Annotated in this window: 55 protein-coding genes, 5 tRNA genes and 1 other annotated feature (2 of these 61 running past the window's edge); of the genes, 9 read left to right on the forward strand and 51 right to left on the reverse strand. The window is 71.9% G+C overall.

The features are described 5' to 3' along the window. The 24 genes from hisG to caldi_RS11775 form a co-directional block, all read right to left on the reverse strand. Positions 1–244: the beginning of an ATP phosphoribosyltransferase gene (hisG, locus tag caldi_RS11660; protein WP_264841930.1), read on the reverse strand. Its footprint begins 416 nt before the window's first position; only the first 244 of its 660 coding nucleotides appear in the window; the start codon lies at positions 242–244; its stop codon lies off the left edge, out of view. A gap of 28 nt (positions 245–272) precedes the next feature. Beyond that, positions 273–1613: an ATP phosphoribosyltransferase regulatory subunit gene (hisZ, locus tag caldi_RS11665; RefSeq protein WP_264841931.1), complete on the reverse strand. Its 1341-nt coding sequence runs from the start codon at positions 1611–1613 to the stop codon at positions 273–275. A 52-nt stretch (positions 1614–1665) separates the two neighbouring features. Continuing rightward, positions 1666–1930: a binding site (T-box leader), on the reverse strand. Positions 1931–2014: 84 nt separating this feature from the next. Further along, positions 2015–2773: a sigma-70 family RNA polymerase sigma factor gene (locus caldi_RS11670; RefSeq protein WP_264841932.1), complete on the reverse strand. Its 759-nt coding sequence runs from the start codon at positions 2771–2773 to the stop codon at positions 2015–2017. A 186-nt stretch (positions 2774–2959) separates the two neighbouring features. Then, complete coding sequence (locus tag caldi_RS11675; protein ID WP_264841933.1) at positions 2960–3640, reverse strand: PspA/IM30 family protein; 681 nt, start codon at positions 3638–3640, stop codon at positions 2960–2962. 127 nt (positions 3641–3767) lie between these two features. Beyond that, positions 3768–4169, reverse strand: coding sequence for a hypothetical protein (locus caldi_RS11680; RefSeq protein ID WP_264841934.1), 402 nt, complete (start codon positions 4167–4169; stop codon positions 3768–3770). Positions 4170–4259: 90 nt separating this feature from the next. After that, complete coding sequence (purD, locus tag caldi_RS11685) at positions 4260–5528, reverse strand: phosphoribosylamine--glycine ligase (RefSeq protein WP_264841935.1); 1269 nt, start codon at positions 5526–5528, stop codon at positions 4260–4262. Between the two features lie 29 nt (positions 5529–5557). Next, on the reverse strand, positions 5558–7141 hold the full coding sequence (purH, locus tag caldi_RS11690; RefSeq protein ID WP_264841936.1) for a bifunctional phosphoribosylaminoimidazolecarboxamide formyltransferase/IMP cyclohydrolase: 1584 nt from the start codon (positions 7139–7141) through the stop codon (positions 5558–5560). 86 nt (positions 7142–7227) lie between these two features. Further along, positions 7228–7677, reverse strand: coding sequence for an NUDIX domain-containing protein (locus tag caldi_RS11695; protein WP_264841937.1), 450 nt, complete (start codon positions 7675–7677; stop codon positions 7228–7230). 16 nt (positions 7678–7693) lie between these two features. Then, entirely contained in the window at positions 7694–7936 is a 243-nt protein-coding gene (locus caldi_RS11700) for a hypothetical protein (RefSeq protein ID WP_264841938.1), read from the reverse strand. A 30-nt stretch (positions 7937–7966) separates the two neighbouring features. Next, complete coding sequence (gene purN / locus caldi_RS11705; RefSeq protein ID WP_264844793.1) at positions 7967–8599, reverse strand: phosphoribosylglycinamide formyltransferase; 633 nt, start codon at positions 8597–8599, stop codon at positions 7967–7969. Positions 8600–8667: 68 nt separating this feature from the next. Beyond that, complete coding sequence (gene purM / locus caldi_RS11710; RefSeq protein WP_264841939.1) at positions 8668–9720, reverse strand: phosphoribosylformylglycinamidine cyclo-ligase; 1053 nt, start codon at positions 9718–9720, stop codon at positions 8668–8670. Next, the gene (gene purF / locus caldi_RS11715; protein WP_264841940.1) at positions 9710–11188 is read right to left on the reverse strand and encodes an amidophosphoribosyltransferase; all 1479 of its coding nucleotides are present in this window, start codon (positions 11186–11188) and stop codon (positions 9710–9712) included. The genes purM and purF overlap by 11 nt, the downstream gene beginning before the upstream one ends. Beyond that, on the reverse strand, positions 11173–13419 hold the full coding sequence (purL, locus tag caldi_RS11720) for a phosphoribosylformylglycinamidine synthase subunit PurL (RefSeq protein WP_264841941.1): 2247 nt from the start codon (positions 13417–13419) through the stop codon (positions 11173–11175). Before purL ends, purF begins: the two co-directional genes overlap by 16 nt. Continuing rightward, complete coding sequence (purQ, locus tag caldi_RS11725; RefSeq protein ID WP_264841942.1) at positions 13412–14128, reverse strand: phosphoribosylformylglycinamidine synthase subunit PurQ; 717 nt, start codon at positions 14126–14128, stop codon at positions 13412–13414. Before purQ ends, purL begins: the two co-directional genes overlap by 8 nt. Beyond that, positions 14125–14436 (reverse strand): phosphoribosylformylglycinamidine synthase subunit PurS, encoded by a 312-nt coding sequence (purS, locus tag caldi_RS11730; protein WP_264841943.1) that lies wholly within the window; start codon positions 14434–14436, stop codon positions 14125–14127. Before purS ends, purQ begins: the two co-directional genes overlap by 4 nt. A gap of 31 nt (positions 14437–14467) precedes the next feature. Beyond that, positions 14468–15355 carry a phosphoribosylaminoimidazolesuccinocarboxamide synthase gene (locus tag caldi_RS11735; RefSeq protein ID WP_264841944.1) on the reverse strand — a complete coding sequence of 296 codons (888 nt, stop codon included), beginning with the start codon at positions 15353–15355 and terminating at the stop codon, positions 14468–14470. A 23-nt stretch (positions 15356–15378) separates the two neighbouring features. Then, complete coding sequence (locus caldi_RS11740; RefSeq protein ID WP_264841945.1) at positions 15379–15534, reverse strand: hypothetical protein; 156 nt, start codon at positions 15532–15534, stop codon at positions 15379–15381. Positions 15535–15562: 28 nt separating this feature from the next. Then, positions 15563–16870 carry an adenylosuccinate lyase gene (gene purB, locus caldi_RS11745; RefSeq protein ID WP_264841946.1) on the reverse strand — a complete coding sequence of 436 codons (1308 nt, stop codon included), beginning with the start codon at positions 16868–16870 and terminating at the stop codon, positions 15563–15565. A 98-nt stretch (positions 16871–16968) separates the two neighbouring features. Then, entirely contained in the window at positions 16969–17490 is a 522-nt protein-coding gene (gene purE, locus caldi_RS11750) for a 5-(carboxyamino)imidazole ribonucleotide mutase (RefSeq protein ID WP_264841947.1), read from the reverse strand. 46 nt (positions 17491–17536) lie between these two features. Further along, complete coding sequence (locus caldi_RS11755) at positions 17537–18949, reverse strand: NCS2 family permease (protein WP_264841948.1); 1413 nt, start codon at positions 18947–18949, stop codon at positions 17537–17539. A 344-nt stretch (positions 18950–19293) separates the two neighbouring features. Next, positions 19294–19923 carry a DUF1444 family protein gene (locus tag caldi_RS11760; protein ID WP_264841949.1) on the reverse strand — a complete coding sequence of 210 codons (630 nt, stop codon included), beginning with the start codon at positions 19921–19923 and terminating at the stop codon, positions 19294–19296. Between the two features lie 225 nt (positions 19924–20148). Further along, on the reverse strand, positions 20149–21690 hold the full coding sequence (gene guaA / locus caldi_RS11765; RefSeq protein ID WP_264841950.1) for a glutamine-hydrolyzing GMP synthase: 1542 nt from the start codon (positions 21688–21690) through the stop codon (positions 20149–20151). Between the two features lie 12 nt (positions 21691–21702). Beyond that, the gene (gene hpt, locus caldi_RS11770; protein WP_264841951.1) at positions 21703–22263 is read right to left on the reverse strand and encodes a hypoxanthine phosphoribosyltransferase; all 561 of its coding nucleotides are present in this window, start codon (positions 22261–22263) and stop codon (positions 21703–21705) included. A 109-nt stretch (positions 22264–22372) separates the two neighbouring features. Beyond that, the gene (locus tag caldi_RS11775; RefSeq protein ID WP_264841952.1) at positions 22373–23119 is read right to left on the reverse strand and encodes a DUF1256 domain-containing protein; all 747 of its coding nucleotides are present in this window, start codon (positions 23117–23119) and stop codon (positions 22373–22375) included. 221 nt (positions 23120–23340) lie between these two features. Between caldi_RS11775 and yjjX the strand changes: the two genes are divergently transcribed. After that, positions 23341–23898, forward strand: a complete 558-nt coding sequence (gene yjjX / locus caldi_RS11780) for an inosine/xanthosine triphosphatase (RefSeq protein ID WP_264841953.1) — start codon at positions 23341–23343, stop codon at positions 23896–23898. Positions 23899–23976: 78 nt separating this feature from the next. Here the strand turns inward: yjjX and caldi_RS11785 are convergent, their stop codons facing one another. The 15 genes from caldi_RS11785 to argH form a co-directional block, all read right to left on the reverse strand. Beyond that, positions 23977–24333, reverse strand: coding sequence for a hypothetical protein (locus caldi_RS11785; RefSeq protein WP_264841954.1), 357 nt, complete (start codon positions 24331–24333; stop codon positions 23977–23979). 28 nt (positions 24334–24361) lie between these two features. After that, positions 24362–24874 (reverse strand): hypothetical protein, encoded by a 513-nt coding sequence (locus caldi_RS11790; protein ID WP_264841955.1) that lies wholly within the window; start codon positions 24872–24874, stop codon positions 24362–24364. A 139-nt stretch (positions 24875–25013) separates the two neighbouring features. Then, the gene (locus caldi_RS11795) at positions 25014–25766 is read right to left on the reverse strand and encodes a response regulator (protein ID WP_264841956.1); all 753 of its coding nucleotides are present in this window, start codon (positions 25764–25766) and stop codon (positions 25014–25016) included. Continuing rightward, on the reverse strand, positions 25735–27279 hold the full coding sequence (locus caldi_RS11800; protein ID WP_264841957.1) for a sensor histidine kinase: 1545 nt from the start codon (positions 27277–27279) through the stop codon (positions 25735–25737). Before caldi_RS11800 ends, caldi_RS11795 begins: the two co-directional genes overlap by 32 nt. A gap of 196 nt (positions 27280–27475) precedes the next feature. Beyond that, a complete protein-coding gene (locus caldi_RS11805; RefSeq protein ID WP_264841958.1) occupies positions 27476–27991 on the reverse strand; it encodes a sigma-70 family RNA polymerase sigma factor in 516 nt (171 codons plus the stop codon). Positions 27992–28332: 341 nt separating this feature from the next. Continuing rightward, positions 28333–28761 (reverse strand): DinB family protein, encoded by a 429-nt coding sequence (locus caldi_RS11810; RefSeq protein WP_264841959.1) that lies wholly within the window; start codon positions 28759–28761, stop codon positions 28333–28335. Positions 28762–29056: 295 nt separating this feature from the next. Further along, a tRNA-Ala gene (locus caldi_RS11815) sits at positions 29057–29132 on the reverse strand. A gap of 49 nt (positions 29133–29181) precedes the next feature. Continuing rightward, a tRNA-Gly gene (locus caldi_RS11820) sits at positions 29182–29257 on the reverse strand. Positions 29258–29342: 85 nt separating this feature from the next. Then, positions 29343–29418: transfer RNA gene (locus caldi_RS11825), tRNA-Lys, on the reverse strand. Positions 29419–29424: 6 nt separating this feature from the next. Continuing rightward, positions 29425–29500, reverse strand: a tRNA-Phe gene (locus caldi_RS11830). A 39-nt stretch (positions 29501–29539) separates the two neighbouring features. After that, a tRNA-Asn gene (locus caldi_RS11835) sits at positions 29540–29614 on the reverse strand. Positions 29615–29762: 148 nt separating this feature from the next. Further along, positions 29763–30659, reverse strand: coding sequence for a diaminopimelate dehydrogenase (locus caldi_RS11840; RefSeq protein WP_264841960.1), 897 nt, complete (start codon positions 30657–30659; stop codon positions 29763–29765). A gap of 93 nt (positions 30660–30752) precedes the next feature. Then, complete coding sequence (gene carB / locus caldi_RS11845; protein ID WP_264841961.1) at positions 30753–34043, reverse strand: carbamoyl-phosphate synthase large subunit; 3291 nt, start codon at positions 34041–34043, stop codon at positions 30753–30755. Then, positions 34043–35302, reverse strand: a complete 1260-nt coding sequence (gene carA / locus caldi_RS11850) for a glutamine-hydrolyzing carbamoyl-phosphate synthase small subunit (protein ID WP_264841962.1) — start codon at positions 35300–35302, stop codon at positions 34043–34045. Before carA ends, carB begins: the two co-directional genes overlap by 1 nt. A 65-nt stretch (positions 35303–35367) precedes the next feature. Further along, entirely contained in the window at positions 35368–36816 is a 1449-nt protein-coding gene (argH, locus tag caldi_RS11855; protein WP_264841963.1) for an argininosuccinate lyase, read from the reverse strand. 339 nt (positions 36817–37155) lie between these two features. On the opposite strand from argH, the gene caldi_RS11860 reads away from it, so the two are divergent. After that, positions 37156–38487 carry a hypothetical protein gene (locus caldi_RS11860; RefSeq protein ID WP_264841964.1) on the forward strand — a complete coding sequence of 444 codons (1332 nt, stop codon included), beginning with the start codon at positions 37156–37158 and terminating at the stop codon, positions 38485–38487. Between the two features lie 118 nt (positions 38488–38605). Here the strand turns inward: caldi_RS11860 and caldi_RS11865 are convergent, their stop codons facing one another. The 6 genes from caldi_RS11865 to argC form a co-directional block, all read right to left on the reverse strand. Next, entirely contained in the window at positions 38606–39829 is a 1224-nt protein-coding gene (locus caldi_RS11865) for an argininosuccinate synthase (protein ID WP_264841965.1), read from the reverse strand. 655 nt (positions 39830–40484) lie between these two features. Further along, complete coding sequence (locus caldi_RS11870) at positions 40485–41678, reverse strand: acetylornithine transaminase (protein ID WP_264841966.1); 1194 nt, start codon at positions 41676–41678, stop codon at positions 40485–40487. Between the two features lie 14 nt (positions 41679–41692). Then, positions 41693–42568, reverse strand: a complete 876-nt coding sequence (argB, locus tag caldi_RS11875; protein ID WP_264841967.1) for an acetylglutamate kinase — start codon at positions 42566–42568, stop codon at positions 41693–41695. A gap of 11 nt (positions 42569–42579) precedes the next feature. Then, on the reverse strand, positions 42580–43800 hold the full coding sequence (argJ, locus tag caldi_RS11880; RefSeq protein ID WP_264841968.1) for a bifunctional glutamate N-acetyltransferase/amino-acid acetyltransferase ArgJ: 1221 nt from the start codon (positions 43798–43800) through the stop codon (positions 42580–42582). Between the two features lie 7 nt (positions 43801–43807). Then, positions 43808–44329 carry an N-acetyltransferase gene (locus caldi_RS11885; protein WP_264841969.1) on the reverse strand — a complete coding sequence of 174 codons (522 nt, stop codon included), beginning with the start codon at positions 44327–44329 and terminating at the stop codon, positions 43808–43810. Between the two features lie 66 nt (positions 44330–44395). Continuing rightward, complete coding sequence (gene argC, locus caldi_RS11890; protein WP_264841970.1) at positions 44396–45442, reverse strand: N-acetyl-gamma-glutamyl-phosphate reductase; 1047 nt, start codon at positions 45440–45442, stop codon at positions 44396–44398. 388 nt (positions 45443–45830) lie between these two features. Here argC and caldi_RS11895 point away from each other — a divergent pair, with 388 nt between their 5' ends. From caldi_RS11895 to caldi_RS11905, 3 genes are read left to right on the forward strand one after another with little or no spacing between them, the layout of a single operon-like run. Beyond that, positions 45831–46058, forward strand: coding sequence for a ribbon-helix-helix domain-containing protein (locus caldi_RS11895; protein ID WP_264841971.1), 228 nt, complete (start codon positions 45831–45833; stop codon positions 46056–46058). Then, a complete protein-coding gene (locus tag caldi_RS11900; RefSeq protein WP_264841972.1) occupies positions 46030–46473 on the forward strand; it encodes a type II toxin-antitoxin system VapC family toxin in 444 nt (147 codons plus the stop codon). The genes caldi_RS11895 and caldi_RS11900 overlap by 29 nt, the downstream gene beginning before the upstream one ends. A 12-nt stretch (positions 46474–46485) precedes the next feature. Next, positions 46486–46701 carry a hypothetical protein gene (locus caldi_RS11905; protein ID WP_264841973.1) on the forward strand — a complete coding sequence of 72 codons (216 nt, stop codon included), beginning with the start codon at positions 46486–46488 and terminating at the stop codon, positions 46699–46701. Here caldi_RS11905 and caldi_RS11910 read toward each other — a convergent pair. The 4 genes from caldi_RS11910 to caldi_RS11925 all read right to left on the reverse strand — a co-directional run bounded on the left by caldi_RS11910 (position 46671) and on the right by caldi_RS11925 (position 50905). Next, a complete protein-coding gene (locus caldi_RS11910) occupies positions 46671–47315 on the reverse strand; it encodes a hypothetical protein (protein WP_264841974.1) in 645 nt (214 codons plus the stop codon). The two genes, caldi_RS11905 and caldi_RS11910, sit on opposite strands and share 31 nt — an antisense overlap. 121 nt (positions 47316–47436) lie before the next feature. Continuing rightward, entirely contained in the window at positions 47437–48279 is an 843-nt protein-coding gene (locus caldi_RS11915; protein WP_264841975.1) for a QueT transporter family protein, read from the reverse strand. A gap of 70 nt (positions 48280–48349) precedes the next feature. Then, on the reverse strand, positions 48350–49129 hold the full coding sequence (locus tag caldi_RS11920) for an energy-coupling factor transporter transmembrane component T family protein (protein ID WP_264841976.1): 780 nt from the start codon (positions 49127–49129) through the stop codon (positions 48350–48352). Positions 49130–49132: 3 nt separating this feature from the next. Then, positions 49133–50905: an ABC transporter ATP-binding protein gene (locus caldi_RS11925; protein ID WP_264841977.1), complete on the reverse strand. Its 1773-nt coding sequence runs from the start codon at positions 50903–50905 to the stop codon at positions 49133–49135. A 928-nt stretch (positions 50906–51833) separates the two neighbouring features. Here caldi_RS11925 and caldi_RS11930 point away from each other — a divergent pair. From caldi_RS11930 to caldi_RS11945, 4 genes are all read left to right on the forward strand, one after another. Then, positions 51834–52769 carry a metal-dependent hydrolase gene (locus caldi_RS11930; RefSeq protein ID WP_264841978.1) on the forward strand — a complete coding sequence of 312 codons (936 nt, stop codon included), beginning with the start codon at positions 51834–51836 and terminating at the stop codon, positions 52767–52769. 322 nt (positions 52770–53091) lie between these two features. Next, a complete protein-coding gene (locus caldi_RS11935; protein ID WP_264841979.1) occupies positions 53092–54300 on the forward strand; it encodes an ABC transporter permease in 1209 nt (402 codons plus the stop codon). A gap of 17 nt (positions 54301–54317) precedes the next feature. Further along, positions 54318–55016 (forward strand): ABC transporter ATP-binding protein, encoded by a 699-nt coding sequence (locus tag caldi_RS11940; protein WP_264841980.1) that lies wholly within the window; start codon positions 54318–54320, stop codon positions 55014–55016. A 113-nt stretch (positions 55017–55129) separates the two neighbouring features. Then, positions 55130–56185, forward strand: a complete 1056-nt coding sequence (locus caldi_RS11945; RefSeq protein ID WP_264841981.1) for a multicopper oxidase family protein — start codon at positions 55130–55132, stop codon at positions 56183–56185. Positions 56186–56215: 30 nt separating this feature from the next. Here caldi_RS11945 and caldi_RS11950 read toward each other — a convergent pair whose 3' ends face one another. Both caldi_RS11950 and groL read right to left on the reverse strand, forming a co-directional pair. After that, the gene (locus tag caldi_RS11950; protein ID WP_264841982.1) at positions 56216–57292 is read right to left on the reverse strand and encodes a mechanosensitive ion channel family protein; all 1077 of its coding nucleotides are present in this window, start codon (positions 57290–57292) and stop codon (positions 56216–56218) included. 103 nt (positions 57293–57395) lie between these two features. Beyond that, a protein-coding gene (gene groL, locus caldi_RS11955) for a chaperonin GroEL (RefSeq protein ID WP_264841983.1) crosses the window boundary here: on the reverse strand, positions 57396–57671 show its final stretch. 1347 nt of this gene lie beyond the right edge of the window; the window shows 276 of its 1623 coding nt (coding positions 1348–1623); its start codon lies beyond the right edge, outside the window; its stop codon occupies positions 57396–57398.

Below are 57671 nucleotides of genomic sequence, written 5' to 3' on the forward strand. Positions count from 1 at the left end.
GGCCCTCGGCGAGCACGTCCTTGCCGACGATGCCCAGGTCGGCGGCGCCGTGCTCGACGTACGTCGGCACGTCGGAGGGGCGGGCGAGGATGAAGCGCATCCCGGCCTCCGGCAGGACCGCGACCAGGCTGCGGGACTCCGCCAGGGAGCGCGCGGAACCGATCCCGGCACGGGCCAGGAGGTCCAGGGTCGGCCCGAGCGGGCGGCCTTTCGGAACGGCCAGGGTGAGGAGAGCGGCATTCATCGGGATCCTTCCTTCGCATCGACCGGTGTCAGTGGATCGGCGTGACGCCGCCGCCCGGCCGCGGCGCCCCGCGCCGGTCCCGGTCCCCCGGTGCGGCACCGGGGCGGCCCGGGCGCGACGGTCCCGCCGCAGCCGACCCCCCCGGACCGGACGCCGGGCCGGCGGCACCCGCGGCTTCGACGCGCACGACCTCCGCGACCCCGCGCGCCCGGACGTAGGCCTCGAGCGCCTCGCCTTCCAGCCCGTCGAGCTCCACTTCCACGACCCGGCCCGCGGCCCGCAGCTCCCTCGCCCGGGCGTGGGCGAGCGCCTCGGCCCCCGGCGCCGGCACCAGCAGGATCGGGGCCTCATCCTCCGGCTCCGGCCCGCCCTGCCGCTCCAGGGCCTGCAGCACCCGGTCGAGGTCGAGGGCGAAGCCCGTCGCCGGGGTCCCGGCGCCGTCGCCGGCGAAGGCGGCCAGCAGCCGGTCGTAGCGGCCGCCGCCGAGGACGGGCGCGCCCACGCCGGGTGCGTAGGCTTCGAAGACGATTCCCGTGTAGTAGCCGAAGTGCCGGGCCAGCCCGAGGTCCAGGCAGACCTGCGCCTCCACCCCGTAGCCGGCGAGGAGCCGGAGCGTCCCGTCGATCTCCTCCAGGGCCGCCCGGACGGGATCCCCGGGCTCGCCGCCGAACCGGCCCAGCGCCTCCCGGGCGCTGCCCGTGAACGACGCCATGTCGACCAAGAGGTCGGCCCCCGCCGGGGCGGCTTCCCGGGCCAGCCGCTCGAAGGCGACCAGGTCACGGGCCGCCAGCGCCTCCTTCAGGTCGGCCGCGGCCGACCCGGGGACGCCGGCCCGGGCCAGGAGCCCCTCCACGACGGCCACGTGCCCGACGCCGACCTTGTATCCCTGCAGGCCGGCGCGGGCCAGCGCGTCGCAGGCCAGGGCGATGATCTCGGCGTCCGCGCGCATCCCGCGCGCCCCGATGAGCTCCACGCCCGCCTGCCACACCTCGTGGAGTTCCCCGTAACGGTGACCCCGACGGCGGAACACCGGCCCCCGGTAGCTGTAGCGCAGGGGCAGGGGCTCGACCGCGGCCCGGCTGGCGGCGAGCCGCGCGATGGGGGCCGTCATGTCGGGGCGCAGCACCAGCGTCCGGCCGCGGCGGTCGAACAGCTGGTAGTAGTCCTCCCGGCGGGCTCGCGCCTCCTGGCCGGCCAGCGCCGTCTCGAGAAACTCGAAGGCCGGGGTCATCACCTCCCGGTAGCCCCAGAGCCGGAAGACCTCCAGGAGGCGGTCCTCCAGGCGCCGGAGCCGGGCGGTCTCCCGCGGCAGGCGGTCCTTGACTCCGTCCGGCACCGGGAAGCCCCCGGTGAGCGTTTCCGGCAGCACGGCCGCAGCCTCCTTCCGAATGGCTCCCAACGTAAGAAGGCACCTCGCCCCGGTGTGGGACGAGATGCCTTTTCTCGCGGTACCACCCACATTGGTGCGCACCCGGAAGCACGCACCCACTCGGCAGGGCACGGGCCACAGGGCCGATGCCCTCCCCCTCCGCTAACGGCGGGGGTCTCCGTCCGCACCTACTCGGCACGCTGCCTTTCGAACGGCGGCTCCAGGGTGTGTTCGCCGGACCCGTCCCGCCGCCTCGCACCGGCCGGCGGCTCTCTGGAGGGCGTGGCCCGGTTACTCTTCCCCTTCATGGCCTTTGCGAACCCGATTCAGTTGGCCCCATTTTAGAACGGACAGCCCCGGCCGTCAAGCGGCCGGGGCGACGTTGCGACCCGGGCCCAGGTTCAGCCCGTGCGGTGGGCGATCTCCGCCCGGCTCAGCGCCCCCAGGGGCAACTCCTGCACGACGTGGTTCCAGCGGCTGTCCGCGGCCATCGCCGTCGCCCGCGTCCAGGCCTTGCGGCGGGCACGCTGCACCGCGTTGTCCACCGCCTTCGTGCGGCGCCCCAGGGCCCGGGCGGCCGCCTTGTAGCTCCAGCCCTCGCCCAGGACGAGCCAGGCGGCCTGCCACTCGAGGTCGGTCAGGCGGCCCCGCAGGTCGCCCAGAAAGGTGTGCACGGCGGCGCGGGTCTCCTCCTCAAGCAGGCTGTTCTCCGGGTCGCCCGCGTCCGGGTCGGCCACCCGGCCGAGGCGCGGCTTCCCGGCCCCGGCCGGGAGCGTGGCCTCGGCGTCGAGCGAGGCCGTGAGGGCGTCGGTCAGGAGCCGGTGCTTGCGCCGGCCGTGGTCCCGCAGGCTGGCGGCCACCTGGCGGCGCACGCAGAAGAAGGCGAACGACAGGAAGCGGCGGCGTTCGGGCTTCCAGGTCGAGACCGCCCGGATGAGCCCCAGGCGGGCCTCCTGCATCAGGTCCTCCCGGTCACCCCCGGCCATGAGCCAGTAGCCGCGGGTCGCGAGCTTGACCACACCCTCGAGGCGGGTCACCAGTTCGGCCAGGGCGTCCGAATCCCCGGCTCGCGCCCTCAGGGCGAGTTCTTCCACCAGCCGGACAGACTCGCTCGCAGGGGCCTCGGCAGCCGGGCGTGGCGGATCCAGTGTAGCCTGCACGGTGCGTCACCTCCGGCGGTCCGGCGCCGGGGGCCTGTCCAGCCCCGCAGGGACGGTCTCCGCCCCTTCATTGCAGCACGGGCTGTCCTGGGCCGGTATCCGCCGAAGTCGTCATTTTGTGCCGTTGCAAGCGTAGCCCTTAAGGTCTAGCGGAGCCGGCGCCAGAGGCCGCCGGGGGCAGGCCGGTCAGGAGCCGCCGCTCTTCTTCTGCGCCACCCTCTCCTTCAGCGCGGCCAGGTCCTCCTCCAGCTCGTCGTCCTCGCCGAGCCGCGCCAGGCGCTCCTCCAGGGAGTCGCGCTGGACCTGGGCCGCCGCCTGGGCCTGGGCCTCGAGGGACTCGATCTTCTCCTCCATCTTCTCGAACGTCTCGAACGCGCTCTGCGCCCGGGTGAGGCCGGCCAGCTGTTCGTGCACCTTCTTCGCGGCCTCCGCACGCTTCTTCCGGGCGATGAGGAGGTCCTTCCGTGCCTTGGCGTCCGCCACCCGGCTCTCGAGCGTCTCCAGGTTCTCCCGCAGCTGGGCGCAGACCCTGCGCTGCTCCTCCCACTGCGCCTTGGCCGCCTCGGCGTTCTGCTCCGCCGTCTTGCGCCGGCGGAGGGCCTCCCGGGCCAGGTCCTCCTCGCCCTTCTCCACGGCCAGCTCGGCCTTCTCGAGCCACTCCTGCGCCTTCTTGAGGTTCTCCTCGTAGGCGGCCTTGAGTTTCGTCTCCTCGGCGATGGCCGCAGCCAGGGCGATCTTGCCCTCGCGCACGGACTCCTCCATGTCGAGGATCATCTGCTTGAGGACCTTCTCCGGGTCCTCCGCCCGGTCGAGCAGGTCGTTGAGGTTGGCCCGGATGAGGGTCGATATCCGCTGCAGGATGCCCACGGCTTTCCCCACTCCCCTTCGCAGTCTCCGCCCCATAAGAGCGGTGCGGGGAGGCCAAAGGTTCGCGCCGGCGCGCGAAGGCGCCCCCGACCCAGGGAATCGGGAGCGCCGGGTACCCAGCACGGCCTCACGAGCGGCGTGGTGCCTGATCCTCGTTGCCGGGCAGCGGCGTCACGGGTGGGCCACCGGCGCCGGTGGCGGTACCCGCTGCCAGGTGCCCCGGGTCCGGAGCCGGGGCGGCGCTGCCCTCCGGGCGGGCGTCCGCAGCACGGGCCTCGCGGCCGGCCGGCCCGGCACCGCCGGTCACCCGGGCGTCCGTCCGCCCGGTGCCGCCCAGGCGGGGGAAGAACTCCGGGATGAAGCTGGTGTGCCGATCTCCCTTGCCGTTCGGACCGGCGTCCCCGACCCCCGCGGCGTCCCGGCGCCCCTCGCCGCCGGGCGACCGCCTCACCACCGGCGTGCGCGAGTAGGCGTACCACAGCGCCAGGGCCGCGGCGACGATGATGACGAGCCACCAGAAGAAGGTCACGCGGGCAGCCCCCTCGTGGGTGAGTCCAGCCTCAGGTTGCCCACGGAGAGGGCGAATGATGCGGACGGGGCGGCGGGGCCGGCAGGGCGCTCAGCTCAGCGAGCGCCAGCCGATGTCCCGGCGGAAGTGCGCCCCCTCGAAGCGGATGGCGGCCACGCCGGCGTACGCGCGGTCCACGGCGGTCCGCAGGTCGGGGCCTTGCCCGACCACCCCCAGCACCCGCCCGCCGGCAGTCACGAGGCGGCCGTCCTGCCGGGCGGTCCCGGCGTGGAACACCAGGGTGCCCAGGCGCTCCGCCTCGTCGAGCCCCTCGATCGGCTTCCCCTTCTCGTACGGGCCGGGGTAGCCCGCAGACGCCATGACCACGCAGGCCGCCGCGCCGGGCCGCCAGCGCAGGCGGGCGCCCGCCAGGCCGCCGGGCTCGGTGGCGGCCAGGGCCACCTCTGCCAGGTCCATGTCGAGCATGGGGAGCGCGACCTGCGCCTCCGGGTCCCCGAAGCGGGCGTTGAACTCCAGCACCCGGGGCCCGGTGGCGGTGAGCATGAGCCCGACGAAGAGGCATCCCCGGAAGGGCTGGCCCTCCTCCCGCAGGGCGGCCAGCGTGGGAGCGATGACGCGCTCGGCGACCTCCCGGGCGACCTCGGCGGTGTAGGACCGCACGGGCGTGTACGTGCCCATGCCGCCGGTGTTGGGGCCGCTGTCGCCGTCCCCCACCCGCTTGTGGTCCTGGATGGCCGGCAGGGCGAGGAAGTTCTCGCCGTCGGTCAGGGCCAGCACGGAACACTCCTCGCCCTCGAGTCGCTCCTCCACCACCACCCGGCTCCCCGCCTCGCCGAAGGCGCGCTCGACCATGGCCCGGTGCAGGGCCGCCTCGGCCTCTTCCACCGACGTGCACACGGTCACGCCCTTGCCCAGCGCCAGCCCGTCGGCCTTGACGACCACGTCCCCACCCCGTTCCCGGACGTAGGCCCGGGCCGCCTCGAAGTCATCGAACACGGCAGCCGCGGCCGTGGGCACCCCGGCGCGGGCCATCACCGCCTTGGCGTAGCTCTTCGATGCCTCGAGGCGGGCGGCGCCCGCCGTCGGACCGAAGGCGCGGATGCCGGCCGCCTGCAGCCGGTCCACGAGCCCGAGGGCGAGCGGGTCGTCGGGGCCGACGACCACGAGGTCCACCCCGAGGTCCCGGGCCAGGCGCACCTGCCCCTCGAGGTCGGTGGCGGCGATCGGGTGGCACGTGGCCAGGGCGGCGATCCCGGCGTTGCCCGGCGCGGCGTGCACCTCCCGCACCCGAGGGCTCTGCCGCAGCTTCCACGCCAGGGCGTGCTCCCGGCCGCCCCCGCCGACGACGAGCACCTTCATGTCCCTTCACCCCCTCCGGGCTGCGCGGATCAGTGCCGGAAGTGCCGCACCCCCGTGAACACCATGGCCACCCCGAGGGCGTTCGCCCGGTCGATCGACTCCTGGTCCCGGATGGAGCCTCCCGGCTGCACGATGGCGGCGATGCCCGCCTCGGCCGCGGCCTCGACCACGTCCGGGAAGGGGAAGAAGGCGTCGGACGCCAGCACGGCCCCCCGGGCTGCCTGGCCGGCGCGGGAGAGGGCGAAGCGGGCGGCGTCGATCCGGTTCGTCTGGCCGGCGCCGACCCCGAGCGTGCGGCCCCCGCCGGCCACCACGATGGCGTTGGACTTCACGTGCTTGACCACTTTCCACGCGAAGAGAAGGTCCTCGAGGAGCCCTTCCGGGACGGCGTGGGTCGTGACCGTGCGCCAGGTGGCCGGATCGTCCCCGGCGGTATCCCACTCCTGCACCAGCACGCCGCCGCCCACGCGGCGGAGGTCGAAGCCGGGGAGACCCGGCCCGCCCAGCGGACCGGTGGCCAGGAGCCGCAGGTCCTTCTTGCGGGTGAGGATCGCCAGCGCCTCGTCGGTGAAGCCGGGGGCGATGACGATCTCGAGGAAGATCTTGCGGAGCTCGGCGGCCGTCTCGGCGTCGCAGTCCCGGTTCAGGGCCACGATGCCCCCGAAGATGGACACCGGATCGGCGTCGTGGGCCCGTTGGTAGGCCTCGGCAATGCGCTGCGCCACGGCCACCCCGCACGGGTTGGTGTGCTTCACGGCCACCGCCGCGGGCCGGTCGAACTCCTTCACGAGCTCCAGGGCGGCATGGGCATCTTGGATGTTGTTGTAGGACAGCTCCTTGCCGTGCAGCTGCACGGCCCCGGCGATGCCCGCGCCCGCCGGCTCCCCCTCCATCCGGTAGAAGGCGGCCTTCTGGTGGGGGTTCTCCCCGTAGCGCAGGTCCTGCGCCTTGTGCAGGACGACCGTGATCGTGGCGGGCAGCCCCGGCGCCTCACCCCCGGCCGCCGGCCGCGCGGCCGCCGGCGCGAGGGCCTCTGCGGGTCCCTCCAGCCACCGGCTGATGGCCGCGTCGTAGGCGGCGGTGTGGGCGAACGCCTCCCGCATGAGGGCGAAGCGGGTCGCCGGTGACAGATCGCCGGTCCGGCGCAGCTCGTCGAGCACCTGCGGGTAGCGCTCCGGGGAGACCACCACACCCACGTCCTGCCAGTTCTTGGCGGCCGCCCGGATCATCGTCGGGCCGCCGATGTCGATCTGCTCCACGGCCTCCTCGAAGGTCACCCCGGGGCGGGCGACCGTCTCCCGGAACGGGTAGAGGTTCACGACCACGAGGTCGATGGGGCGGATCCCGTGCTGCTCGAGCTGGGCCATGTGCTCGGGATTGCGGCGGACGGCCAGGATCCCCGCGTGGATCTGGGGCTGCAGGGTCTTCACCCGGCCCCCCAGGATCTCCGGGAACCCGGCGACCTCGGCCACCTCCCGCACAGGCACCCCCGCGCCGGCCAGGGTCCGGTGGGTACCGCCGGTGGAGAGGATCTCCCAGCCGAGGTCCGCCAGACCCCGGGCGAACTCCACGACGCCGGTCTTGTCGTAGACGCTGATGAGTGCTCGCTTCATGCCTTCCGGCCTCCCTCGCCGCGCCGGCGGCGGGGCCGGCCGTTCCTCCCTTCTGCGCGTCGGATGCGGACGACGCGGCAAGTCTCCTACTGCGGGGGCTTCAGGCCGGCATCCCGGTTCAGCCGGTACCGGCGGCCGTCGCCGCCGAGGTACTGCAGGAGCGTGTCCCGGTAGACCGGCCAGGTCATGTAGCGCGGGATCTCGTCCACCGGGACCCAGCGGGCGTCCACGGTGAACTCGTCCGCCTCCGGCGCCCGGAGGGCACCGCCCTCCACCTGGGCGGGAAACACGAGGTACAGGAACTGGTAGTTCAGCTCCCGGTTGAAGGTCTCGAGGACGTAGGCCAGGTCACCGGGCCGCACCTGGAGCCCGGTCTCCTCCCGAACCTCCCGGACCACGGCGTCGACCGCCGCCTCGCCCGGCTCGATCCGGCCGCCGGGGAGGGACCAGAAGGTGCCGATCGCCCACCGGTTCTGGACCAGGACCACGCGGTCCCCGTCCCGGATCACGGCGGCCGCCATGAGAAACCGCTCCACCTCGCGCTCGACCTCCTCAGGGCCGGAGGGCCAGCAGCACCAGCACGGTCCCCGCCGCCACGTGTAGCCACGCCACCCGCCGCTGTCCCACCAGCTCCAGGCGCCAGCCCGCCGTCAGCTGGCTCGCTCCGAGGACCAGGAGCACGCCTCGCAGCCACGGGCGCGGGTCCTGCGCCCGGGAAGCCGCCAGCAGGAGGGCCAGGCCCACCGCCGCCAGGGCGAACGTGAGGCCACGGAGCACCGCCGGGCTCGGGCGCATGGGATCGACCTCCTCCCGAGAGCGCCGGGTTCAGTCCGGCCGGGACGAACGGTCGCGGGGCGGCGGGAGGATCCGCACCCGCCGGCCCTCCAGCACAAGCCGCCCCTCCGCGTAAAGCTGCACGGCCGCCGGGTAGAGACGGTGCTCGGCCACGAGGATCCGGGCGGCCAGGGTCTCCTCCGTGTCGTCCTCGAGCACCGGCACGGCAGCCTGGAGCACGATCGGCCCCATGTCCGTTCCGGCGTCGACGAAGTGCACGGTGCACCCGGCGACCTTCGCCCCGTGGTCGAGGGCCTGGCGCTGCGCATGGAGGCCGGGGAAGGCGGGCAGGAGGGCGGGGTGGATGTTGAGGATGCGGCCCGGGTACGCGGCGAGCAGGGGTCCGCGCAGGAGCCGCATGTACCCGGCCAGGAGGACCAGCTCGACCCCCCGGACCATGAGTGCCGAGGCCACCGCGCCCTCCTGGGCCGTCCGGTCGGGATAGGCGCGGCGGTCGGCCACCACCGTCTCGACGCCGTAGCGCCGGGCCTTCCCGAGGGCCGGAGCCTCCGGGTTGTCACTCACCACCACCGCGACGTGCGCGCTGAGGCAGCCGGCCGCCACCGCGCGCAGGAGCGCCTCCATGTTGCTCCCGCGGCCGGACACCAGGATGCCGGCGGTCACGGGCCGTGCCGCCCGGGCCCGCTCCCGCGTGAGCGGCTCGAGGGCGGCCGGGGGGAAGACGATGTCGTTCACCGCCGGATCACCACCCCGGGGCGGTCGGTCACGGTGCCGATGCGCCAGGCGGCGAGCCCGAGCTCTGCCAGCGCCGCCACCGCCGCCTCGGCGTCCTCGGGCGGGACGATGATCGCCATGCCGATCCCGAGGTTGAAGGTCCGCTCCATCTCCTCGGGGGCGACGCGCCCCAGGCGCTGGATGAGCCCGAACACCGGCGGCTCCGGCCAGGTCCCCCGGCGAAGCTCGACCCCGAGCCCGGCCGGGAGCACGCGGGGCAGGTTCTTGGCGAAGCTGCCGCCGGTGATGTGCGCCGCGGCGGCCAGGCGCACCCGCCCCCGCAGGGCCAGGAGCGCCGGCGCGTAGATGCGGGTCGGAACGAGGAGCTCCTCGGCGACGGTCCGGCCGCCCAGCTCGGGCGGGCGGTCGTCCAGGTCGAAGGCGCCGCCCCAGGGGCGCAGGAGGACCCGGCGGGCGAGGCTGTACCCGTTGGAGTGGAGCCCGCTGGACGCCAGCCCGACCACGGCGTGCCCCGGACGGACGTCGCGCCCGTCCAGGAGGCGGTCCCGGTTCACCACCCCGACGCAGAAGCCGGCCAGATCGTATTCCCCAGGCGCATAGAAGTCGGGCATCTCCGCCGTCTCCCCGCCCACGAGCGCGCACCCGGCCTGGCGGCACCCCTCGGCCACTCCGCGGACGAGCGCGTCGAGGGTCGCCTCGTCGAGGCTCCCCATGGCCACGTAGTCGAGGAAGAACAGCGGCTCGGCGCCCTGGACGGCCACGTCGTCCACGTTCATGGCCACGAGGTCGATCCCCACCGTGTCGTGCCGGCCCGCCGCCTGGGCCACCTTGAGCTTGGTGCCGACCCCGTCGGCGGAGGACACCAGCACCGGCTCGGGGTAGCGCGACACGTCGAGGGCGAACAGCCCGCCGAACCCCCCGATGTCCCCGAGCACGCCGGGCCGGTGCGTCCGCCGGGTGTGCGCCGACAGCCGGGCGATGGCACCGGCCTTGCGGGCCACGTCCACCCCGGCGGCGCGGTAGGTGAGTCCGCCCTCGTCAGGGCGCATGCCGCCTCGCCTCCAGCGCGAACTTCCCGGCCTTCTCGTCGACCGGCACGGGGTACTCGCCGGTGAAGCAGGCCATGCAGAAGCCGCTCCCGGGGTAGCCGGCCGTGCCGACCGCCCGCGCGAGCCCTTCCACCGAGAGGTAGTGCAGGCTGTCCGCCCCCACGGCCTCCCGGATGGCCTCCACGTCCCGGCCCCGGGCCACGAGGTCCCGGATGTCGGCGGTGTCGATCCCGTAGTGGCAGCCGAACCGGTACGGAGGGGAGGCGATCCGCAGGTGCACCTCCCGGGCCCCGGCCTCCCGGAGGAGGGAGATCAGGTGCCGGATGGTGGTGCCCCGCACGATCGAGTCGTCCACCAGCACCACCCGCTTGCCCTCCAGGATCAGGCGCAGCGGGTTGTGCTTGATCTTCACCCCCTGGGCCCGCAGGCCCTGCTGGGGCTGGATGAACGTGCGGCCGATGTACCGGTTCTTGATCAGGCCCATCTCGTACGGGATGCCGCTCGCCTCGGCGAACCCGGTGGCGGCGGAGATCGAGGAGTCCGGCACGCCGATCACCAGGTCGGCCTCGACCGGCGCCTCCCGCCACAGCTCCCGGCCCATCTCCTTGCGGGCCGCGTGGACGTTGCGGCCCTGGAGGTTCGAGTCGGGCCGGGCGAAGTACACGTACTCGAACACGCAGATCCGGCTGGGGCTGGCAGCCGGAAGGGCCTGGCGCGAGCGGAGGTGCCCGTCCCGGATCATCACCAGCTCGCCCGGGGCCACGTCCCGCACGAACTCGGCGCCCACCGTGTCGAAGGCGCAGGTCTCGGAGGCCACCAGCCAGGCGTCCCCGAGCCGCCCCAGGCTCAGCGGGCGGATGCCGTGCGGGTCGCGCACCGCCAGGAGCCGGTCCTCGGTGAGCAGCACCAGGGCGTAGCCACCGGTGAGCTCCTGCAGGGCCACCACCAGCGCCTCCTCGATCCCGCCGCCCCCCCGGTGGCGGGCGATCAGGTGGGCGAGCACCTCCGTGTCGCTGGTGGTGCTGAAGATCGCCCCCTCGTCCTCCAGCCGGGCCCGGACGGCCCTGGCGGTGACGAAGTTGCCGTTGTGCGCGACCGCCAGGCTGCCGCGGCGGGTCTCGACGACGATGGGCTGCGCGTTGGCCAGCGTCGACGAGCCGGTCGTCGAGTAGCGCACGTGGCCGACGGCGTGCGGGCCCTGCAGGCGGGCCAGGTCCTCGTCCCGGAACACGTCGGTGACGAGGCCCATGCCCCGGTGGCTCAGGAGCCGGTCGCCGGTCGAGACCGCGATGCCCGCCGACTCCTCCCCGCGGTGCTGGAGGGCATACAGGCCGTAGTACGTGAGGCGGGCGGCCTCCGGGTGCCCGTAGACCCCGAAGACGCCGCACTCGTCGCGGGGGCCCTTGCCGGGCACGGGCCGGAACGCCCCCACGGCGAGCCGGAGGTCGGGGGCTATGCGCCCACCCAACGGGGAAGTCCCTCCTTCCATTCGCGCTGCAGGTCGGCCACGGGCAGGTCCACTACCTCGGCCCGGCGGTACACCCCGGGGTAGTGACCGGGGGCCAGGACCGCTACCCGGAAGCGGCCGTCTCCGGTCACGTCGCCGAGGAGCCGGTACGGCACCTTCTGCGCCATGAACAGGGCGGTCAGCCGGACCACGTCGTCCCGGCGGCAGGTGACGATCACCCGGGACTGGTCCTCCCCGAAGAGAGCCGCGTCGACCCGGCTGTCCTCCACGAACAGGCTCACCTGCGCGCCGAGCCCCGGCGCCCGGGCCGCCACCGCCATCTCGGCCAGGGCGACCGCCAGACCGCCCTCCGCCACGTCGTGCGCGGCGGTGGCGAGCCCCTGCCGCACGGCCTCCCGGACGGCGGCCTGCACGCGCCGCTCGAGGTCGAGGTCCAGGGGCGGGGCGTCCCCGGCGACAAGGCCGTGGACGACCTTGAGGTACTCGGTCCCGCCGAGGTGGCGGGCCACCGGAGGCCCGACCAGCACGATCACGTCGCCCACCGCCGCGAGCCCCATCCCGGCGTGGCGGCCGACGTCCGGGTGCACGCCCACCATGCCGATCGTGGGGGTGGGGTAGATCGCCTCGCCGTCGCGCTCGTTGTACAGGGACACGTTCCCGCCGGTGACCGGCGTGCCCAGAGCCCGGCAGGCCTCGGCGATGCCCTCGATGGCCTCGTCCAGCTGCCAGTAGATCTCCGGCTTCTCGGGGTTGCCGAAGTTGAGGTTGTTCGTGATCGCCACCGGCTCGGCGCCGGTCACGGACACGTTGCGGGCGGCCTCGGCGACCGCGATCGCCGCGCCCCGCCGCGGGTTCAGGTAGCAGTAGCGGCCGTTCCCGTCGATCTTGAGGGCCACGCCCCTGTCCGTGCCCGGGAGCCGCAGGAGCGCGGCGTCGCCTCCCGGCCCCACGACGGTGCCGAGGAGCACCATGTGGTCGTACTGGCGGTAGATCCACTCCCGGCTGCACAGGTTGGGCGAGGCCAGGAGCTGGAGCAGCACCCGTCCGTAGTCCTCGGGCTCCGGCAGCGTGCGGAGGTCGTAGCCGCGCAGCGCAGCCAGGTAGGCCGGCTCCCGCTTCTCCGGCGTGTAGGTCGGCGCGCCGCCGGCCAGGGAGGCCACGGGAACCTCGGCGACGACCGCTTCGCCGTCGCGGACGCGGAAGAGGCCGTCGCCCGTGACGTGGCCGATCACGGCGGCCTCGAGCCCCCACTTCGCGAAGATGCGGCGCGCCTCGTCCTCCCGGCCCCGCTCGAGACAGACCACCATCCGCTCCTGCGACTCGGAGATCATGACCTCCCAGGGCAGCATGCCCGCCTCGCGGCGGGGCACCCGCCGCACGTCGATCTCCATGCCCACCCCGCCCCGGTGGGCCATCTCGGCGCAGGCGGAGGTGAGCCCCGCGGCGCCGCAGTCCTGGATGCCCACCACGGAGCCCGTCTCGTAGAGCTCGAGGCACGCTTCCAGGAGGAGCTTCTCGAGGAAAGGGTCCCCCACCTGGACGGAAGGCCGCCGCTCCTCGCTCGCCTCGCCGAGCTCCTCGGAGGCGAAGGAGGCGCCGCCGATGCCGTCCCGGCCCGTGCGCGCCCCCACGACGAGCACCGGGTTGCCCTCGCCGCGCGCGACGCCCCGCCGGATCCCGCCCTCCGCGACCAGCCCGGCGCACATCGCGTTGACGATGCAGTTACCGCCGTACGCCTCCTCGAAGTAGACCTCCCCGCCCACCGTGGGTACGCCCATGCAGTTGCCGTAGTGGCCGATGCCGGCCACGACGCCGCCCAGCAGGTAGCGCTGGCGGGGGTCGCCGGGCGGGCCGAACCGGAGCGAGTCGAGCAGGGCGATGGGGCGGGCGCCCATGGTGAAGATGTCCCGCAGGATGCCCCCCACGCCCGTGGCCGCCCCCTGCAGCGGCTCGATGTACGACGGGTGGTTGTGGGACTCGACCTTGAAGGCGAGGTGGAGCCCGTCGCCCAGGTCGACGACGCCGGCGTTCTCGCCCGGGCCCTGGATCACCCGCGGGCCTTCGGTGGGCAGCTTCTTCAGGAGGGGGCGAGAGTGCTTGTAGGCGCAGTGCTCCGACCAGAGCACGCCGTACATGCGGATCTCGGTCTCGTTGGGCTCCCGTCCGATCTGCTCGCAGATGAGCCGGTACTCGCTCTCCCTGAGCCCCACCTGCCGCCAGAGCTCAGACACGGACGGCCCTCCCCTCGGACAGGTAGCGGATCACGGAGAGGAAGACGAGCCGGCCGTCCTCGGAACCGAGCACGGCCTCCGCCGCCCGCTCCGGGTGCGGCATGATCCCCAGCACGTTCCCCTGCTCGTTCGTGATGCCGGCGATGTTCGCCACGGAGCCGTTCGGATTCGACTCCGGGGTGATCTCCCCGTCTGGCGTCGCGTAGCGGAACAGGACCTGCCCCCGCGCCTCGAGGCGCGCCAGCGTCTCCGGGTCCACGTAGTAGTTCCCCTCGCCGTGGCTGACCGGGATCCGGAGAACCTGCCCCGGCGCGCAGGCGGCCGTGAAGGGGGTGTCCGCGCGCTCGACCCGCACGTGGGTCCACCCGCACACGAAGCGCAGGGACCGGTTGCGCTGGAAGGCGCCGGGGAGCAGGCCCGCCTCGCAGAGGATCTGGAACCCGTTGCAGATGCCGAGCACCAGGCCGCCCCGCGCCGCGTGCTCCGCCACGCGCTCCATGACCGGCGCGAAGCGGGCGATCGCCCCCGTCCGCAGGTAGTCCCCGTAGGAGAAACCTCCGGGGAGGATCAGGCAGTCGTACGGATCCGGAGCCCGGTCCTGGTGCCATACATAGGCAGCGTCCTGGCCCAGCACGCGGGTGAGGACGTGGTAGGTGTCCATCTCGCAGTTGGTGCCCGGGAACACGACAATGCCGAAGCGCGCCTTCACGGCCCCCCGGCCTCCCCTGGCCCGGCCGGCCGGCCCGGGACCGGCGCGCGGGCGGCGGGAGCGGGGGCGACCTGCACCGTGAACGTCTCGAGGACGGGGTTGGCGAGCAGCCGCTCCCCCACCTCCCGGACCCGCTCCCGGGCCGCCTCCTCCGACGGCGCCTCCAGCCAGAGCTCGATCAGCTTGCCGACGCGGACCTCCTCGAAGCCCTCGTAGCCGAGCGCCGCCAGGGCGGACCGGACGGTCGCGCCCTGCGGGTCGAGCACGCCATGCTTCAGCGTCACCCGCACCTCGGCCTTGTACCGCACCCCTCCGGCCCCTCCCTTCCGTCCGGAGCTCTCAGGACAGCACCGGGCGCAGCCGCTCCAGGACACTCCGGTAGCGGGCCGCCGTCTCGGCCACCCGATCCGGCGGCAGCGGCGGGGCCGGCGGCTCCTTGTTCCACCCGCTCGCCTCCGCCCAGTCCCGGATCGGCTGCTTGTCCAGGCTGTCGATCGGCTCGCCCACCCGGTACCGCTCCACCGGCCAGTACCGGGAGGAGTCCGGGGTGAACGCCTCGTCGATGAGGATCAGACGATCGCCGTCCCACCCGAACTCCAGCTTCGTGTCGGCCAGCAAGATCCCGGCCCGCTCGGCCCGCTCGGCGGCGAACCGGTAGAGGGCCAGGCTCAGGTCCCTGAGCCGGAAGGCCGTCTCCTGGCCGAAGCGGCGGGCCACCTCGTCCAGCGTCACGTTCTCGTCGTGTCCGACGTCGTTCTTGAGGGCAGGCGTGAAGATGGGCTCGGGCAGCCGGGCGTTGAGGGAGAGCCCGGCCGGGAGCTTCACGCCGCAGACGGCGCCCGTCTGGCGGTACTCCTTCCACCCGGAGCCCGCCAGGTAGCCGCGCACGACGCACTCCACGTCGATCCGCCGCGCCCGCCGCACGACCACGGACCGGCCGGCCAGGAGGGCCTCGTGTTCCGGACGCAGGCCAAGGCCGGCCACCGAGGTCGTCACGACATGGTTGGGGACGATCGACTCCGTCGCGCGGAACCACAGCACGCTGAGCTCGGTCAGCACCCGGCCCTTGCCGGGGATGCCGGTGGGAAAGACCACGTCAAAGGCAGAGAGGCGGTCGGTCGCCACCATGAGGAGGCGGTCGCCCAGGTCGAACATCTCCCGGACCTTGCCGCGGTGCACGAGGGGCAGCCCGAGGTCCGGGCACGTGAGAAGGACATCGCCGTTCACCGAGACACCTCCTGGAGGACGGATCAGGAAAGGTAGGTGGAGAGCAGCAGGGCGACCCCGAAGCCGGCCAGGGCCGCGAGGACGGCCCGCAGGTGGACCGGCCAGCGCCGGGGCCAGACGAACATCAGGAGGACCGTGGCCAGAAGCCCGGCCAGAGCGCCGACGAGGAGACCGACCAACGGGTACACCTCCGGGGACCGGCGCGGCCTAGATGAGACCCAGCCGGCGGAAGATCGTGTCCACGTGCCGGAGGTTCCTGCGGTCGTCGAAGCAGGCCGCGATCTCCTCCGGGGTCAGGCGCGCGGTCACCTCCGGGTCCCGGGCGACCCGCTCGCGGAAGCTGACCGGGCTACCCCAGGCCTCCATGGCCAGGCGCTGCACCCGCGCGTAGGCCTCATCCCGCGACATCCCCTTCTCGACCAGGGCGAGGAGCACCCGGCCGGAGTGCACCAGTCCGCCCGTGAGGCCGGCCACGGCCTCCATGCGTTCCGGGTAGACGTGCATGTTCTCCACGAGCCAGACGGTGCGGTCCAGCAGGTAGTCGGCGAGGATGGTGCTGTCCGGAAGGATGATCCGCTCCACCGAGGAGTGGGAGATGTCCCGCTCGTGCCAGAGCGCGATGTCCTCCAGCGCCGCCACGGCGTTTGCCCGCAGCACGCGGGCGAGCCCGCAGATCTGCTCCGCACCCACAGGGTTGCGCTTGTGGGGCATGGCGGACGAGCCCTTCTGACCGGCCGCGAAGGGCTCTTCCACCTCCCGGCCCTCGGTCCGCTGAAGGAGCCGCACCTCGAGGGCGATCTTCTCGAGGGTGCCGCCGAGGATGGCCAGGGCAGTCATCAGCTCGGCGTGGCGGTCCCGCTGCAGCACCTGGGTGCTGATGGGCGCGGGGGCCAGCCCCATCTTCTCGCACACGTACTGCTCGACGAAGGGGTCGATGTTGCCGTAGTTCCCCACGGCCCCGGAGATCTTGCCGACGGCGATGCCGCGGCGGGCCCGCTCGAGGCGCTCCCGGTTCCGCTGCATCTCGGCGTACCACAGGGCGAGCTTGAGACCGAAGGTGGTGGGCTCGGCGTGCACGCCGTGCGTGCGGCCCATGATCAGGGTGTCCTTGAACTCCACCGCGCGGCGCGCGAGCACCGCCAGGAGGCGATCGGCGCCCGCCAGGATCTCGTCCATCGCCTCCACGAGGAGGGCGGACAGGGCCGTGTCCACGACGTCGCTCGATGTGAGCCCGTAGTGGACGAAGCGCGCGGCCGGGCCCATGCGCTCGGCAACGGCCTGCACGAAGGCGATCACGTCGTGCCGCGTCTCCCGCTCGATCTCGGCGACCCGCTCCACGAACCGGGCGTCGACGGGGAAGCGCCTCTGCCGGATCTCCTCCACGGCCTCCCGGGGGATCCGGCCGAGCTCCGCCCACGCCTCGCAGGCGTACAGCTCGACGTCGAGCCAGCGCTCGAAGCGGTGCTCCGGGGACCAGATGCGGCGCATCGCCGGTCGGGTATAGCGCTCGATCACAGGCCATCGCCCCCATCACGGCAATCCCGCGGCTCCGGTCGGCCGGCCGGCTGGCGTCCCGCGCCGGGCCTGGCCTGCCTCCCGGCGTGCGGCGGCGGTCAGCCCGCCGTACCCGGCGAGCCGGCCGCCCCCCGGTCCCTGTAGCGGGCGAACGTCTCCTCCGCCTTCGCCGCCAGCGCCGCCTTGTGCCGGCGGACGCGCTCGCGCAGGGCCGGGTCGGCCACGGCGAGGATCTGGGCGGCCAGGTGCGCCGCGTTGCGGGCGCCGTCGACCGCCACCGTGGCCACCGGCACCCCCGGCGGCATCTGCACGATGCTGTAGAGGGCGTCCACGCCGCCCAGGCTGCTTCCGCCCAGCGGCACGCCGATGACCGGCAGGGGGGTCCACGCCGCCACGACACCGGGCAGGTGCGCGGCCATGCCGGCCGCGGCGATGATCACCTCCAGCCCCCGGGCCTCAGCCCCGCCGGCCCACTCCTGCACCAGGCGGGGGGACCGGTGGGCCGACGCCACGGCGAGCTCGTAAGGGATCCCGTACTCCTCCAGGATGGCCAGGGCGTCCTGCATGCGGGGCAGGTCGCTCTCGCTGCCCAGGATGACGCCAACCCGAGCCCGTGCCACGAGACGGACACCTCCGCCTTGCGCCTCTATTGTACCGCCGTGAGGTTTACCGGAAGATGAACTGCCACAGGCCGAACAGCTCGACGGTGAAGAGGGCCGACACCACCCACAGGAGCGGGTGCACGTCCCGCGCCCTGCCCCGGAAGAGCTTCAGCAGCACGTAGGACACGAAGCCGAGGCCGATCCCGTGGGAGATGTTGAACGTGAGGGGCATGCCCAGGAGGGTGAGGAACGCCGGGATGCCGTCCTCCGGGTTTCCGAACTCGATCTCCCGCACCACGCTCATCATCAGGAAGCCCACGATGATGAGGGCCGGAGCTGTTGCCGCCGACGGCACGATCCCCACGACCGGGGCGAAGAAGATCGCCAGCAGGAAGAGGAGCCCGGTGACGACGGACGTCAGGCCGGTGCGGCCGCCCTCGCCGACGCCGGAGGCCGACTCGATGTAGGTCGTGATCGAGGAGCAGCCCAGAAACCCGCCCGTGACGGCGGCGAGCGAGTCCACCAAGAGGACGTTCCGCAGCCGGGGCACCGTCCCGTCCGGGCGCAGGTATCCGGCCTCTCCGCCGACCGCCACCACGGTTCCCATCGTGTCGAAGAAGTCGGTCATGAGGAAGGCGAAGATGAACGACCAGGCGCTCAGGTTCAGGACCACGGAGAAGTCCAGCCGGCCGATCGTGGCCAGGGACTCGGCCGTGGGCAGGCTCAGCCACGTTTCGGGAAGCCGGGCCTGACCCGTGAAGAAGGCGACCAGGGTGGTGCCCAGGATCCCCAGGAGAAGCGCCCCGCGAACCCGCCGCACCACGAGCAGCAGCGTCAGCGCCAGGCCGAAGAGCGCCAGGAGCGCCGCCGGCTCCCGCAGGTTGCCGAGCGCCACGTACGTCGGGTTGGAGATCACGGGCTGCCCGCCCGGCCCCGGCACGATGGTTGCCGTGTGCGTGATGATCCCCGCGTTCTTGAGCCCGATGAAGGCGATGAAGAGTCCGATGCCGACGCCGATCGCGCGCTTCAGGTTAGCCGGGATCGCGTTCATCACGGACTCGCGGGCGCCGGTCAGCACGAGCAGGGTGACGAGCAGGCCCTCCCAGAACACGATCCCCATGGCCTGCTGCCAGGTGTATCCCGCGCCCAGGACGACGCCGAAGGCCAGCACGGCGTTGAGGCCCATGCCGGAGGCGAGAGCGAGCGGGTAGTTGCTGGCCAGTCCCATGAGAATCGTCATGACCCCGGCGCCGAGCGCCGTGGCGACCGCCGCCGCCTGCCGGGGGACGCCCGCCGCGCCGAGGATGTCCGGGTTGACGAAGATGATGTAGGCCATCGTCATGAACGTGACGATCCCGGCGATGACCTCCGTCCGGACGTCGGTGCCGGCTTCCCGCAGCCGGAACCACCGGTCCAGGGCCCCCGATCCGCCCACCGCCTTCGGCGCGCCTCGCTGCTCCAGAGCTTCCCGAGCCACCGGATGCCCTCCTTCGCAGGGTAAGCCTAGTGTGTGGAGACGCCGGGCCGGCCATCGCGGCGGCCCGAATGAAGACCCGGGCGAGGTGGTTTCGTCGTGAAACCTCCCCGCCCGGGCTTTTGTCCCGCCGGTGTAGCGCCGCAAGGCCGGCGCCTGTGCCGCTCGGTCGCAGCCGGGTGGCCCGCCCCGGCGGAGTTGCCCCGCCCGCCGGCCACCCGCGGAACCCTAGGCACACTTTCACCCGACTATGCGGTTGGACTGCCGGCTGCGCCCGCGCGAGCGCCCGGCACGAGAACATCGTAGCGGACCTCCCGATGAAATGTCAACCTCAAGGGGCGAATGTTTTAGTGCTGCAGGCGGCTTTTGTTCGGAACCAAGGCGTATGGAACCAGTTCGTCGCCCGCCAGCGTGAAGAGGCGGGGGGAGATCCGGTACCGGGTGGCGCGGTACACCTCCCGTACCATCTGCGCCACGTCCTCCACCACCGACCGGTCCGCGTCGCCGAGGGCCACCAGGAAGTCACGGCCGGGCACGGCCACGACGAGCCGCCCCTCTACCTCCTGCCGCAGGGCCTGGATCTGCTCCCGCAGGAGGAGCCGGCTGGCGTCGTACCCGTCGAAGGACTCGCACACCATTCGGAGCCTGGGGCCGTGACCCAGCCGCTTCCACGGGATGCGCGGGGTCGAGCGGGCCAGGTTCTCCACGGCCGTCGGGAGCAGCTCCTGGAAGCGCTTCCCCCAGCGCTCGAGGACACCCTGCGTGACGAAACGGTACCCGTGGGCGGCGTCCACCACCAGGGCAACGCAGAGCCCGGGCGCAAGGGGGTGCGTGGGCACCGTCCGACGTGCACCGAGCCAGTTCGCGCCCCACCGCGCGGGGATGATCTGCGGGCGGATCGACGCCACCTCGGGCGACGCGCCCGCGGACAGATTCGCCGGGCTCCGCACCTGGGCCCGACGGGAGATGAGGTGCACGGGACTCGTCCCGGTGGCCGGCGAAGGCCGGCGATGGAGGTCGCCCCACAAACCACGTCCCTCCCTTTGCCTCGGAGATCGGGATCTTCTCGGCCGGCACCGTGTCAGCGACAGCCTCATCCGGCCCCCCGTCCACCAAGCAAATACGAAAAGCGGGCCGCCGGGTTCGCTCCGCCTCGGGCCAGGGCCAGCCCGGCAGACCGCCTTCCTGCCGTCCGGGAACGGTCACTCCCACTCGATGGTACCCGGCGGCTTCGTCGTGATGTCGTACACCACCCGGTTCACGTGCGGCACCTCGCCCACGATCCGGCTCATGATCCGCTCCAGGACCTCGTACGGGAAACGGAAGAAGTCCGCCGTCATCCCGTCCTCGCTGGTCACCGCCCGCAGGACGATCGGGTACGCGTAGGTGCGCCCGTCCCCCATCACTCCGACGCTGCGGACGTCCGGAAGCACCGCGAAGGCCTGCCAGATCCGGTCGTAGAGACCGGCACGGCGGATCTCCTCCAGAAAGATCGCGTCGGCCTGGCGCAGGATGGCGAGGCGCTCCGGGGTCACCTCACCCAGGACCCGGATGGCCAGCCCCGGGCCCGGGAACGGGTGCCGCCCCACCAGCTCGTCCGGAAGGCCCAGCGCCCGGCCGACCTCGCGCACCTCGTCCTTGAACAGCAGGCGCAGCGGCTCGACCAGCTCCAGGCCCAGGTCCTCCGGGATGCCGCCGACGTTGTGGTGGGTCTTGATCACGGCCCCCCCGCCGGACGCGCCGGACTCGACCACGTCCGGATAGATCGTTCCCTGCACCAGGAAGCCGACCTCGCCGAGGCGGCGCGCTTCCTCCTCGAAGACCCGGATGAACTCCCGGCCGACGATGCGGCGCTTCTCCTCCGGGTCGGTGACTCCCCGCAGCCGGGCGAGGAACCGGTCGGCAGCGTCCACGTGCACGAGCGGGATGTGGAAGTGGTCGCGGAAGGTGCGGGTGACCTGCTCGGCCTCACCCGCACGCAGGAGCCCGTGGTCGACGAAGATCGCCGTGAGACGGTCGCCGATGGCCCGGTGCACCAGCACGGCCGCCACCGAGCTGTCCACCCCGCCGGACAGGGCCACGAGGGCGCGGCCCGTTTCTCCCACCTGCCGGCGCACGGCGGCGACCGCCGAGTCGATCACGCTGTCCACGGTCCAGTCCCCGCGCAGGCCGCACACCCGGAACAGGAAGTTCTCCAGCACCTGCTTGCCCTGGACCGTGTGCACGACCTCCGGGTGGAACTGCACGCCGTACAGGCGCCGGGCGGGGTCGCCGATCACCGCCGTCGGGGTGGCGTCGGTTCGTGCCAGGACCTGGAAACCGGGGGGCGGGCTGATGACCGAGTCCCCGTGGCTCATCCACACCTGGGTGACCGGGTCGAGCCCGCGCAGGAGCGGGGAGTCCGGCACCTCCACCGACAGCATGGCCTTGCCGTACTCGCCGCGCTCGGCGCGGCGCACGTCGCCCCCGAGTTCGTACGCCATGAGCTGCATGCCGTAACAGATGCCCAGCACCGGGATGCCCAGTTCGAACACCGCCGGGTCGATGCGCGGGGCGCTCTCGGCGTACACGCTGGCCGGACCGCCCGACAGGACGATCGCCCGGACGTTTCGCGCCCGGTACTGCTCCACCGGCGTAGTGGGCGGCCAGATCTCGCAGTACACCCGGCTCTCGCGGATGCGGCGGGCGATCAACTGGTTGTACTGGGCACCGAAGTCCACGACGACGGTGAGTTCCGAAGACACGCCCTGCCACCCCTACTCCTGGCCGGCCGCCGCGTACACTTCCGGCCGCAGCACGCAGATTGCCCGCAGGTTCCGGTACTTCTCGTTGAAGTCGAGCCCCATCCCCACCACGAACCGGTCGGGGATCTCGAACCCCCGGTAGTCGATCGGCACGTCCACCTGGCGCCGGGACGGCTTGTCCAGGAGCGCGGCCACCCGGAGGCTCGCCGGGTTGCGCGGGAGGAGGTAATCCCGCAGGAAGCGGAGCGTGAGCCCCGTGTCGACGATGTCCTCCACCACCAGCACGTCCCGGCCGTCAAGCTCGTACTCGAGGTCGAGCAGGACCCGGTGCACGCCCGTGGTCCGGGTGCCTGCGTAACTGACGATGCGCATGAAGTCCAGAGAGGCAGGGACACGGATCCATCGGAACAGGTCCGCCGTGAACAGGGCCGCCCCCTTCAGAATGCCCACCACCACGAGGTCGCGGCCGCGGTAGTCCTCCGTGATCGTCTCCCCGAGCTCTTGGATCCGCTTCTGCAGCTGGTCTTCCGGAATCAGGACCTCAGCGATGTCCTCCCAGAGGTCGTGGCCCACCGGTGCCGCCTCGCCTTCCGCCCTCGAACTTGCCGCGTTCTCCAGCACGTCCCTATCGTACACGTTTCACGTGTGGCTGTGTAGGCAAGGAGGGGACGGCGAACCCACCTCAGAAACCGTATGGACGGGGGGCGTACCCTACCCCCGACCGGAGGCGGCCCCAGCCCGGCAAGGTCGAGCGAGCCATCGCCGGAGCGGCGAGCGGGCACACCGCCGGTCGCCTGCCCAGCGCAGGCTCGTCTCGTACCGGGCCTGGCTGGCCGGCCGCCGGCTGGAGGTCGTCCGAGCCGCGGTAGAGCGACCAGAAGACGATCGCCGCGTCGGCGATCACCTCGGCCATCCCCACGGTGCGATCCAGTTCGGCGAACCAGATCCCGAAGGGGACCGTGGCGACGCCCGCCATGACGTGCACGTGGCCGACCGGGGGTAGCGCCTTGCCCATCCCGGCGCCGGGCCGGAGCGGCCCCCGGTTCACGGTGACCTGCCCGGCCCGCCCGACCGCCGCGTCGACGGCGACGAGAAACGGTTCCCGGCCGTAGGGGGCCGCGCGCTCCCACACCTCCTTCACCCGCTCGCCGATGTTCGCGGCGTGAACCGGGTCGCTGAGGTCTCCCAGCCAGGGGCCGCCAAAGCCCTTGCGGCGGAGGAACCACCCGACGAAGGGTCCCACGGCGTCACCCGTCGAGCTGTTCGCCCCGACGAGGAGGAACACGGGAACGGACGGCCCCGCCCGTTCCGCGAGATACGCCTCGTAGAGCGCCCGCCCGAGAAGCTCGGACGCGCCCGCATCCTGGTAATGAACGTCCGCCACCAGGGCGGCGGGCCCTCGCGGCGTCCGCGCCCGCTCCCGCTTCACCCGGCTCTCCCCCCACGCGCCTGATCGGCGTTGTCTGGTGCAAAGCGGATTGGCAGAGAATCTGCTGTTTTTCTGGTATTAGAATACAGGAACTGGCAGGTGTTGTCAAGCGCGGTGGGACGTTTGCGTTCCCCGTCCCACGACCTGTCCCCGAGGCCGGATCTGCCCCACAATGAAACCGGCCGGACGCGCCGGCGCCCGGTCGGAGAGGGGGGACGTGCTTGAAGCTGCGGATCGCGGTGGGCTCCACGAACCCGGCCAAGGTGGCGGCGACCCGGGCGGTGCTCGAACGGGCGTTCCCCCAGGCGGAGGTCGTCCCGGTCGAGGTCCCGAGCGGGGTCCCGGCGCAACCCGTCGGTGAGGACGAGACGGCGGCCGGCGCCCGGCAGCGCGCCCGGCTCGCCCTGGCGGCGGTTCCGGGGGCTTTCCTCGGCGTCGGCCTCGAGGGGGGCATCGACCGGGAGGGCCACCTCCTCAACTGCTGCGCCATCGCCACGCCGGATGGGGCCGTGCACGTCGCCTGGGGGGTGCGGTTCCCGCTGCCGCCCCTGGTCGTCCGCCGCGTCCTGGCCGGCGAGGAGCTCGGGGCCGTCATGGACGAGGTGAGCGGCATCCCGAAGAGCCGGCAGACCCTCGGGGCGGTCGGGATCCTCACCGACGGGCTCCTGACCCGCGACGCGATGTGGCAGCCGGCGATCGCCTGCGCGCTCGCCCCGGTGCTGCACCCGGAACTCTACGATCCCGGCGGACGGGCCGCCCGGCCCGGACCGCGCCGTTAGGCCCCGCGGCGCGGGGACCGGCAGACGAACGACCCCCCGGTCGGACCGGGGGGCCGGCAGATCGCCTTGCCCGCGACACTACTGCTCGAAAGCCAGGAAGACCGGCGGGAACGTCAACAGGAACCCCAGGGCGACAAGGATCAGGGTCCACCGCCACGCCTTGTGGAAGTCGATGTCCACGCCGCGCCAGCGGTTGGCGGCCACCGCCCAGGCCACGAGCCAGACGATCACCGCCCCGAGAGCCTTTCCGGAGAGCGGCCCCACCGGGTCCGACCAGGTCAGGAAGGCCTTGAACCCGGCACTGATCTCCGTCAGCGTCGTGAACAACCCGAGAGCGAACGATCCGATTCCCGCCGCCACCAGGGCTGCCGCCGCCGGCCCGTTGGGCCGGGAGGCCGTCTCCGGACCATCGGTTGGGTTACGGCTGATGCCCATCGTGATCCTCCTTCCGGCGGGATCGCCGTCACCGGGTGGGGGCCATCTTGTTCAGGAAGGCCCCGAAGACGCCGGCGACCCCAGCTGCGACGAAAGCGAGCGAGTAGAGCACCATCGCGACCTTGCGGACCCGGTCCTCGTGGGCCAGCCGGCGGCCGTAGTACCAGATGACGTACGCAACCGCCGTGGCCAGGATCGGAGCAATCCAGGCGACGTGCTCCTTCCACTCCATCCCGAACTCGTGCCAGAGCTTGGTGCTCTCGTTGGCCAGAAGCAGGGAACGGGGGCTGTCGGGCGTCTTGGCGCGGTACCACGGGTACACGATGAAGGTGCCGGAGAAGACCGTGAGCCAGGCGGTCACGGCCATGATCCAGGTGCCGGCCACGAGCCGGCCCATGCGCTCGCGGATGCCCTCCGGCGTCACCAGCTCCGGCCGCAGGCTCCACAGGCCGGCCAGTCCACCGCCGAAGGCCAGGAGGAACAGCGTGCCCAGGATCAGACCGTGAAGAACCGTCCAGGTCTCCCGAACGGACAGTTCCATGACCTCACTCCCCCTCGGACCGCCAGGTTGGACGGCAGGGGTCGGTCGCGGCGCCGCTACCGTTCCCTCTGTCCCCATTCTCCAGCCGGCAACACCCCCGGCCCAGTGTCGGACGTCCCCGAGAACCGTGGGACATCTGTCACCTTCCCGGACGCAGCCCGGGGCCGGCGATGCCCGCCCGCACCGCGTACGCGGCTGCCTCGGCGCGGTTGCGGAAACCGTACCGGCCCAGTATCTCGCTGAGGTAGTTGCGGACCGTCTTCTCGCTCAGGAAGAGGGTGCGCCCGATCTCCCGGTTGGTCATCCCCCGAGCGACGCACTCGAGGATCCGGCGCTCCTGGGCAGTCAGCCGGGACGGGTCCGGGCCCATCGCGGGCGGCTCCGCCGATCCGCGCGCCGGCGCGGCCCCCGCGCCCCGAGCCCCCTGCATGGCCTCGGCCAGCATCGGCCCGAGTGACGGGTCCAGAGCCATGCCGCCGCGGGCCACGGTGCGAATGGCGGCAAGGAGAGCGCCGTTGTCCAGGTCCTTCAGGATGTATCCCCGCGCGCCCGCCGTGACGGTTTCGACCAGTGCGTGCCGATCGGCGAACGACGTCAGGATGACCACCCGTACCTCGGGAAACCGCCGGTGCAACTCCCGGCAAACGGAGACCCCGTCGCGGTCGGGAAGGCGCAGGTCGAGAAGCACCACGTGGGGCTGCGATCGCTGCGCCACGGCAAGGGCCTCCTCACCGGTGGCGGCCTCTCCCACCACCTCGATGTCCGGCTCCCGGGCCAGCAGCGCGCGCAGGCCCAAGCGGACGACCCCGTGGTCGTCGACCACGATGACCCTGACCTGCTGGGCGGCAGGCGAGGAGGTTTCAGCCGGCAGCGGTGTGGAGTTCGGTGCCACGGCGCATGCCCCCCAGGTCCCCGGCTTCGAATTCGCCCAGCGGCAGGTAGGCGACCACCTGCGCGCCCTCACCGGGCGCGGAGTGAACCTGCCACACCCCGCCGCGCGCCTCCACTCGCTGGCGCATGTTGTCCAGGCCCTGACCCTGACTGGCGCTTCCGGCCACGAACCCCCGGCCGTCGTCGGACACGCGCACCAGGAGCGTGGCCTCCGACCGGGCGACCACCACCCGCGCCCGCCGGGAGCCCGAGTGCCGGACCACGTTCGACAGCGCTTCCCGCAGCAGGGCGATCACGTCGTCCCGCAGTGCGCGGGGCACGGGCGGCTCTGTAGCGCCGGAGCCGGAACTGGCGGGCTCGAGCCCGTCGAACTCGAGGTCGACCACCAGTCCCGTCAGGCAGGATACCTGCCGGACCAGGGCGCCGATCTCGGCGGCCAGCTCGTTCCAGGTCAGGCTCGTCACCCCGGTCCGCAGGCCTTGTACGTAGCCGCGCAGTTCTGTCACGGCTGCCGACAACGCGTCGGCAGCCTCGCGCACCAAGGTCCGCGCGCCGGCCAGGCTCTCATCCCTCCTGGCATCGTCCGGCCCCGCCGGGCCGCCGCCGAGGTCGTCGAGCACCACCCCGACCTGCCGGAGGGCGAGACCCGCCCCGTACAGCGTCTGCATGATCCCGTCGTGAAGCTCCCGGGCGATCCGCGTGCGCTCGCACAGGACGGCCCGCTCCTCCTCGGCCCGACGGAGTCGCGCTTCCACTTCCCACCGGAAGATCTCCAGAAGCCGTAGCATGCAGAAGGCGACACCCAGGCCCGCCGCCCCGCGCACGAGTTTCACCGGGAACCCGAACACGGCGAGAAACGACTCCTCGTTCATGACGGACGCAGGGAAGAAAGCCTGGCGGGGGACCACAAGTCCCCCCGCAAGGGCGTAGGCGGCGAAGGAGAGGCTCGCGCCGCGCAGATATGGTAGCCACCGTCCGCGGTCCAGCCGGCCGATCTCCCCTCCCTGCCTGGAGAGCCCGACCGCAGCCAGCGCCGCCGCAGGGAAACCGAGGAGATACCGTGACCAGACCTCCGCTGCGGCGAACCAGCTGTGCAGCTCCACCCCGGGACGGATGAGCGGGTAGGCGAGGAAGAACACGATCCACACGGCGACGACGGCGACGGGCACCCCCGTGGTCCGGCGCTCGGGCGGGTGTTCGCCGGACACGAGCAGGATGCCGAAGCGGAGAAGGAAGCCGAACGAGAGTGCGGTGGCGACGGTCTTGAGTCCGACCAGCAGGGGGACCAACCGCTCCGCCGCGGAACCGTAGTACAGGGGAATGAAGACCGCGCCCCAGTCGGCCGCTGCGTGCACGATGGCGAACGCCGCCAGCGCGGGCAGGGACCGCGCCAGGGTGAACCGGGTCTGCCAGAGTCGCCCCTGCAGGGCAATGCCCACGCCCAGGGTGAAGAAGGCCAGCGCGTAGGCGAAGTTGACGGCCGGCATGTTGGCGTCCCAGAAACCGCTCGACACGATCCGGCTTCCCTCCTTCTCCCGGCGAGCGCCGCCCGGGCTCACTTTACTGAATAACGCACGGCGAGGTAGACCCGTATGGTCCGAAGGAAGCGGCACGATCGTTCAGTCGGGGGAGTCCACCCACCGGACGGGCTGCCGCACGCGGGGACCCCCGCCGGCCTGGCCGGCGGGGGTCCTCAGCCACTCCGGCAAGCTAGGCGCTCAGCGCCCGCCGGATGCGGCGGAGTCCCTCCTGGTACTTGCGCGAGATGTGGCTGCCGTGGCATCCTGCCTCCCTCGCGAGCTCCACTGCCGACCGGCCGTACACGAGCCGGGCCTCGACGACGGGTCCGCCCACCTCGCGGACGAGGCGAACGAGGTCCTCGTACTGGACCCCGGCCGCCAGGTCCGGTTCGTAGGCGATGAGGCCCGCGTAGGTGAGGTGATCCGTCTCCGGCACCTCCTCCTCCAGCGAGATGATCACGCCGGGGGGATGCCAGCGGCGCAAGCGCCGCATGAACATGCGCACCTCGTTCGTGATCACTGGCCACGCGTAGGCCGAGAACGGCACGTTGCGGCCGGAGTCATACGTCCGGCAAGCCTTCCACAGACCGACCAGCGCTTCGTTGCGGATGTCGTCGTGGTGCATCGGGAGTGCCCTGGACAAGAACCGTGCCGCGACTGCATACGCGAGGGGGACGTTTGCCACGAACCGCTCCTCTGGTGTCACCGGGCTCACCTCCCGCAGCGGGGGGCTGCGACGCTGGAGACGAGGGGCAGCAGAGGTACGATTGCGGCTGGGGATCGGGAACCGGCCTCCACGAGCGGTAGGGTCCCGTGGAGGCCCGTCCTGTCCTCGCAATTCCGGCAATTTGGCTTACAGCAGTGCTCCGGGGAGGTGACCTGGGTCCAGTATACCAACCGGCGGGCCCGGGCGGCGGCCGGCCTGGGGCGCCTGGCAGCGCGTTGAAGCGGATGGCGGGCCGAGCGAACCGCTATGGCCGGCGTGGAACGTCGGCGGCAGCCTTTTCGCGGCCTGAGGCGGCCGGTGGCACGTCGCCAGCGTCCTTCTCACCACGTGTCCCCGCCACCGGGCGGGGGCCAGGCCCCGAGCATGCGTCGCAGGAGCACGACCTGGCCGGCGTGGTAGCTGTTGTGGGCAGCGATCATCTGCAAGCTCTCTGCCCGCGTCCGGCCGGGGCGGGCGTGGATCTCGGCGGTGAGGTCCCCCTTCGCCAGCCGCATGGCCTCGTCGAGCCCGGCGATGAAGCGCTCGACCGCCCGCCGCCACTCCGCCTCGTCCCGCGGCGCCTCCTCCTTCGGCCAGGATTCCTCCGCGTGCTCGGGTACAGGGGGGTCCTCCCCCCGCAGCTGCGCCAGGGAGAAATCCTGCCAGAAGATCATGTGGCCGAGAATCTGCCAGATGCTGTGCGGACTGCCGCCAGGCCGCAGGCCCACGAGCCGCCAGTCGAGCCCCTCGAACACCCTGGCGGGTTGCACGTGTGCACCGCGTCCCGCCAGGGCGTTTCGCAAGGTCCGGGACTGCATCTGCCCACCCCCAGCCCGACGCCTCAAACCTGTACGCCGCCTGACCCGGTCCAGTGTATCGCCTTTTTGTAATACTGACGATACAAATGGCCCGAAGGTTCGCCGAAAAGCCAGGAAAAAAACGGAAGTCCCGCCTCGACCGCACCGGTTTCGAGGCCGGCGGCCCCGCCGTCCCGGCCGTCCCGGGGAGCCTTCCGGCGTCAAGAAACCGGCCGGGGCAGCTTCCGCTGCCCCGGCCTCACCGGTCTGGTGGAGCTGAGGGGAGTCGAACCCCTGACCTCGTGAATGCCATTCACGCGCTCTCCCAACTGAGCTACAGCCCCGGGTCCTCGACCCGGGGCCGGCACCCGGAAGGTGCCGGCCCCGAAGCGCTGGAGCGGGTTACGAGACTCGAACTCGCGACCTCCACCTTGGCAAGGTGGCGCTCTACCAACTGAGCTAAACCCGCCCGAAGCGAGACACCGGCGGACGCCCACCGGGGGACCGAGCCGCCGGGTCCGCTCCTCACGGACCCGACGCCCGGCCAAGCTTCCTGGTGGACCGCGTAGGACTCGAACCTACAACCGTCCGATTAAGAGTCGGATGCTCTACCAATTGAGCTAGCGGTCCGTGTCTTGGTGGCCCAGGGGAGAGTCGAACTCCCGACACGCGGATTTTCAGTCCGCTGCTCTACCAGCTGAGCTACCGGGCCACGGCGGACCGGCGGTTCCGCCGGCCCGGCCTCTTGTTCTGGCTCCGGCAGCAGGATTCGAACCTGCAACCCTCCGGTTAACAGCCGGATGCTCTACCGTTGAGCTATGCCGGAACGCTGCCCGGCGGGCACCCCGTGGCGCTCCCCGGAATCGCAACCTGGATTGTACCACAGCCCTGGCGGTCGTGCAACCGGAAAAGCCCGCCAAAATGTTTTTGCAACGATCGGACGCCGCCCGCGTGCCGGGACCCCGCGGACCGGCTCACACGAGCCGGGCGATCCAGCGGTCGCGATCGCCGGGCAGGAGGTCGACCGGCGAAATCTCCACGAGCGTGTAGGCTCCGGGGTCCAGCCGCAGCGCGGCGCGGGCCGCGGCCACCATCACCTGGGCCGTGAGCGCGGGGTTGTGGATCCGCATCTCGAACCGCAGGAGCTGGTTGTGGGCCCCAGCCGAGACTCCCTTGCGCTCCACCACCACGCCGTGCCCCATGTCGGTCAGGTCGTCCACGTTCTCGACCCGGTACACCCGGGTCTCGTCGTGGACGAAGTACGGGTCGGTCTGGATGGCCGACTCGACCCGGTCGAAGTCGGCCCCGGGCTCGAGCTCCACGTACACGGCGCGGCGGTGCCGGCCCTGGCCCGCCGGCAGGGTCAGCGACAGGGCCTTGCGCACCCCCGGGATCGCCTTGACCGCGGCCGTGTGTCCCATGCTCATGCCGGGTCCGAAGTTCGTGTACGTGATGCCGCGGGAGGTCATCACCTCGAAGAGCGCCCGTATCACGGAGTCCGTCCCCGGATCCCAGCCGGCCGCCAGGACGGCCACCGTCCCGCGGTCCCGGGCCAGGCGGTCCAGTTCCCGGCGCAGGGCCGGGATCTCCCCGTGGATGTCGTAACTGTCCACCGTGCGGATGCCCAGGCCCAGATAGTGGCGCGCGTGCTCCGGCACCTGGCGGCTGGGCACGGTGAGGAGCGCCACGTCCACCGGCCCCAGCTCGGCAGGGTCCTGCACGACCTTCACCCCGGGGAGGTCCGGAGCCGCCCCCGCCGCGGCGCGGCGCACCACGCCGGCCAGCTCGAGGTCGGGCGCCTGTCGGAGCGCCTCCACCGCGTACCGACCCACGTTGCCCAAGCCCACGACCGCTACCCGGCCCAGTGCCATCTCCGAGCGTTCCTCCCGCCCCTTCACGATTGACATCTTGACACAGACAGGATACCAGGTGGACCCGCCGCGGAAAAGGGCCCGACGGACGGCCTACACCACGCCGACCCGCCCGCCGTAGGGCAGCGGCGGGACCACCTGGGCCACCGTCCAGTCCTGCAGGGCCTCGACCGTGATCTCGTCGCCCTCCCGCAGGGCGGAGAGAACCTGGACCACGGCCCGGGCGGTGTCCAGGCTGGTGAGGACGGGAACGCCGCTTTCCACCGCCGCCCGCCGGATGAGGAAGCCGTCCCGGTCGACCTCCCGGCCCCGGCTCAGCGTGTTCACCACGAGGTCGACCGCCCCCTGGCGGATGAGGTCCGGGATGTTGGGCGCGCCCTCGCTGACCTTGTTCACCCGCTCGACGGGGATCTTGCACGCCGCCAGGGCGGCCGCCGTCCCGGCGGTGGCGAGGAGGCGGAAGCCCAGTGCGGCGAAGTCGGCGGCGATGGCCATGGCCTCGGGCTTGTCCTTGTCGGCGACCGTGAAGAGGACCGTCCCCCGCCGCGGCACCTGCAGGCCGGCGGCCAGCAGCGCCTTGTACAGCGCCCGCGGGAAGTCGAGGTCCGAGCCCATCACCTCGCCCGTCGACTTCATCTCCGGCGACAGGGCGACGTCGACGGTGGTGAGCTTCTGCCACGAGAACACCGGCGCCTTGACCGCCACGCGCCTGGGCTCGGGCCACAGCCCGCCGCGGTAGCCGAGTTCGGCCAGAGTGCGCCCCGCCATGATGCGGGCCGCGATCCGGGCCAGCGGCAGGCCGGCCGCCTTGGCCAGGAAGGGCACTGTCCGGCTCGCCCGCGGGTTGACCTCGAGCACGTACACCTCCCCGCCGTACACGACGTACTGGATGTTCACCAGCCCCCGCACCCGGAGCGCCAGCGCCAGGCGGGTCGTGTAGTCGATCACCTGCTGTCGCGCCCGGTGCCCGAGGCCGAGCGCCGGGTAGACGGCGATGCTGTCGCCGGAGTGCACCCCGGCCCGCTCGACGTGCTCCATGATGCCCCCGATGAGCACCTCGTGCCCGTCGGCGACCGCGTCGACCTCGACCTCCTTCCCCTGGAGGTACTTGTCGACCAGGACGGGGCGGGACTCCGAGACCTCGACGGCGCTCTGCATGTACTCCCGCAGCTCGTCCTCGCCGTGCACGATCTCCATGGCCCGGCCGCCCAGGACGTACGAGGGCCGCACGAGCACCGGGTAGCCGATGCTGGCGGCGATCGCCGCCGCCTGGTCCACGGTGAGCGCCGTGCCGCCCGGGGGCTTGGGGATCCCGAGCTCGATCAGGAGCCGGTCGAACTTCTCCCGGTCCTCCGCCCGGTCCATCTCCTCGACGGGCGTGCCCAGGACCGGGACCCCGGCCGCGGCCAGCGGGCCGGACAGGTTGATCGCCGTCTGGCCGCCGAACTGGCAGACTGCGCCCTCGATGTCGAGGGCCGAGCCGCCGGCCGCCACGCCTCCCTCCTCCTCGATCACGTTCATGACGTCCTCGAAGGTGAGGGGCTCGAAGTAGAGGCGGTCGGAGGTGTTGAAGTCGGTCGAGACCGTCTCGGGGTTGTTGTTGACGATGACCGACTGCACGCCCTCCTCCCGCAGGGCCCAGGCGGCGTGCACGGCGCTGTAGTCGAACTCGATGCCCTGCCCGATGCGGATCGGGCCGGACCCCAGGACGACCGCCTTGCGGCCGGGCCGCGGCCGGGCCTCGTTCTCGCCCTCGTAGGTGCTGTAGTAGTACGGCGTGGCGGCCTCGAACTCCGCCGCGCAGGTGTCGACCATCTTGTAGACCGGGCGCACCCCCAGCGCCTGGCGCCGGTGCCGCACCGCCATCGGGTCCATGCCCACGAGCCGCCCGATGGTCGTGTCGCTCAGGCCCAGCCGCTTCGCCCGCAGGAGCCGCTCCCGGGTCAGGCCCTCCGGACCGGCGGCGGCGAGCTCCTGCTCCATCGCCACCACCCGGCCGATCCCCTGGACGAAGAACCGGTCGATGTCGCTCAGGGCCGCCACCCGGTCGACGCCCCAGCCCCGGCGGAGCGCCTCGGCGACGGCGAACAGGCGCTCGTCGTTCGGCACCGCGAGGAGGCGCTCGAGGTGGACGTCGTCCAGCGCCGCCATGCGGGGGTGGGCGAGCCCGTCCCGCCCGACCTCCAGCGAGCGGATCGCCTTGAGGAGGGCGGCGGGGAAGGTGCGGTCGATCGCCATGACCTCGCCGGTCGCCTTCATCTGCGTGCCCAGCGTCCGGCTAGCGGTGGCGAACTTGTCGAAGGGGAAGCGGGGGATCTTGACGACCACGTAGTCGAGGGCGGGTTCGAAGGCGGCGTACGTCGTACCGGTGACGGGGTTGCGGATCTCGTCGAGCCGCAGTCCGGCGGCGATCTTGGCGGCCACCTTGGCGATGGGGTAGCCGGTGGCCTTCGAGGCGAGCGCCGAGGACCGGCTCACCCGCGGGTTCACCTCGATCACCACGTACTCCCGGCTCTTGGGGTTCAGGGCGAACTGGATGTTGCACCCGCCCTGGATGCCGAGCGCGCTGATGATCCGCAGCGCCGCCGAGCGGAGCATCTGGTGCTCCCGGTCGGTGAGCGTCTGGGCCGGGGCGACCACCACGGAGTCGCCGGTGTGCACGCCGACCGGATCGACGTTCTCCATGTTGCAGACGGTGATGACGCTGCCGGCCCCGTCGCGCATCACCTCGTACTCGATCTCCTTCCAGCCCGCGACGCTGCGCTCCACCAGGCACTGCCCGATGGGCGACAGGCGCAGGCCGGTGCTCACGATCTCGACCAGAGAGGCGGCGTCGCGGGCGATGCCTCCGCCGGTGCCGCCCAGGGTGTAGGCCGGGCGGACGATGAGGGGGAAGCCGACCCGCTCCGCGAAGGTGAGCGCCGCGCCCGCCGTGGTCACGATGGTCGACTCCGGGATCGGCTCGCCGATCGCCTGCATGAGGGCCTTGAACTCGCCCCGGTCCTCGGCCCGGCGGATCGCCTCGAGGGGGGTGCCGAGGAGTTCGACGCCGTAGCGCTCCAGCACGCCCGACTCGGCCAGCTCCCGGGCGAGGTTGAGGCCCACCTGGCCGCCCAGGGTCGGCACCAGCCCCTGGGGCCGCTCCTTGGCAATGATCCGCTCGACGAACTCGGCGGTGAGGGGCTCGAGGTACACCCGGTCGGCGATCTGGGCGTCGGTCATGATGGTGGCCGGGTTCGAGTTGACCAGGACGACCTCCAGCCCTTCCTCCCGGAGGGCCTGGCACGCCTGCGTGCCGGAGTAGTCGAACTCGGCGGCCTGGCCGATCACGATGGGCCCCGACCCGATCACCAGCACGCGCCGGAGATCCTTCCGCTTCGGCATCAGCGCTCACCCCCCTTCGCCGGCCGGGCGCCCCCGGCGGGGCGGTCGCCCCGGTCCTGGCTGCGCATCAGCTCCAGGAACCGATCGAAGAGGAAGCGGGACTCCTCCGGCCCGGGGCACGCCTCGGGGTGGTACTGCACCGAGAAGGCCGGGCGGCCCTCAGCGGCAATCCCCTCGACGGTGCCGTCGCTGACGTTGCGGTGCGTGACGGTGACGCCGGGAGGGAGCGAGGCCTCGTCGATGGCGTAGCCGTGGTTCTGGGTCGTGATGAACACCCGCCCCGTGGCCAGTTCCTGGACGGGGTGGTTCACGCCCCGGTGGCCGAACTTCATCTTGTAGGTGTCTGCCCCGAGGGCCAGGCCCAGGACCTGGTGGCCCAGGCAGATGCCCATCGTGGGGACCCGGGCCTCCAGGAGCCCCCGGGCGGTCTCGATGGCCGCCCGGGCCTCCTTCGGGTCGCCGGGGCCGTTCGAGAGGAGCACCCCGTCGGGCGCCAGGGCCAGGATCTCTCCGACGGGGGTGTCCGCCGGCACCACCGTCACCTCGCAACCCAGCTGGACCAGGCTGCGGACGATGTTCTGCTTCGCGCCCAGGTCCACCATCACCACGTGGGGCGCCCCGGGGCCCCCGGCCCGGCCGGCAGGCCCCCGGGTTCCCCCGGGACCCACCCGGTACGGTTCCTGGGGCGTGACCGCCGCCACGGCACCGGTAAGGCGGAAGTCGCGGGCCTCCCCGACGAGGGCGAGGAGCCACGTGCGGAGGGCCGGCGGCAGGGCCACCCGCCATTCGCCGGCGAGGGCCACCAGCCCTCCCGGCGCGTCGAGATCCTGGGCGGCCTCGCCCGGCACCTCCCCGCCGGCAGCCGTCACGATCACCCCGCCCATCGCGCCGTGGATGCGCAGCACGCGGGTGAGCGCGCGCGTATCGACCCCGGTGAGCCCCACCACGCCGTGGCGTTCGAGGTAGCCCGCCAGGGTCTCCGTGGCCTGCCAGTGGCTGGGCTCCGTGCACAGCTCCCGCACGACCAGCCCGCGCAGGTGCGGCCGCCCCGATTCGAAGTCCTCCGGGTTGATGCCGGTGTTTCCCACCAGGGGGTAGGTGTTGACCACGATCTGTCCCCAGTACGAGGGGTCCGTGATCTCCTCCTGGTAGCCGGTCATCCCCGTGGTGAAGACCACCTCCCCGGTCGCCCGGCCGGGGGCGCCGAAGGCATCCCCCTGGAAGATGGTCCCATCCGCCAGCACAAGGTACCCCTTCACGTGTGTTCCCTCCTGTCCGCCGCCCGAGCCGGGCGGCGACCGCCGGTGCGCCTCACGGGACGCTTTTACCGTCGTCGGGGGACGGGGCGGTCGTCTTCGGTTTTGGTGTCCGATCCTCCTTGCGTCTGTCCGCTGTTCTTCGCCGCCAGGATCGCCCGGGCCTTCTCCAGCTGGCGGGCGACCTCGGCCGGCGCGGTGCCGCCGTACGAGGCCCGCCCTTCCACCACCGCTTCGGGGGTCAGGGCGGCGTACAGGTCCTCGCCGATGCGATCGCTGAACTGCCGGTACTCCTCGAGGCTCAGTTCGCCGAGGTACTTGCCGCGCTCGATCGCGTACAGCACGATCCGCCCGGTGACCTCGTGCGCCTCCCGGAAGGGCAGGCCCTTGCGGGCCAGGTAGTCGGCCAGGTCGGTGGCGTTCGAGTAATCCCGGCGCACCGCCTCGCGCATGCGGTCCCGCCGGAACCGGAGCGTGGCCAGCATGCCGGCGGCGACGGCCAGGGAGGCCTTCAGCGTGTCGGCGGCATCGAAGAGCCGCTCCTTGTCCTCCTGCAGGTCCGTGTGGTAGGCGAGCGGCAGCCCCTTGAGCACGGTGAGGAGCGCCACCAGGTCGCCGTACACCCTCCCGGCCTTGCCCCGCAGGAGCTCCGCGACGTCCGGGTTCTTCTTCTGGGGCATGATCGAGCTGCCGGTCGCGAAGGCGTCGTCCATCTCGACGAAGCCGAACTCGGCGCTCGACCAGTTGACCAGTTCCTCCCCGAGCCGGCTGAGGTGCATCTGGCAGATGGCCGCCGCGGCGAGGAACTCCACGATGAAGTCCCGGTCGCTGACGGCGTCGATGCTGTTCTCGTACACCGCCGAGAAGCCCAGGTCGGCCGCCGTGACGTGCCGGTCGATGGGGAACGTGGTCCCGGCCAGGGCCCCCGCCCCGAGCGGGCTCACGTCCGCCCGCCGCGCGCAGTCGGCGAAGCGGCCGTCATCCCGCTCCAGCATCCAGAAGTAGGCCAGGAGGTGGTGGGCCAGGAGCACCGGCTGAGCCCGCTGCAGGTGGGTGTAGCCCGGCATGATCGTGCCGGTCTCCCCGGACGCCCTGTCCAGGATAACAGCCTGCAGGTCGCGGATCAAGCCCCGGATGGCCGCGACCTCCTCCTTCACGTACAGGTGCACGTCTGTGACGACCTGGTCGTTGCGGCTCCGGGCCGTGTGGAGCTTGCCGCCCACCGGACCGATCTTCTCGATCAGCCGCTTCTCGATGTTCAGGTGGATGTCCTCGTATTCCTGCCGGAACGGGAAGGTGCCATCCTCGATCTCCCGGGCGATCTCCTCCAGCGCGCGGACGATGGCCTCCACCTCCTCCGCGCGGAGGATGCCCTGCCGTCCCAGCATCCGGGCGTGCGCGATGCTCCCCCGGATGTCCTGGTGCCACAGGCGCCGGTCGAACCCGATGGACGCCGTGAATCCTTCAGCCAGCTTGTCCGCGGCCTTCGTGAACCGGCCGCCCCAGAGCTTCTTCACCGGTGACCGTCCTTTCCCCAGTCGGCCGGACCGGAGGCCCGGCTTCACCCCGCCGGACGCCGGTCCTCGCATAAGTATACGTGGTTGTGTATAACTATGCAACCCGGCAAGGCCGGCGTGCGACGTCCGCAGACCTGTGCTACAATGCGGGGTCGGCCACCCCCGGGGGTGGCCGCCACGCCGCCGGTCCGCCCGGCGGGACCTGCACCGTCCGCCCGGGGCGCAGCCCCGCCGGCCCTCCCCGGCCGGATGACCTTCCGGCACCGGTAGGAGATGCATGCCGATGACTCGAATTCCACAAGCTGGCGGTCTCCAGCCCCACGACCACCGGGAGGCCCGATGAGCGCACGCCAGCTCTTCCTCCTCTTCTTGCCGCTCGCCTTCTCCAACGGCCTCATGGCCCTCGGCGAGACCGTCGTCGGGGCGAGCCTGAGCCGGTGGCCGGACCCCGTGATCGCCCTGGCGGCGTTCGGGAGCGCGTTCAACGTCGCCCTGGTGATCGAGGGCCCGGTCATCATGCTGCTGCACGCCTCCAACGCGCTCGTGCGGGACCGCGCGACCTACCGCCTGGTGCGGGGCTTCACCATCGCCCTCGGCGCCTCCCTGGCCCTCCTGCACGCGCTGGTGGCCTTCACCCCCCTGTACGACGTGATCTTCCGGTCGGTCCTGCACCTGCCGGCGCCGGTGGCCTCGGAAGCCCGCGCCGCGTTCATCGCCATGCTGCCGTTCACGCCGGCGGTGGGCTGGCGCCGCTTTCTCCAGGGAATCATGATCCGGCAGGGCCGGACAACCCCGGTGGGCATCGGGACCGTGGTGCGCTTCGGTACGCTGCTCACGGTGGTCGCCGCCGGCTCCGTCGCCGTACGTTCCGCCGTGGTCCCGAGCGCAGCGGTGGGCGCGTTCGCCCTGTCCATGAGCGTGGTGGCCGAGGCCGCCTACACCCACCGGGTGGCCCGGCGGGCCGTGCGGGCCGTTCCGGCCGAAGCCGCAGGAACTCCGGCGGGCAGCGCTTCCCTCACCTGGGGGCAACTGCTCCGCTTCTACTGGCCGCTGGCGAGCACGAGCGTCGTCGTCTACCTCGCCCGCCCGGTGGTCACCGCCGCGCTGGCGCGGGGCGTGGCCGTGCAGGCGTCCCTGGCCGGCTGGCCCGTTCTCACCAACACGCTCTTCCTCTTCGTCGACTCGCTGTCGATGCTGCAGCAGCTCGTCATCCCTTACGCCGAGGGGCCGACGCGGGCAGTCGTCCGCCGGGTCGCCGTGCGGCTGGCGCTGGCCGCCGGCGCGGCCATCGCCCTGCTCGGGCTGAGCCCGCTGGGCGAACTGTACCTGAGCCGGGTGATCGGCCTGCGCGGGGAGGTGCTGCAGCTGGTGGGGACTGCCCTGGGCCTCGCCGTGCCGTACCCCGCCGGCCTGGTGCTGCAGAGCTGGTTCCAGGGCATCCTCGTCCGCCAGAAGTGGACCGCCGCCATCACGGCCGGGGCCGTCATCAACCTCCTCGTGCTGAGCGCGGTGTCCTACACCGGCGTGGCGGTCACCCGTCTCCCCGGGCTCTACCTGCTCACCGCCGGCATGATCCTCGGGCTCCTCGCCGAGGGGGCGTGGCTCGCCCTGGTCGCCCGCGCCGCGGAGGGCCAGACCCGTGCCCCCGTGACCCGAGGACTCCCCGGGTGAGCGGACGCCAGCCCGGGTAGCGGGGGGTCCGGCGGAGGGGCAGAGACATGGAGGCGCCCCGGCGGCTCGTGCCGCCGGGGCGCCGGCGTGAGGCCGTTGGCGTGCCACGGAGGCGGCACTACACCCCGACCTTCTTCGCCGCGGCCTCCTTCTGCACCGCCGCGTAGACCTTGGTGGGCAGGCCGAAGATGTCGATGAACCCCTTGGCCGCCTTGTGGTCGAACTTGTCGGCGCTGTCGTAGGTGGCGAGGTCGTAGGAGTACAGGCTGACGGGAGACTTCCGGCCCACGGCCGTGGCCGTGCCCTTGTACAGCTTCACCCGCACCGTGCCGGTCACGGTCTCCTGGCTCTTCCGGACGAAGGCGTCGATGGCCTCCTTGAGCGGGTGGAACCACAGGCCGAAGTAGACGAGTTCGGCGTACTTCTGCTCCAACCCCATCTTGAAGTGGTGCAGCTCCCGAGGGAGCGTGATGGTCTCGAGTTCCCGGTGCGCCAGGGTGAGCACGGTGGCGGCGGGCATCTCGTAGACCTCGCGGCTCTTGATGCCGACCAGCCGGTTCTCCACGTGGTCGATCCGTCCCACCCCGTGGGCGCCGGCCAGCTTGTTGAGGCGCTCGATCAGGGTCACGAGGTCGAGCGCCTCGCCGTTCAGGGACACCGGCACGCCCTGCTCGAAGCCGATCTCCACGTATTCGGGCTCGTCCGGCGCGGCCTGCGGCGACACGGTCCAGGCGAAGGCCTCCTCGGGGGGCTCCACCCAGGGGTCCTCCAGGACGCCGGCCTCGCAGGACCGGCCCCACAGGTTCACGTCGATGGAGAAGGGGTTCTCCTTGCCGACCGGGATCGGGATCCCGTGCTCCAGCGCGTAGTCGATCTCCTGCTCCCGGCTCCACGCCCACTCCCGGACCGGCGCCAGGACCTTGAGCGAGGGGTTCAGGGCGGCGGCCGACACGTCGAAGCGCACCTGGTCGTTGCCCTTCCCCGTGCAGCCGTGGGCGATGTACTCCGCCCCCTCCTCCTCGGCCACCCGCACCAGGTGCTTCGTGATGAGCGGCCGGGACAGGGAGGCGCTGAGGAAGTACTTTCCCTCGTAGACGGCGTTCGCCTGGAGGGTCGGCAGGACGTAGTCGTAGGCGAACTCCTTCTTGGCGTCGTAGGTGTACGCCTTCACGGCCCCGACGCGGAGGGCCTTCTCACGGATGAAGTCCAGGTCCTTCTCCTGCTCGCCCACGTCGATGGTGAGGGCGATCACGTCCACGTCGTAGTTCTCCGCCAGCCAGCGGATGGCCACGGAGGTGTCCAGTCCGCCGGAGTAAGCCAGTACGCACTTCTTCTTCGCCACGGCAGGCGCCTCCTGGAGGAACCATCATGTGCATAAGTATACTTGTCGCCGTATAGATATGCAATCCCCCGGTCCTGCTCTCACGGTCGTGCTCCGTCGTGCGCTGCGGTGCTTCCGGGCCGCGGCGCCCTGCGGCGGTGCCCGCGGGGCCCCGTCCGCGGAGAACCGGCACCCGCTGGGCACCCCGGCCGGGGCGGGTGCCTGCCTTCCGGAGCGGAAGACGCGCCGGAGAGTCCCATTGTGTGCCATGTCTGGGTCGATTACCCTCAAAGAGGCAAGAAACAGCAGGGAACGGAACCTGTAGACTGGCACCGATTGCCTGACGGACCTTCGCCAGCGACTGTCGGTCCCGTTACGACCGCCTCGTTGTCGACATAACGCCGTGTTCCGGTAGATCTGGCGCCCGATCACCTGCCGTCTCGGCCGGCGCGGCCGGTCCGCGTGGCAAGATGTGAGGGTCAACGCCGACGCTTGTATATCACGGATTGCCACACGCACCGTCTGGTGGAACGGCGTCACACATCGCGGAACCCCTCAGGCACGAACGACCTCCTGACCGCTAGATCCGGAGCAGAACAGCGCCAACCCCTTGGCATGCCCGGGGCCAGCCGCCCACAAGACCGGCCGGGAACTCCGGGAGATCCCGGCTCCCGCCTCACACCCCGGCGATGGCGTCCGAGAGGATCTCGACGGCCCGGTCGATCTCCTCCCGTGTCACCGTGAGCGGGGGCAGGAGGCGGAGCGCGGTGCCGGCGGTGACGTTGGCGAGGAGGCCGCGCGCGTGGCAGCCGTCGAGCACCCGGCGGGCGTGCTCGCCGAGTTCCAGGGCCGCCATGAGCCCCCGGCCCCGGACCTCCCGGACGCGGTCGGGCCAGCGGGCGGCGAGCTCCCGCAGCCGCCCCAGGAGGTAGTCGCCCAGCTCCGCCGCCCGGGCCGGGAGGTTTTCCCGCAGGATCGTCCGCACCGTGGCGACGGCGGCCGCGCAGGCCACGGGGTTGGCCCCGAAGGTGCTGCCGTGGTCGCCGGGGGCGAAGCCGGAGGCGACCTCCGGGGTCGCCAGGATGGCCCCGATCGGCAGGCCCCCGCCCAGGCCCTTGGCGAGCGTGAGGATGTCGGGCCGCACCCCGTAGCCCTGGTAGGCGTAGAAGGTGCCGGTGCGGCCCATGCCGCACTGGATCTCGTCGAAGATCAGGAGCGCCCCGTGCTCCCGCGTGAGATCGGCCACGGCGCGCAGGTACGCCGGGTCGGCCGGGTGGATGCCGCTCTCCCCCTGGACGGGCTCGATGATCACCGCCGCGACGGTGCCGTCGAGCCGCTCCGCCAGGGCGTCGGCGCGCCCCCACTCGACCGCCTCGAAGCCGGGCGGCAGCGGGCCGAAGCCCTCCTGGATCTCGGGCTTGGGGGTGGCGGCCAGCGCCCCGAAGGTGCGGCCGTGGAAGGCGTGGGTCACGCTCAGGATGCGGGTCCGGGCCCGGTCGCCCCGGCGCCAGTGGTACTTGCGGGCGAGCTTGAAGGCGCCTTCGTTGGCCTCGGCGCCGCTGTTGCAGAAGAACGCCCTGCCCAGGCCGCCGTTGTCCACGAGGAGCTGCGCCAGCTCCAGCATCGGCCGGGTGTAGTAAAGGTTGGAAGTATGGAGCAGGCGGCCGGCCTGCTCCCGGATGGCGGCCACCACCGCCGGGTGGGCGTGGCCCAGGACGTTGACGGCGATCCCGCCCAGGAAGTCAAGGTACTCCTTCCCGTTCACGTCCCAGACCCGGGTGCCCTCGCCCCGCTCCAGGGCGATCGGGTAGCGGGCGTAGGTGGGCATGAGGTACTGCCGGTCGAGGGCCTGCATCTCGGCAAGGTCCACGGAAAGCCCCTCCCTCACCGCACGACCATGGTCCCGACGCCCTGGTCCGTGAAGACCTCGAGGAGCAGGGCGTGGGGCACGCGCCCGTCCACGATGTGCACCCGCCGCACCCCCGCCTCGAGGGCCCGCAGGCACGCCTCCACCTTGGGGATCATGCCACCCTCGATGCGCCCGGCGGCGAGCCAGTCCCTCAGGTCCTCGGCGGCGATGCGGCTGACCCGGCTGCGGGGGTCGGCCGGATCGGCGCGCAGGCCCTCCACGTCGGTCAGGAGGACCAGCTTCTCGGCCCGGAGGGCGGCGGCGACCTCGGCGGCCACGGTGTCGGCGTTGATGTTGTACGGCTGGCCGTCGGCCCCCAGCCCGATCGGGGCGATGACCGGCACGAAGCCGGACGCGGTGAGGGACTCGATCACCTGGGCGTCGACCGCCGCCACGTCCCCGACGAAGCCCAGGTCGACCAGTTCGCCGTCCCGGCCGCGGTGCAGGTGCCGGGTGGCCCGGATGAGACCCCCGTCGTGACCGCTCAGGCCGATCGCCTTCGCCCCCTGCGCCACCAGCGCCCCCACGATCTCCCGGTTCGTCTTGCCCACCAGCACCATCTGGGCGATCTCCATGGTGGCGGCGTCCGTCACCCGGAGGCCGTCGACGAACCGGGGGGTCATGCCGAGGCGCTCCATGAGCGCCGACACCTCCGGCCCCCCGCCGTGCACGACCACCGGGTTCATGCCGACGAACCGCATGAGCGCCACGTCCTGCATGACGGCGTCCCGCAGGCCGGCCGCGGCCATGGCCGCCCCGCCGTACTTGATGACGACCGTCTTGCCGGCGAACGTCCGGATGTACGGCAGGGCCTCCACCAGCACGGCCGCCTTGTCGATGTACTCCTGCACGCCCGTGCCCCCTACGTGCGGTAGTCCGCGTTGATCTTCACGTAGTCGTAGCTCAGGTCGCAGCCCCACGCCGTCGCCGACGCCGGACCGGCGTGCAGGTCGGCCCGGATGACGACCTCGTCCTGCTCGAGGACCCGGCGCGCCTCATCCTCCGGAAACGCCAGCCCGGCCCCGCCGGCCATGACCTGGACGTGCCCGAGCCACAGGTCGACCCGGTCGGGGTCGAACTCGGCGCCCGAGTAGCCCATCGCCGCCAGGACGCGGCCCCAGTTGGGGTCGCGCCCGAAGACGGCCGCCTTCACGAGGTTCGACGCCGCCACCGCCCGGGCCGCCAGGCGGGCGTCCCGCAGGGTGGGGGCGCCCTCCACCCGGACCTCGATGAGCTTCGTGGCCCCCTCCCCGTCCCGGGCGACGGCCCTCGCCAGGTGGACCAGGAGCTGCTCCAGCCCGGCGGCGAACGCCTCCCAGTCCGGGGTGCCCTGGACGATCGTCTCCCCGCCGGCCAGTCCGTTGGCCAGGACGAGGACGGTGTCGTTGGTCGAGGTGTCGCCGTCGACGCTGATCATGTTGAAGCTCGCGTCGACCCCCCGCTCCAGCGCCGCCCGGAGCGCGGCCGGGGCGATCGGGGCGTCGGTGGTGATGAAGGCGAGCATGGTGCCCATGTTCGGGTGGATCATGCCGGAGCCCTTCGCCATCCCGCCGATCGTCACGGCCCGCCCGCCGCTCAGCTCGACCTGGAGGGCCCACTCCTTCGGGAACGTGTCGGTGGTCATGATCGCCTGGGCGGCGGCCGCGTTGCCGTCCGGCGCCAGGACGGCCGCCGCGGCGCGGATGCCGGCCTCTACCCGGTCCATCGGCAGCGGCACGCCGATCACCCCGGTCGACGCCACGGCCACGAGCTCGGGGGCGATCCCGAGCGCCTCGGCGGCCACCTGGGCCATGCGTTCGGCGTCCCGCATGCCCTGCTCGCCCGTGCAGGCGTTCGCGTTGCCGCTGTTCGCCACGATGGCCTGCAGGCGCCCGCCGGCGACCCGCTCCTCGCACAGGCGCACGGGCGCGGCCTTCACGCGGTTGCGCGTGAACACGCCGGCGGCAGCCGCCGGCACCTGCGAGAAGACCAGGGCGACGTCCTTCTTCAGGCCGCCCTTGCCCTTCACGTTGGCGTGCACCCCGGCGGCAAGGAAGCCCCGGGGGGCGGTCACCCCGCCCAGGCCCTTGATGGTGTACGGCACGAATGTGTCACCCCCGGATCCACAGCGGAAGCTCGACCAGCGGGATGTCGCCGTCCTCCCCGGGCGCGGGCGGCGCGCCCAGGTAGCGGATCATGGCGATCTCGTCGCAGGCGTGGAACTTGTCGCAGTACACGCATTCCTTCCAGACCTTCTGGGGCAGCTTCTCCTTCGGGACCACGGCGAAGCCGCACTTCTCGAAGAAGCCCACCTGGTAGGTGAGCGCCATGACCCGGCGCAGCCCCAGGGCCTCGGCCTCCGCCAGGAGGAACTCGACCAGCCGGCGCCCGACCCCTCCGCCGGTGCGGGCGGGGTCGACGGCCAGCGACCGGATCTCGGCCAGGTCGTGCCAGAGCACGTGCAGCGCCCCGGTGCCCACCACGACGCCGTCCTCCACGGCGACGGCGAAGTCCCGCACGTTCTCGTACAGGAGCATCAGCGGGCGGCGGAGCATGAGGCCCTGCTGGGCGTAGTCGTTGACGAGCCGGTGGATGTGGGGGACGTCGGCCATGACGGCCTTGCGGATCTCCACGGGAAAGGCCCTCCTGCGGGGTGGCCGCGCCCCGCCGGGCGCTCGGCCCGGCCTGCGGGCGGCGGCCTACGGGTAGACGGGAAGCGCCTCGAGCCCCAGGGTCTCGGGCAGCCCGAAGAGGAGGTTCATGTTCTGGACCGCCTGCCCGGCGGCGCCCTTCACGAGGTTGTCGAGCACCGCCACGACCAGGACCCGGCCGGTGCGGGCGTCGACCTCCACGCCGATGTCGCACCGGTTGGACCCCCAGACCTCCTTCGTCTGCGGGAGGTTGCCGGCCGGGCGGACGCGGACGAAGGGCGCACCGCGGTAGAAGTCCCGGAAGACCTCCAGCACCGCCTCCCGGCTGACCGGCTCCTTCAGCTGGAAGTAGGCCGTGGTGAGGATGCCCCGCGTCATCGGCACCAGGTGGGGGGTGAAGGTGACCCGGATCGCCTCGCCGGCCAGGTCGGAGAGGGTCTGCTCGATCTCCGGCGTGTGCCGGTGGGTACCGGCGACGCTGTACGCCTTGAAGTTCTCGTTGACCTCGCCGAAGTGGACCCCCAGGCTGACCCCCCGCCCGGCGCCGGAGACGCCGGACTTCGAGTCGAAGACGATCCCCCGGGTCTCGACGAGGCCCGCCTTCAGGAGCGGCGCGGCGGCCAGGGCGCACGAGGTGGGGTAGCACCCGGGGTTGGCGACCAGCCGGGCCGGGCGGATCGCCTCGCGGTACAGTTCCGGCAGGCCGTAGGCGGCCTCGGCGAGGAGTTCCGCCGGCGCCGGGTCGTGCCGGTACCAGGCCCGGTACGCCTCCGGATCGCGCAGGCGGAAGTCGGCGCCGAGGTCGATGACCTTGACGCCCTCCGCCACCAGGGCCGGCGCCACCGACCCGGCCACCCCGTGCGGGAGGGCCAGGAAGACGACGTCGCACGCGGCCGCCAGCCGCTCCGCCTCGAGGGGCAGAAGCTCGAGCGCCCCCGCCTCCTCACCCAGGTGCGGGAAGACGGCTCCGAGGGCAGAGCCCTGGTACTGCTCGCTCGTGCCCGCCACGATGCGCACCTGCGGGTGGCGGCTCAGGATGCGTACCAGCTCGACGCCGGTGTACCCCGTGGCTCCCGCGATGCCGACGCGGATCAAGCCGATCCCCCCCGGCGCAGCCGGAAAGTGGAGTGCCCCCCGGCCCGTCGGGGGGCACGCTCTGTATGACTATAACATGAGCTGCATAAGTATGCAACCAGGATCGCGACCCGCCTCCTTCCTCGGCCACCTCCGTGTGGACGTTCTCGCCCCCCGCCAGGATGCTCCGACCTGCGCCCGGTCCTCCCGTTCGCGGCCGTTTCACCGATCGATGCTGCCCTGCACGCCCATCCTGACGGGGGTGCCCACTCCACGTGTCCCAGCCCGCGCGGGGGGTACGGCAGGCGACGCCGGCGGCAGGCACCCGGACGCTCCGGTCCGCGGCCCGGTGGTTCCACTGGGTAGCGTTATCGTCTCGTGCTATATTGATGTCATGAGGTGATAGCGAATGACGACGGTCAAGAAGATCGTCTACCTGACCGAGGCCCAGGAGCAGCTCCTCAAGCGACTGGCCGAGGAGGAAGGGCTCAGCGAGACGGAGATCGTCCGTCGGGCCATCGAAGCATACAGCCGGGTCCGCACCCGCGACCCGCTCCTGGATACCATCGGCATCGCCCGGGGCGGCCCGGAGGACGGGGCGGTGAACCATGACCGCTACCTTTTCACCCGGGAGTAAGCTCTTCATCGACACCGGGGCGTTCATCGCCCTGGCCAACGCCGCCGACCGGATGCACGGCGGCGCAGCCTCGTTCTACCGGTCGGTGCCCCCGCGAGTTCCGCGGCTGACGACCGCAGCCGTCCTGGGGGAGACGTACACCTTCCTGCGGTACCACCTTGGGCGGGTACCCGCTCTCCGGTGGCTGGACGGGATCGAGGACGCGGTCGCAACCGGCCACCTGAAGGTGATCTACCCGGACGCAGCCGCGGACAAGGCCACGCGGGACACGCTCCGACGCTACCCCGACCAGGACCTCTCCTACACCGACGCCCTGACCCTCGTGGTGCTCGACATGGAGTCCGTCGAGTACGTCTTCGGCTTCGACCACCACCTTGCACTGACCGGGCGGGTGCTCGTGCCGGGTCCCTCGTGAACCCGTCGGCGGGTGGGGGGTGTCGGGACGAGGTCCGCACCACCGTCTCTGAGCCCGGGATGCCTGTATGCCAGCGGTCCAACGACGCGTACGCTGGCGGTCCTCGCCCACCAGAGCCAGCACATCTACCTGCCGCACGCCCTCTACGGCGACCTGGTCCGCCACTACGCCCACGTGAGCGGCGCCGGCATCTGCCGCTACGGCGAGAGCCTGTACCGGTTGCTCTGAAAGGCCAGGTCCACGCTCATCGGCCACAGGACGGCCGCGCCGACCCGGAGGGTGAGGTAGGCCGCGCCGACACCGTTCAGGATGAGCCGCGGGAGATCCCCGATCCCCGGGGGCAGGAGGCCGAAGATCACCTGGCGGGCCAGGAAGAAGGGCACCGCCCACAGGTAGATCGCCCACAGCGCGGCTGCGGCGGGACCGGCCCCGGCCCGCGCCCGGCTCCCGCCGGCAAGGGACCCGGGAGGCCGGCGCCAGGCTGTGACGGCCATGGCGAGCAGCGCCAGCGCCAGTGGCGCGGCCGCCTGGGTCAGCACGTACCCGATGAAGGTCCCCTCCGCCCCCGGTAGCCCGGCCCGCAGGGCGATCATCCGGCCGCGGCCGAAAACGGGCCAGAAGGACCCGGCCCAGGCCAGCAGCCCCAGACCCCCGGCCAGCCAGGGGGGCGCCCGGCGCGCCGCCAGGCCGGCGAGGGCGTAGAGCACCTGAAAGGGCAGGGCGAAGAAGATGCCGGCCAGGAACGACGCCCCACCGGTCGCCAGGCCGCCCACCAGCCGGGGTGCCAGCCAGCCCACCAGGCCTGTGGCGAGAAGAAGCACGGCCTCCCGGACCAGAACCATCCCGTTTCCCCCTCGAGACTCTCGAGTACCTGGCCCGCCCCGCCGCACAGACGAGGGGGCGGCGAGGGGAGGTGCGCCCCTCGCCGCCCCCTCGTGGTACAGAACTGCGTACGCGGACGTGCTAGCGCCCGGCCGCCCGCAGGCCCAGCCGGGGCCGGGCCGTGAACAGGACGAGCAGGAGCGCCAGCATGAAGGGCACGAGGCTCCAGATCACGAGCCCGGTGCCGACCAGGCTCGGATCGCCCTGGCGGGCGAAGCCCGCGGCGAACGCCGGGGAGCCGAGCACCCCAATCGACAGCCAGTTGCCGACCACGAACGCCCCGAACGAGCCGACCACCGCGAGCAGGGTACCCAGGGCGCCGCTCCCGCGGGAGATGTCCGCCTCCGGCATGATGTCAGTCCACAGAAGGCCCCAGCGCTTGACCCGCCCGTACAGGAGACCCAGGAGCACGGGACCCAGCACCGCCGGGAAGAGGAAGTTGTTCAGGGTGATGATGTTCCCGAGCACCGCGAACGGGAACAGCCGCAGCACCTCGAGGCCCCAGGCGATGATGACCGCGCAGGCGACGGCGCTGATGAGGGTCAGGATGATGAACTCCAGCACCTGCCGGCCGCTGCGCATGGCCGGTTCCTCACCGGAACTGAAGGGGCCGAGCCGCCCCCAGAGCGCGTAGGGAATGAGACCGAGGTAGAAGTTGCCGACGAACCCGAACGCGCTGCCGGGGCCGAAGGTTCCGCCCTGGATGTCTCCGATCAGGTTGCCGATCGCGGTCCCCCAGGCGGCCGCGGGGCCGAAAAGCAGCGAGAAGACCGGCGGAATCACCTGGGCCACCCGCACCTCCGTGATGCCGGGGATGAGGGGGAAGGCCTTGAAGGGGATGAGCACGGCCGCGTAGAGCGCGGCGCTGAGGGCCACCAGGACGATCATGCGGGTGTGGCGCCACATCGTGAACAGTTCCTTCACCTTGCAAACCCCCCTTGCTCAGGTTGCCTGCATGCCCGCGCGGAGCCCGAACGGCCCCGCCACCACCTCCTCACCGCACGAGACCACTCAGGCTGCCCGCACCGGTGAACCGCAAGTAGAGGGCCACCGCCGCTCCGACGGCCGCAGCGGCACTCCACAGCCAGTCCCGGAGGGTGAACCGGAGCTGCAAGTAGTCGGTGCGCCGGGGCCGCGCGCCGAAGCCCTTGGATTCCAGCGCCATGGCGAACTGGTTCGTGGAGCGCAGAGCCGAGGCGAAGACCGGTACCATGAGCGGCAGGTGCTTGCGCATCCGGGTGATGAGGCCGCCGGACTCCACGTCGAGCCCCCGGGACTTCTGCGCCTGGATGATGGTGACCCCTGCCCCCACGAACGTCGGCACGAGCCGCAGCGCGGTGGAGAACGCAAACCCCACGGAATACGGCACGCCGAGGCGGATGAGCCCGGCGGCGATCTCCTCGTTGCGAGTGGTCGCCAGGAAGAGCACGGAGGAGACGATCATCGCCGACAGCTTGAGGCCCGTCGCCACCCCGAACAGGACCGACTCGACCTCGACCGGCCCGAGAAGCGGCGTCCGGCCCTGCGCCAGCAGCGACCACATCCCCATCGACACGGTGAAGACCGTCCCGACCAGCACCCGCACCCGCCGGAGAGCCGGCCACGCACGGGCCACCGCCGCTCCCAGAAGGCTCGCCGCCACCAGCGCCCCGGGCAGGAGCGGGGTGTCCGTGGCGACGGCCAGGAGCAGCACCGCCAGGAGGAGGAACATCTTGGTCCGGGGGTCCAGGCGGTGGAGAATGCTGTCCCCGGGAACGTAGAAGTAGATGTCCATCGCTCACGCCTCCTCCCGGGCCAACCGGGAGTCTCCCCTGCGCAGCACCGCCAGGCACTCGTCCAGGCTGAGGAGCGTGCCCCCCAGGCGGTTGGAGATCCGAACCAGCTGCGGTGGCCGCAGGTGGGCCTCGAGGAGTTCGGGCTCCCGCGCCATGACCTGCCGGGTGGGCCCGTCCATCCAGATGCGGCCGTCCCGCACCACCACGGTCCGGTGGGCGTACTCGGCCACCACCCACATCGTGTGGGTGACGAACAGGATGGTATGGCCCGCCTCGGAGAGCCGCCGCACCAGGTCCATCATCCGCCGCTGCTCCCGGTAGTCGAGCCCGGTCGTCGGCTCGTCCAGGATGATCACCCGGGGCCGGGTGGCAAGGACCGAGGCGACCGCCACGCGCTGGCGCTCGCCCTTGGTCATGGCGAACGGGTCCTCCTGCTCCCGCCCGGCCAGCCCCACGGCCTCCAGCGCCTCCGTGACCCGCTGCCTGAGTTCGGCCCCGGTGACGCCGTGATTGCGGGGGCCGAAGGCGACCTCGTCGAAGACCGTCTCGGCAAAGATCTGGTGGTCCGGGTTCTGGAACACGTAGCCGACCGTCCGCCCGAGCTGGAGCACGCTCTGGCCGGCCGTGCTCACCCCGGCGACACGGACCTCCCCGGCGGTAGGGCTCAGGAGCCCGTTCATGTGCTTCACCAGGGTGGTCTTGCCGCTCCCGTTCTGGCCCACGACCGCCACGAACTCCCCCGACCGGATGGTGAGGTTCACCCCGGCCAGCGCCAGCAGGCCGTTGGCGTAGCGATGTTCCAGGTCCCGCACCTCGATGATCGGCTCGCCGTAGCTTTCGGCCCGCCGGGCGTCGGCCTCGACGAGGCGGCGGTACGCCTCCGGGTCGATGGCCCAGCCGGCGGCCCTGAGCCGCCGCACGGCTTCCTCGACGTCGAGGGCCGGCTCCTCTCCGAGCCGCGCCAGCAACTGGGCGGCCCCGAGGGGCTGGACGCCGCGCGCCTCCAGCCAGTCCGGCCGGGTGAGGACCTCGGAGGGCGGTCCGTCCGCCACCACCCGGCCGTCCTCGAGGACGACGACCCGGTCCGCCACGGCCGCCTCCTCGACCTCGTGCTCGGCGATGACGAGCGTCACGTCGTCACGGGCCCGGAGGTCCCGGGCCACGGCGAAGACGCCTTCCTTGCCGACGGGGTCCAGGTCCGTGGTTGGCTCGTCCATGACGAGAAGGCGGGGGTGGATGCTGAGCACCGAGGCGATGGCGAGCCGCTGCTTCTGCCCGCCGGACAGGGTGGCAGGCTCGCGGCGCTCGAGCCCCGTGAGCCCCACGGTGGCCAGGGCCTCTGCCACCCGGCGGCGGATCTCCTCGACGCTCACCCCGAAGTTCTCCGGCCCGAAGGCGACCTCGAGCTCCACGTTGGTGGAGAAGAGCTGGGCCTCGAAGTCCTGGAACACGAGCCCCACCAGTTCGGCCAGCTGGTTCACCCGGCGGCCCCGGGTGGAGACCCCGAAAACCTGCACGTCCCCTTCCAGGTGGCCCCGCAGGAAGTGGGGGATGAGGCCGTTCAGGCAGTAACAGAGGGTGGACTTCCCCGCGCCGCTGGCCCCCAGGATCACGACGAACTCCCCGGGGTTGAGGGTGAGGTTGACGTCTCGGAGCGCGGGCTTCCTACCGCCCCGGTAGGTGAACGTGACGCCGCTCAGGGCCGCAACGGGTGCCCGGCGACCCTCGGGGCCCGCCGCCAGACTGCCGGTACCCTCGTTGAGCTGTGGGATCAAACCCCTGCCCTGGTTCAAAAAACTCGACTGTTTCTGTCCAACAGCCAAGCCGGCCCCCAGACCAGGTCTTCGCCTCCTTCCCGACACTTGACTTGCCCCTCCCGGGGCACGGCGACAGGGGGCCTCGGCCCGGGAGTCCCACCCGGAGCCCGGACAGGGTGGTGTCCCACCCTCTTGCCCAGGGCCCGTGCTGCTCCGCACGATACGGGGTTGCCTGGGCAACGGCTGCCGCCGCCCGGACCGCCCTGTCAGGGCGCCTACCGGTTCTTCCCGCTACCGGCCAAACGGGGTCGCCAAAGTGCCAGGGCCAGCCGCCTGAAGTCCGGCCAGATACTTCGCCGCCCTTGCTGCTGCCACCGGGCAAGCCCGTTGTGCAGCCAGAGCCGGCGCTCGCCCAGCCGCCTCAAGGCGGCCCTGGTCCTCCGGGTCATCCCGGTTCCTTTCCCGGGAACCGTGCGGATGCACCTGTCGGGCCGAGTTCCTCCTCCACTCCACGACACGCCGCCGCAGCGCACGGGGGATCTGCTCCCGAAACCCCATCGCCCGCCGGGCGATCACCCGCGCGGCCGCCTCATGGATCGATCCACCGTACCGCTCCCGGTACTTCCAGTGCCCGACGGTGAACGTGTGGGCCGGGGGCACCAGCCGGCTGAACTCGCCCCTCTCCGCTGTCCGAAGCACCCGGCCCAGCCCGCGGCGGGTCAGGCTCAGCCCCGATGCCACATCGCTGTACTCGCCCCGAATCTTGTATCCGCGCCCCGTGGCGCACTCGGGAAGGCGTTCCAGTTACCGCTGGGGATTTCCCCTCTGCCATAAGTTCTTCGACTCCCGCCCGGGGAATCCTGGCCCTGTGCAAGCCCTTCGTTCGGAAGGACCGGGCTACTTCGCGAGGAACCTTCTCTTCACCACGCAAGGGCAGGTGTCTGGTGTGGACGTCTTCACCCACGGCCTCCTGGGCCTCACGGTGGGCCGGGTCAAGGGACCCGAGCAAGGGCCGACGCCGCGGGCGGTGGCCTGGGCCGCGGTGCTGGCCTCGCTGGCGCCTGACCTGGACGTGTTCTACGGCCGGAACGAGGCCCTGGCCGCCTTCAAGTATCACCGGGCCTACACCCACTCCTTCCTTCTGGCCCCCCTCATGGCGGCGGCCGTGACGGGGGTCGTGAAGCTGGCGTTCCCGAAGGCCCGGCCTCTGCCCGTCTACGGGTTCAGCTTGCTCTCCCTTCTTCTCGCTCACATCGTTCCGGACATCTGGACCGGCTGGGGCACCATGGCGCTCCTCCCCTTCAGCAGCGTTCGCCTGGGTCTGGACTGGGTGTCGATCGTCGACCCGCTCCTCACGGGCCTCGTCGTGGCCGCCCTCCTCTGGGGCCGGCTGCGGCCCGGGGTGCGCCGGCAGGCGGCCCTGGCCGGCCTCGTGGCGGTGTATGCCTACGTCGGGATGCGAGGCGTGCAGGCGCAGGTGCTGCGGGCCCGGGTTGCTGCCGCCTACCCCGCTGCCAGCCGCATCCAGGTGTGGCCGACCTTCAATTCGTTCGGCGCCTGGCAGTACGCGGCGGAGCTGTCCGGCACCTATGCCACGGGCCGTGTGGGACCGTGGAGCGGGGTGGCGCAGGACCAGGAGCTGCCAGCCGCCGACAACCCCCGGGTCCTCGAGGCGCTGCGTCGCTCTCCGGACCTGACGCCGCTCCTCCGGTTCGCCCGCTTCCCGCTCGTGATCAGCCAGACGCTTCCTGACGGCAGCCTGGCCGTCTCGATCCAGGACCTCCGTTACAACTACGCCCGGTACCGAGCGGTGCTCGGTGCGGGTCTCGAACTCCGGGGTCTTGAGGTCGAGCGGGTGCGGCTGCACTTCGGCCACCGGTAGTCGCGGCTGCGGCGACACCGACCTGCCCGCTGGCGGCGGCCGGCCCTGTGGGCCGGCCGCCGGCGCGCGGCCGGATCGGGCGCGCGTCCGACCCGGCCTGCCCGGGTGTAGGTTCAACAATCGATTAACTTGTCTCGGGAAATCCGTTTCCAACCGAGGAAAGGCACCAGGCATGTATCTTAAATTTAGTCGTTCAAGGCGGCCACAAATAAGCCGTTAGTGTCATATTCAGCCCGCTACCCCCTCCACTAGAATTACGAGTGCGGGAACACATGGTCCTAACTGGTGAATGCACGTTAACCTCGGCGGGCAGGTGTCGGGATTGTCGGCGGATCGCATCGGCCTCCTCTACCTGGCGGCCCAGAACCTGCGCCGGCGGCCGGCGCGCAGCGCCGTGAGCGTCCTCGGCGTGGTGCTGGCGACGGCCACCCTGTTCGCCGTCCTCCTCGGACTCTTCGGCGCCAGGCGCAGCGCGACGATCGGGCTGGAGCGCCTCGGCGCCGACCTCCTGGTGGTCCCTGCGGAGCACCGGCATGAGACGCAGGAGGCGCTCCTGATGGGCGCCCCGACCAGCTTCTACATGGACGGCTCGCTCGAGGAGCGGGTCCGGGCCATTCCCGGGGTGAAGCAGGCGAGCGGCCAGATCTTCATCGAGACACTCGAGTCCGCCGCCTGCTGCACCGGCCGTGTGTTCGTGGTCGCCTTCGACCCGCAGACGGACTTCACCATCCTGCCGTGGCTCAGTACCGCCCTGAAGAGGCCTCTCCGCGACGACGAGGTCGTGGTCGGCCGCTTCATCCTGCCCCTGGTCGGCGAGAAGGTGAAGTACTACGGCCGCGAGTTCACCATCGCCGGGAAGCTGTACCGGACGGGCACGGGCATCGACGAGACGGTCTTCATGACCCGGCAGGCGGCCCACGAGATGGCCGAGGTGTCGAAGACCCGGGCCACCCGCCCGCTCGACATTCCGCCCGGGGCGGTCTCCGCCATCCTGGTCCGCCTGCAGCCGGATGCCGACCCGGCCGCGGTGGCGGCGGCGATCGAGAAGCTCGCACCCGGTCTCAGCGTCATCGCCCGGGACGAGGTGTCCCGGACGGTGGCAGAGGGTTACGCCCGTGCGGTGGAGTGGGTCCTGATCGCCGCCGGGGCGGCGCTCCTCACGTCCCTCCTCATGGTGGCGGTGCTCTTCATGGCGATCGTCACGGAGCGCCGGCGCGAGCTCGGGCTCCTGCGGGCGATGGGCGCCTCCCGGCACAGCGTCCTCTCCCTCATCCTGGCGGAGGCGGTGCTCCTCTCGCTCACCGGCGGCGCGGTCGGCGTCGCGGTGGGGGCGGGTGCGTTCATCCTGTACGAGGACCTCATCCGCCAGACGCTCCAGATCCCCTACATCTGGCCGGCCGTCTGGCAACTGGCGCTCCTGGTGGCGGGCAGCCTGCTGGCGGCGGCCCTGGTCGGACTCGTGGCCGCCGGCTACCCGGCCGCGCGGGCGGCGACCCTGGAGCCCTACGCGGCCATCCGGACGGGCGAGTAGGCGAGGGGGTGCGGGCCGTGCTGGCGCTGGAATCCGTGAGCAAGGTGTACCGGCACGGGGATGGATCCGTGGCGGCGCTCGACCACGTGAGCCTCGAGGTGGCCCCCGGCGACTTCGTCGTGATCACTGGGCGATCGGGCAGTGGCAAGACCACGCTCCTGGCGGTCTCGGGTGGGCTGACCCGGCCCGACGCCGGGCGGGTGCGGGTGGACGGGGTCGACCTCTGGAGCCTGACGGACGACCGCCGCACCGCGCTGCGGGCCGAGAAGCTGGGCTTCGTCTTCCAGTTCGCCAGCCTCGTCCCCACGCTGACGGTGCTGGAGAACGTGCTGCTGCCGACGGCTTTCCTGCCCGCACGCCGCACGATCGGGGCGCGCGCCCGGGCGCTCGAGCTTCTCGAGCGGGTGGGGCTGTCCGACAAGGTCGGAAGCTACCCGTGGCAGCTGTCCGGTGGCCAGCAGAAACGCGTGGCCGTCGCCCGGGCTCTTCTGGGCCGGCCCGCCCTTCTCCTCGCCGACGAGCCCACAGGCGACCTCGACGAGGAGACCGAGGCCGACATCGTGGACCTGTTCCGGACCTGCAACGCTGCCGGGACGGCCGTCCTCATGGTGACCCACAACACCCAGCTGGCCGCTCAGGCCACCCGCCACCTGCGGATGAGCCGTGGCCGGCTGCACGAGGCGGGGGACGCGGAGGCCCGCTCCCGCCCGGCCTGACCTCTCCCTCCAATCGAGCTTCTCCGTGACCGGTCTCCTGGGCCCGGGCCGGCACGGTGAAGTGGAGCGACGGTTCCATCGAGCCGGACGCACATCCCTCAGGAAAGGAAAGGATGACGCGCATGGTGTCCCACAAGACGACCCGCCGCAACCTCCTCAAGACCGTCGGTATCGCCGCTGGCGCCGGGCTGGCTGCCTCCTACCTGGGGGCGTGTGCCCGGAAGGAGGACACGAAGCCGGCTGCTGCGGGCGGGACCGCCCAGGAGATGGCGTCCCAGCAGTCATCCGGCACCTCCGGGGAACTGACGCCGGACCTGATCGACAAGGCCCACGAGACCGTCGTGAAGCAGTTCCCCGCCAAGACGGAAGGCGAGGGCTGCTTGCCCTTGGAGCCGAAGATCGACGGGGACGTGAAGGTTTTCGAATTGACGTGCAAGGAGGTCGACTGGGAGGTCAAGCCGGGCATCAAGATCAAGGCCTGGACGTACAACGGGACGGTTCCCGGCCCGCTCCTCCGGTTCAAGGAAGGTGACAAGGTCCGCATCGTCATCAAGAACGAACTGCCGGAGTCCACGTCCCTGCACCTGCACGACCTCCGGGTGCCGAACAAGTTCGACGGCGTCACCTACGTCACCAACCCGCCCATCAAGCCCGGGGAGACCCAGGTCTACGAGTTCGTGGCCACCGCGCCGGGTTCCCACATGTACCACTCGCACCACAACGCCTACGAGCAGATCACCCGGGGTCTGGCCGGCGGCATCATCGTTGACCCGAAAGACGGCCGCAACTACGGAGAAACTCAGGACATCATGATCCTGCTGAACGACGGCGCCCTGGGGTACACCATCAACGGCAAGCAGTTCCCCGCTACTAAGCCGATCGTGGCCAAGAAAGGCGAGATCGTGCGGCTGCGCTTGATGAACACCGGCCAGTTGTACCATCCGTTCCACCTGCACGGGCTGCCCATGAAGATCGTGGAGATCGACGGATTCCCCCTCGCCAACCCGTGGATGTGCGACACCATTTCGCTCAACCCGGGTAACCGCTATGACGCCATCGTGAAGGCCGACAACCCTGGCGTGTGGGCCTTCCACTGCCACGTGCTCACCCACGCCGAGAGCCCGCAGGGCATGCACAGCATGGTCACGGTGTTCATCGTACAGGAATGAGGTCGCACACCTGACCACTCTGTGCGTCGATCACCGGCCCGCCGGCCCGTCGCCGGCGGGCCGGTCCCGTTCGCGCCCTCCCGGTTCACCCACGTACAGCCGGAGGTGCGGGATCGGGATCTCGATGCCCTCCCGGTCGAAGGCCTGCTTCACCCGGCGCCGGAACTCCCGGCCCACGTCCCACTGCTTGAGCGGCACGGTCGTCCACATCACCCGGATGACCACGCCGGAGGCGGCGAAGTCGTCGACCCCGAGGATCTGCAGCGGCTCCAGGATGTACGGCGCGAAATTCGGATCGGCCGCCAGTTCCTCCCCCACGCGGCGCAGGACCGCCATGACCCGGTCGACGTCCTCCTTGTACGCGACCGTGATGTCGACGAGGTACCGGGACCAGTTCTTCGTCAGGTTGCTGACCGTCGTGATCTGGCCGTTCGGGATCACGTGCACCGTTCCGTCCAGCGCCCGCAGCACCGTGGTCCGCAGGCCGATCTCCTCCACCACCCCGCTGGCATCGCCGATCTTCACCACGTCCCCGACCCGCATCTGGTCCTCGGCCAGGATGAAGAAGCCGCCGATGAGGTCGCGGACCAGGCTCTGGGCGCCCAGGCCCAGGGCGACGCCGCCGACCCCCGCGGCGGTCAGGATGGGGCGGATGTCGACGTCCAGCCGGTTCAGGATGACGAGCGCGGCCACCCCTCCCACCGTGACCTCGACGAGCCGGCGCAGGACGCGCACCATGGTGCCCAGCCGGCGGTCCTGATCCGAGGGCAGCGCCCCGGCAGGCCGCAGCGCCTCCCCGAAGGCCTCCACCGCCCGGCCGCCCACGCGCACGGCCGCCCAGGACAGGGCCGCGATGGCCAGCACGCTGACCCACGGCCCGAGGTCGGCCCCCAGGCGGCGGAGGAGCGCCCCCACCCCCCACACGGCGATCCCGATCTGCACCCCCGGCACGGTCGCCTCCAGGGCCGGCCCCATCGCAGGGTGGGTCCGGGGGCCCAGGCGGCGGACGGCCCGCCGCAGAAGCCAGGGCACGGCGACGACCCCGGCCAGGGTCGCCACGACGACGGGGGCGGTGCGGGCGAGCAGCAGGTGCACGGACTCGGGCATGTCCACCCCTCCCGGTCGTATCTTCGGCACCGCCGGGCCGGGGCCTCTCGCGCCGCGACGAAGGGGGAGCGCCACGCGCTCCCCCTTCCGGCCGGCAGCCTGATCACATCATGTCCATGTCGGGCGCGCCGGGCTTGCCCTTCTCCTTCTCGGGCTTCTCCGTCACCAGCGACTCCGTGGTCAGGATGAGGCTAGCGATGGAGGCCGCGTTCTGCAGCGCCGACCGGCTCACCTTGACCGGGTCGATGATGCCGGCGGAGACCATGTCGACGTACTGCTCGGTGAGGGCGTCGAAGCCCTGGCCCTTGGGAAGGTTGCGGACCTTCTCCACCACGATGGACCCGTCGACGCCGGAGTTGGCCGCGATCGTCCGGAGCGG

It is taken from the genome of Caldinitratiruptor microaerophilus (assembly GCF_025999835.1).
In the GTDB taxonomy this organism is placed as follows: Bacteria; Bacillota; Sulfobacillia; order Symbiobacteriales; family ZC4RG38; genus Caldinitratiruptor; species Caldinitratiruptor microaerophilus.

Excerpts from the sequence above, each read along its gene's own strand:
- purH (WP_264841936.1), bottom strand. The coding sequence starts at position 7,141 with ATGAAGCGAGCACTCATCAGCGTCTACGACAAGACCGGCGTCGTGGAG.
- caldi_RS11910 (WP_264841974.1), bottom strand. The coding sequence starts at position 47,315 with ATGGTTCTGGTCCGGGAGGCCGTGCTTCTTCTCGCCACAGGCCTGGTG.
- caldi_RS11900 (WP_264841972.1), top strand. The coding sequence starts at position 46,030 with ATGACCGCTACCTTTTCACCCGGGAGTAAGCTCTTCATCGACACCGGG.
- caldi_RS11920 (WP_264841976.1), bottom strand. The coding sequence starts at position 49,129 with ATGGACATCTACTTCTACGTTCCCGGGGACAGCATTCTCCACCGCCTG.
- caldi_RS11785 (WP_264841954.1), bottom strand. The coding sequence starts at position 24,333 with ATGGGCATCAGCCGTAACCCAACCGATGGTCCGGAGACGGCCTCCCGG.
- caldi_RS11840 (WP_264841960.1), bottom strand. The coding sequence starts at position 30,659 with ATGGCACTGGGCCGGGTAGCGGTCGTGGGCTTGGGCAACGTGGGTCGG.
- carB (WP_264841961.1), bottom strand. The coding sequence starts at position 34,043 with ATGCCGAAGCGGAAGGATCTCCGGCGCGTGCTGGTGATCGGGTCGGGG.
- purD (WP_264841935.1), bottom strand. The coding sequence starts at position 5,528 with ATGAAGGTGCTCGTCGTCGGCGGGGGCGGCCGGGAGCACGCCCTGGCG.
- caldi_RS11790 (WP_264841955.1), bottom strand. The coding sequence starts at position 24,874 with ATGGAACTGTCCGTTCGGGAGACCTGGACGGTTCTTCACGGTCTGATC.
- caldi_RS11945 (WP_264841981.1), top strand. The coding sequence starts at position 55,130 with ATGACGCGCATGGTGTCCCACAAGACGACCCGCCGCAACCTCCTCAAG.
- caldi_RS11950 (WP_264841982.1), bottom strand. The coding sequence starts at position 57,292 with ATGCCCGAGTCCGTGCACCTGCTGCTCGCCCGCACCGCCCCCGTCGTC.
- caldi_RS11700 (WP_264841938.1), bottom strand. The coding sequence starts at position 7,936 with ATGCGCCCGAGCCCGGCGGTGCTCCGTGGCCTCACGTTCGCCCTGGCG.
- caldi_RS11860 (WP_264841964.1), top strand. The coding sequence starts at position 37,156 with ATGAGCGCACGCCAGCTCTTCCTCCTCTTCTTGCCGCTCGCCTTCTCC.
- purM (WP_264841939.1), bottom strand. The coding sequence starts at position 9,720 with ATGCGCCCTGACGAGGGCGGACTCACCTACCGCGCCGCCGGGGTGGAC.
- caldi_RS11895 (WP_264841971.1), top strand. The coding sequence starts at position 45,831 with ATGACGACGGTCAAGAAGATCGTCTACCTGACCGAGGCCCAGGAGCAG.